This is a genomic window from Agrobacterium sp. SOY23, assembly GCF_027212525.1.
In the GTDB taxonomy this organism is placed as follows: domain Bacteria; phylum Pseudomonadota; class Alphaproteobacteria; order Rhizobiales; family Rhizobiaceae; genus Agrobacterium; species Agrobacterium tumefaciens_I.
Map to the genome: position 1 here is coordinate 285245 of NZ_JAPWDT010000006.1, position 57671 is coordinate 342915.

The 57671-nt window shown below is 60.5% G+C and carries 51 protein-coding genes (2 of these 51 running past the window's edge); 13 read left to right on the plus strand and 38 right to left on the minus strand.

The features are described from left to right. The 5 genes from O3S81_RS18730 to O3S81_RS18750 form a co-directional block, all read left to right on the plus strand. A protein-coding gene (locus O3S81_RS18730; RefSeq protein ID WP_269345619.1) for an ABC transporter permease crosses the window boundary here: on the plus strand, positions 1-612 show its 3' portion. The gene continues 384 nt to the left of window position 1, outside the view; the window shows 612 of its 996 coding nt (coding positions 385-996); its start codon lies beyond the left edge, outside the window; the stop codon is at positions 610-612. A 1-nt stretch (position 613) separates the two neighbouring features. After that, positions 614-1465: a sugar phosphate isomerase/epimerase family protein gene (locus tag O3S81_RS18735; protein ID WP_269345621.1), complete on the plus strand. Its 852-nt coding sequence runs from the start codon at positions 614-616 to the stop codon at positions 1463-1465. 37 nt (positions 1466-1502) lie between these two features. Next, on the plus strand, positions 1503-2168 hold the full coding sequence (locus O3S81_RS18740; protein ID WP_269345623.1) for a nucleoside triphosphate hydrolase: 666 nt from the start codon (positions 1503-1505) through the stop codon (positions 2166-2168). A 66-nt stretch (positions 2169-2234) separates the two neighbouring features. Next, on the plus strand, positions 2235-3104 hold the full coding sequence (locus O3S81_RS18745; protein WP_269345625.1) for a D-psicose 3-epimerase: 870 nt from the start codon (positions 2235-2237) through the stop codon (positions 3102-3104). A 149-nt stretch (positions 3105-3253) separates the two neighbouring features. Beyond that, positions 3254-4249 (plus strand): hypothetical protein, encoded by a 996-nt coding sequence (locus O3S81_RS18750; protein ID WP_269345627.1) that lies wholly within the window; start codon positions 3254-3256, stop codon positions 4247-4249. 46 nt (positions 4250-4295) lie between these two features. Here O3S81_RS18750 and O3S81_RS18755 read toward each other — a convergent pair whose 3' ends face one another. The 17 genes from O3S81_RS18755 to O3S81_RS18835 form a co-directional block, all read right to left on the minus strand. Further along, the gene (locus tag O3S81_RS18755) at positions 4296-4709 is read right to left on the minus strand and encodes a curlin (protein ID WP_269345628.1); all 414 of its coding nucleotides are present in this window, start codon (positions 4707-4709) and stop codon (positions 4296-4298) included. A 167-nt stretch (positions 4710-4876) separates the two neighbouring features. Next, positions 4877-5275, minus strand: a complete 399-nt coding sequence (csgH, locus tag O3S81_RS18760; protein WP_269345629.1) for a curli-like amyloid fiber formation chaperone CsgH — start codon at positions 5273-5275, stop codon at positions 4877-4879. A gap of 59 nt (positions 5276-5334) precedes the next feature. Then, positions 5335-5772, minus strand: coding sequence for a curlin (locus O3S81_RS18765; protein WP_269345631.1), 438 nt, complete (start codon positions 5770-5772; stop codon positions 5335-5337). 141 nt (positions 5773-5913) lie between these two features. Then, complete coding sequence (locus O3S81_RS18770) at positions 5914-6723, minus strand: cyclase family protein (RefSeq protein ID WP_269345633.1); 810 nt, start codon at positions 6721-6723, stop codon at positions 5914-5916. A gap of 94 nt (positions 6724-6817) precedes the next feature. Further along, positions 6818-7930, minus strand: a complete 1113-nt coding sequence (locus O3S81_RS18775) for an FAD binding domain-containing protein (RefSeq protein ID WP_269345636.1) — start codon at positions 7928-7930, stop codon at positions 6818-6820. 109 nt (positions 7931-8039) lie between these two features. After that, positions 8040-9287, minus strand: coding sequence for an oxalate decarboxylase family bicupin (locus O3S81_RS18780; RefSeq protein ID WP_269345638.1), 1248 nt, complete (start codon positions 9285-9287; stop codon positions 8040-8042). Between the two features lies 1 nt (position 9288). Next, positions 9289-9756, minus strand: coding sequence for a hypothetical protein (locus tag O3S81_RS18785; RefSeq protein WP_269345640.1), 468 nt, complete (start codon positions 9754-9756; stop codon positions 9289-9291). Between the two features lie 321 nt (positions 9757-10077). Next, entirely contained in the window at positions 10078-11322 is a 1245-nt protein-coding gene (locus O3S81_RS18790; protein ID WP_269345783.1) for an epoxide hydrolase family protein, read from the minus strand. A 271-nt stretch (positions 11323-11593) separates the two neighbouring features. Continuing rightward, complete coding sequence (locus tag O3S81_RS18795; RefSeq protein ID WP_269345641.1) at positions 11594-13012, minus strand: aldehyde dehydrogenase family protein; 1419 nt, start codon at positions 13010-13012, stop codon at positions 11594-11596. Positions 13013-13335: 323 nt separating this feature from the next. Next, positions 13336-13752: an organic hydroperoxide resistance protein gene (locus O3S81_RS18800; RefSeq protein ID WP_269345642.1), complete on the minus strand. Its 417-nt coding sequence runs from the start codon at positions 13750-13752 to the stop codon at positions 13336-13338. Between the two features lie 149 nt (positions 13753-13901). Beyond that, a complete protein-coding gene (locus O3S81_RS18805; RefSeq protein ID WP_269345643.1) occupies positions 13902-15218 on the minus strand; it encodes a sensor histidine kinase in 1317 nt (438 codons plus the stop codon). Next, the gene (locus O3S81_RS18810; protein WP_269345645.1) at positions 15215-15955 is read right to left on the minus strand and encodes a response regulator; all 741 of its coding nucleotides are present in this window, start codon (positions 15953-15955) and stop codon (positions 15215-15217) included. The genes O3S81_RS18805 and O3S81_RS18810 overlap by 4 nt, the downstream gene beginning before the upstream one ends. Before the next feature lie 95 nt (positions 15956-16050). Then, positions 16051-17097, minus strand: coding sequence for an alpha/beta fold hydrolase (locus O3S81_RS18815; RefSeq protein WP_269345647.1), 1047 nt, complete (start codon positions 17095-17097; stop codon positions 16051-16053). 277 nt (positions 17098-17374) lie between these two features. Next, positions 17375-17884 carry a cytochrome P460 family protein gene (locus O3S81_RS18820; RefSeq protein ID WP_269345648.1) on the minus strand — a complete coding sequence of 170 codons (510 nt, stop codon included), beginning with the start codon at positions 17882-17884 and terminating at the stop codon, positions 17375-17377. A 131-nt stretch (positions 17885-18015) separates the two neighbouring features. Continuing rightward, positions 18016-18456, minus strand: coding sequence for a hypothetical protein (locus O3S81_RS18825; protein WP_269345649.1), 441 nt, complete (start codon positions 18454-18456; stop codon positions 18016-18018). Between the two features lie 170 nt (positions 18457-18626). Continuing rightward, positions 18627-20762 carry a sensor histidine kinase gene (locus O3S81_RS18830; RefSeq protein ID WP_269345651.1) on the minus strand — a complete coding sequence of 712 codons (2136 nt, stop codon included), beginning with the start codon at positions 20760-20762 and terminating at the stop codon, positions 18627-18629. Further along, positions 20759-21508, minus strand: a complete 750-nt coding sequence (locus O3S81_RS18835; RefSeq protein WP_442864949.1) for a response regulator transcription factor — start codon at positions 21506-21508, stop codon at positions 20759-20761. Before O3S81_RS18835 ends, O3S81_RS18830 begins: the two co-directional genes overlap by 4 nt. A gap of 215 nt (positions 21509-21723) precedes the next feature. Between O3S81_RS18835 and O3S81_RS18840 the strand changes: the two genes are divergently transcribed. The 5 genes from O3S81_RS18840 (at position 21724) to O3S81_RS18860 (ending at position 28081) form a co-directional block, all read left to right on the plus strand. Further along, the gene (locus O3S81_RS18840; protein WP_269345653.1) at positions 21724-22752 is read left to right on the plus strand and encodes an ABC transporter substrate-binding protein; all 1029 of its coding nucleotides are present in this window, start codon (positions 21724-21726) and stop codon (positions 22750-22752) included. 98 nt (positions 22753-22850) lie between these two features. After that, a complete protein-coding gene (locus O3S81_RS18845; RefSeq protein WP_269345654.1) occupies positions 22851-23876 on the plus strand; it encodes an ABC transporter substrate-binding protein in 1026 nt (341 codons plus the stop codon). Between the two features lie 78 nt (positions 23877-23954). Further along, on the plus strand, positions 23955-26186 hold the full coding sequence (locus O3S81_RS18850) for an ABC transporter permease (protein ID WP_269345656.1): 2232 nt from the start codon (positions 23955-23957) through the stop codon (positions 26184-26186). Then, complete coding sequence (locus O3S81_RS18855) at positions 26183-27244, plus strand: ABC transporter ATP-binding protein (protein WP_269345658.1); 1062 nt, start codon at positions 26183-26185, stop codon at positions 27242-27244. The genes O3S81_RS18850 and O3S81_RS18855 overlap by 4 nt, the downstream gene beginning before the upstream one ends. A gap of 27 nt (positions 27245-27271) precedes the next feature. Then, positions 27272-28081: an inositol monophosphatase family protein gene (locus O3S81_RS18860; protein ID WP_269345660.1), complete on the plus strand. Its 810-nt coding sequence runs from the start codon at positions 27272-27274 to the stop codon at positions 28079-28081. Positions 28082-28206: 125 nt separating this feature from the next. Here O3S81_RS18860 and O3S81_RS18865 read toward each other — a convergent pair whose 3' ends face one another. Together O3S81_RS18865 and O3S81_RS18870 are read right to left on the minus strand one after the other, a co-directional pair. Beyond that, the gene (locus O3S81_RS18865) at positions 28207-29448 is read right to left on the minus strand and encodes a Zn-dependent hydrolase (RefSeq protein WP_269345661.1); all 1242 of its coding nucleotides are present in this window, start codon (positions 29446-29448) and stop codon (positions 28207-28209) included. A gap of 13 nt (positions 29449-29461) precedes the next feature. Further along, on the minus strand, positions 29462-30304 hold the full coding sequence (locus tag O3S81_RS18870) for a BtpA/SgcQ family protein (protein WP_269345662.1): 843 nt from the start codon (positions 30302-30304) through the stop codon (positions 29462-29464). Between the two features lie 24 nt (positions 30305-30328). On the opposite strand from O3S81_RS18870, the gene O3S81_RS18875 reads away from it, so the two are divergent. Then, positions 30329-31225: a ribokinase gene (locus tag O3S81_RS18875; protein WP_269345663.1), complete on the plus strand. Its 897-nt coding sequence runs from the start codon at positions 30329-30331 to the stop codon at positions 31223-31225. Positions 31226-31235: 10 nt separating this feature from the next. On the opposite strand, the gene O3S81_RS18880 is transcribed toward O3S81_RS18875, so the two are convergent. From O3S81_RS18880 to O3S81_RS18910, 7 genes are all read right to left on the minus strand, one after another. Then, positions 31236-32006 (minus strand): glutamine amidotransferase, encoded by a 771-nt coding sequence (locus O3S81_RS18880; RefSeq protein WP_174036466.1) that lies wholly within the window; start codon positions 32004-32006, stop codon positions 31236-31238. A gap of 24 nt (positions 32007-32030) precedes the next feature. Then, positions 32031-33098 (minus strand): phosphotriesterase family protein, encoded by a 1068-nt coding sequence (locus O3S81_RS18885; RefSeq protein ID WP_269345667.1) that lies wholly within the window; start codon positions 33096-33098, stop codon positions 32031-32033. Positions 33099-33102: 4 nt separating this feature from the next. Next, a complete protein-coding gene (locus tag O3S81_RS18890) occupies positions 33103-34107 on the minus strand; it encodes an ABC transporter permease (RefSeq protein ID WP_137454894.1) in 1005 nt (334 codons plus the stop codon). Next, on the minus strand, positions 34104-34907 hold the full coding sequence (locus O3S81_RS18895) for an ATP-binding cassette domain-containing protein (protein WP_269345670.1): 804 nt from the start codon (positions 34905-34907) through the stop codon (positions 34104-34106). The genes O3S81_RS18890 and O3S81_RS18895 overlap by 4 nt, the downstream gene beginning before the upstream one ends. Further along, on the minus strand, positions 34904-35857 hold the full coding sequence (locus O3S81_RS18900; protein ID WP_269345672.1) for an ABC transporter substrate-binding protein: 954 nt from the start codon (positions 35855-35857) through the stop codon (positions 34904-34906). Before O3S81_RS18900 ends, O3S81_RS18895 begins: the two co-directional genes overlap by 4 nt. A gap of 32 nt (positions 35858-35889) precedes the next feature. Then, the gene (locus O3S81_RS18905) at positions 35890-36918 is read right to left on the minus strand and encodes a LacI family DNA-binding transcriptional regulator (RefSeq protein ID WP_269345674.1); all 1029 of its coding nucleotides are present in this window, start codon (positions 36916-36918) and stop codon (positions 35890-35892) included. Between the two features lie 241 nt (positions 36919-37159). Then, positions 37160-38929, minus strand: a complete 1770-nt coding sequence (locus tag O3S81_RS18910; protein WP_269345676.1) for a diguanylate cyclase — start codon at positions 38927-38929, stop codon at positions 37160-37162. A 253-nt stretch (positions 38930-39182) separates the two neighbouring features. On the opposite strand from O3S81_RS18910, the gene O3S81_RS18915 reads away from it, so the two are divergent. After that, on the plus strand, positions 39183-41132 hold the full coding sequence (locus O3S81_RS18915; RefSeq protein ID WP_269345678.1) for an ABC transporter ATP-binding protein/permease: 1950 nt from the start codon (positions 39183-39185) through the stop codon (positions 41130-41132). A 20-nt stretch (positions 41133-41152) separates the two neighbouring features. On the opposite strand, the gene O3S81_RS18920 is transcribed toward O3S81_RS18915, so the two are convergent. The 9 genes from O3S81_RS18920 to O3S81_RS18960 form a co-directional block, all read right to left on the minus strand. Beyond that, positions 41153-42097: an isoaspartyl peptidase/L-asparaginase family protein gene (locus tag O3S81_RS18920; RefSeq protein WP_269345680.1), complete on the minus strand. Its 945-nt coding sequence runs from the start codon at positions 42095-42097 to the stop codon at positions 41153-41155. A 44-nt stretch (positions 42098-42141) separates the two neighbouring features. Continuing rightward, the gene (locus O3S81_RS18925) at positions 42142-43680 is read right to left on the minus strand and encodes a hydantoinase/oxoprolinase family protein (RefSeq protein WP_269345682.1); all 1539 of its coding nucleotides are present in this window, start codon (positions 43678-43680) and stop codon (positions 42142-42144) included. Then, positions 43677-44753 (minus strand): DUF917 domain-containing protein, encoded by a 1077-nt coding sequence (locus O3S81_RS18930; protein WP_269345686.1) that lies wholly within the window; start codon positions 44751-44753, stop codon positions 43677-43679. Before O3S81_RS18930 ends, O3S81_RS18925 begins: the two co-directional genes overlap by 4 nt. 117 nt (positions 44754-44870) lie before the next feature. Next, the gene (locus O3S81_RS18935) at positions 44871-46466 is read right to left on the minus strand and encodes an ABC transporter substrate-binding protein (protein WP_269345688.1); all 1596 of its coding nucleotides are present in this window, start codon (positions 46464-46466) and stop codon (positions 44871-44873) included. Between the two features lie 42 nt (positions 46467-46508). Then, the gene (locus O3S81_RS18940; RefSeq protein ID WP_269345690.1) at positions 46509-47642 is read right to left on the minus strand and encodes a DUF917 domain-containing protein; all 1134 of its coding nucleotides are present in this window, start codon (positions 47640-47642) and stop codon (positions 46509-46511) included. Then, on the minus strand, positions 47635-49191 hold the full coding sequence (locus O3S81_RS18945; protein WP_269345692.1) for a hydantoinase/oxoprolinase family protein: 1557 nt from the start codon (positions 49189-49191) through the stop codon (positions 47635-47637). The genes O3S81_RS18940 and O3S81_RS18945 overlap by 8 nt, the downstream gene beginning before the upstream one ends. Before the next feature lie 17 nt (positions 49192-49208). Next, on the minus strand, positions 49209-50855 hold the full coding sequence (locus tag O3S81_RS18950) for an ATP-binding cassette domain-containing protein (protein ID WP_269345694.1): 1647 nt from the start codon (positions 50853-50855) through the stop codon (positions 49209-49211). A 4-nt stretch (positions 50856-50859) separates the two neighbouring features. Beyond that, entirely contained in the window at positions 50860-51741 is an 882-nt protein-coding gene (locus O3S81_RS18955) for an ABC transporter permease (RefSeq protein WP_059753285.1), read from the minus strand. Continuing rightward, positions 51741-52769, minus strand: a complete 1029-nt coding sequence (locus tag O3S81_RS18960; RefSeq protein WP_269345696.1) for an ABC transporter permease — start codon at positions 52767-52769, stop codon at positions 51741-51743. Before O3S81_RS18960 ends, O3S81_RS18955 begins: the two co-directional genes overlap by 1 nt. A gap of 135 nt (positions 52770-52904) precedes the next feature. On the opposite strand from O3S81_RS18960, the gene O3S81_RS18965 reads away from it, so the two are divergent. Then, complete coding sequence (locus O3S81_RS18965; protein ID WP_269345698.1) at positions 52905-55256, plus strand: helix-turn-helix transcriptional regulator; 2352 nt, start codon at positions 52905-52907, stop codon at positions 55254-55256. A 4-nt stretch (positions 55257-55260) separates the two neighbouring features. Here the strand turns inward: O3S81_RS18965 and O3S81_RS18970 are convergent, their stop codons facing one another. The 3 genes in view from O3S81_RS18970 to O3S81_RS18980 are tightly spaced (at most 30 nt apart) and all read right to left on the minus strand, a layout consistent with a single transcriptional unit that may run on beyond the window. Then, positions 55261-56175, minus strand: a complete 915-nt coding sequence (locus O3S81_RS18970) for a DUF296 domain-containing protein (RefSeq protein WP_269345700.1) — start codon at positions 56173-56175, stop codon at positions 55261-55263. Then, the gene (locus O3S81_RS18975; protein ID WP_269345702.1) at positions 56172-56951 is read right to left on the minus strand and encodes an SDR family NAD(P)-dependent oxidoreductase; all 780 of its coding nucleotides are present in this window, start codon (positions 56949-56951) and stop codon (positions 56172-56174) included. Before O3S81_RS18975 ends, O3S81_RS18970 begins: the two co-directional genes overlap by 4 nt. Before the next feature lie 30 nt (positions 56952-56981). Further along, positions 56982-57671 carry the 3' portion of an acyl-CoA synthetase gene (locus O3S81_RS18980; protein WP_269345703.1) on the minus strand. The gene runs 951 nt beyond the window's last position, so the window shows 690 of its 1641 coding nt (coding positions 952-1641); its start codon lies off the right edge, out of view; it ends in the stop codon at positions 56982-56984.

Genomic DNA, 57671 nt, shown 5'->3' on the forward strand with positions numbered 1-57671 from the left:
CACCCCATTCTGGTGACGCTGTCGATGATGATCTTCCTGCGCGGACTGGGCGAGTTTCTGACGCGCGGCGGCGATGTCTCCGGTTTTCCGGCCTATATGGCGCCGCTCGGTCACGGCACGCTTCTTGGCCTGCCGATCCCGCTTCTGATTTTTACCGTCTGCGTCGGTCTCTGGCATGTGCTGTTGACGCGCACCAAGCTCGGCTTCGGCCTGTTGATGATCGGCTCGAATATCGAGGCCGCGCGTTATTCCGGTCTCAACACCCGCAAGATTCAGGTGCTCGTTTATACGCTATCAGGTCTGATGTGTGCGGTTGCCGGCATCATCATGCTTGCGCGTTTCAACTCCGTCCGTGTCGGCCATGGGGAATCCTATCTGCTGATCACGGTGCTGGCGGCCTTTCTCGGCGGCATCAATCCGTTCGGCGGTTTCGGCCGGGTGCTACCCGTCTTCGTCGCGCTCATCGTGCTGCAACTCCTGTCGTCTGGCCTCAATCTTCTCGGCGCCAACCAGCATCTGGCCACCGCGCTGTGGGGCGTTCTGATGATCGTCGTCATGGCGGCGCGCGGCCTGTTTTCCAGTTACTTTGCATCTCTCAGAAAGAAGGTATGACGTGAAAGGCCTCGGTGTTCACGCAATGATGTGGTCTCTGAAATGGGACCATGAAAATGCCGCCCGCGCCATTGCCGGTGCAGCCAGCTATGGTCAGGACTTCATCGAAATCCCGCTTGTCGATATCGCGTCCGTCGATGCGGAACACACGCGCAGCCTGCTTGAGCAGCATGATCTCAGTGCTGTCTGTTCGCTCGTGCTGCCGGAGCCGGCCTGGGCTTCTGTCCGTCCGCAAGCCGCCGTCGAGCATCTCAAGGCCGCCCTCGACAAGGCTGCCGCCATGGGGGCGAAGGCGCTGACGGGTGTCACCTATGGCGGCACAAACGAGCGTACCGGTTTTCCGCCGACGCAGGGTGAATATGACAATCTGACAAGGGCGCTATCCGAGGCTGCCGGCCACGCAAGAGCGCTCGGCCTGCAATTCGGCATCGAGACCGTAAATCGTTATGAAAACCATCTGCTCAACTCCGCCGAACAGGCGGTGGCGCTGGTGGAGCGCATCGGCGCCGATAACGTGTTTATCCATCTCGATACCTTCCATATGAATATGGAAGAAAAGGGCATCGCCAATGGCATCATCGCTGCCCGCAACCATCTGAAATATATGCATATGTCGGAAAGCGACCGCGGTACGCCGGGTTTCGGCAACGTCGCCTGGGACGAGGTGTTTTCGGCGCTCGCGGCCATAAGGTTCAACGGCGTCCTTGCCCTTGAGGGCTTTGCCGCGATGCCGGTGGAGATGGCGGGTGCGATTTCGACGTGGCGGCCCGTTGCGGCCAGCACTGAGGAGTCCCTGGAGAAGGGGCTGGCCTTTCTACGCGACAAGGCAAATCAGTACCGGATTTTCGAATAGCCGGTGGCGAGAACCACTTTTCGAGGCGAGGAGCATCTTGAGTAAAATTGACGATAATGCCGGTGAAATTGCCGGCCTCGCGCTGAAGCGTTTTGCCGGCTCGAATGGCCGGCGCGTGATGATTGCGATTGCCGGCGCCCCCGGATCGGGAAAATCAACTCTTGCCGAATGTGTGGTCGACGCACTGAACGCGGGCAACGGCGTGTCCGCTGCGCTGTTTCCGATGGATGGCTTTCATTATGACGATGTTGTGCTTGAGGCGATGAACCGGCGTGCCTTCAAGGGTGCCATCGATACCTTCGACGCGCACGGGCTGCGCCATATGCTTGAACGTCTCAAGGCTAATGAGGACGATGTCGTTGCCGTGCCGGTCTTCGATCGCGCCATCGAGATTGCCCGCGCCGGCGGCCGGCTGATCCCGCAATCCGTCGATATCATCGTCTGTGAGGGCAATTATCTCCTTGCCAGCCAGTCGCCATGGCATCGTCTCAAATCAATCTTCGATCTCACAGTCTTCGTGGATGTCGAGGAGGACGATCTGCGTGCGCGGCTGCGAGACCGCTGGCTGAGATTCGGTCTCGGCGAAGACGAGATCAACCGGAAGGTGGAGGAGAACGATCTTCCCAATGGCCGCTTCATCACGTCCACAAGCGCGGAACCTGATTTTCGCGTCAGAAATCCGGGAAAAGGCGCCGCGTCCTGAGCCCGCCTGAATGACTGCGCCTCCCTATTCAAAGTCAAGCGAAACAGAAAAACGAAAGAGACACCCATGAAACACGGCATCTATTATTCTTACTGGGAACATGAGTGGAGCGCCAAGTTCGGTCCCTATATCGAGAAGGTCGCCAAGCTCGGTTTCGACATCATCGAAGTCGCCGCACACCACATCAACGAATATAGCGACGCCGAACTTGCGACCATCAGGCAGAGCGCGAAGGATAACGGCATCATCCTCACCGCCGGCATCGGCCCGTCGAAAACGAAGAACCTGTCGTCGGAAGATGCTTCGGTGCGTGCGGCCGGCAAGGCGTTTTTTGAACGGACCCTTTCCAATGTCGCCAAGCTCGACATCCGCACCATCGGCGGTGCATTGCATTCCTATTGGCCAATCGATTATTCGCAGCCCGTCGACAAGGCAGGCGATTATGCGCGCGGCGTCGAAGGTATCAACGGCATTGCCGATTTCGCCAATGATCTCGGTATCAACCTGTGCATCGAAGTCCTCAACCGCTTTGAAAACCATGTCCTCAACACGGCGGCCGAAGGCGTCGCTTTCGTGAAGGATGTCGGCAAGAACAATGTGAAAGTCATGCTGGATACGTTCCACATGAACATCGAGGAAGACAGCTTTGGCGAGGCCATCCGAACGGCTGGCCCGTTGCTGGGTCATTTCCACACCGGAGAGAGCAATCGCCGCGTTCCGGGCACGGGCAGGATGCCGTGGCATGAAATCGGTCTTGCGCTTCGCGAGATCAATTACACCGGCGCGGTCGTCATGGAGCCCTTCGTGAAGACGGGCGGCACCATCGGCTCGGATATCAAGGTCTGGCGTGATCTCAGCAATGGCGCTGATATCGCGAAAATGGATGAGGATGCCCGCAATTCACTGGCATTCTCCCGCTTTGTCCTTGGCGGCTGATTTGCGACAATATCCTGACCGGGCGGCAGCGATTTGCGGTCGCCCGGTTCGGCACTGCCACCATCCGCGAGTTGAACAGGCCATCGCTTGCGGCTAAAACTCCAGTGTCTCTTCAGGATCAAAACGATCCGTCCAAGGCCACTGGTTTCATGATCCCTGTCGCACTGCCATCCGTCGAAGCGCTGCTTTTCCTCGCCTTCCTTCTCGTCACGACTTTCGTCTGGATCGTCTGGACACTGGGGCTCGTCCTTCGATATGCGGCGGGACGCTGGAAGCGACCGATGCTGCTGCCCTATGGGCTGGTAAGCGCTGTCGCAATTTTCACCCTGTGGCAGATTGGTGATTTTTATATCCAGATGAATGCCTATGAAAATGAGAGGGTGGCGCGATACCGCCCGGAACTCTCGGAGCCGACACGCCTTGGCCAGATCGATATGCCCAAAGGCACGAAACTTGAACTGTCGGTCGCCGATACACCGGAATCCTTCAATCGCGCCCTGTTTCCGCATCCCGTATCGGTCGCGAATATCGATGCCGTGGAGATCGCCCGTTATATCTCGATCAAAACCAACGAGAATTACGAGACGATCGGCTTTACGCCTGACAATATGCGGATAACCGGCAAGGGCGTGACCACCCAGAGCGGCTGGCGCTGTGACGCGACACAGCCTGTGCAATTCGACCTGAAGCCCGATGGCGGCATATCCGCGTTCAGCACATGCATTCTTGCCGAAGGCAATGTCGTTGATGGCATCACCCTGCCGAAAGGTACGTTCCTGCGGTCCTCAACCGGCAATGTCTACACCGATGGCTTTGTCGATTCCGACAGATGGGTTCTCGACGCGCCGGAAGGTCAGATCGTCCGGATCGATAATTTCGATCTTTCTGAGGCAACACTTGCCCTTGATGGCGAGCGAAAACTCCACGAGGTTCGAAGAGGCGTCCTGTCAAAAGATGCAACGCTCGGAACGCATCACCATGCCGCCGGCAGCACTGTTCGTTATAATCCCCGGCATCTTCGGAATGACTATCCCGGTGCATGGCTGATAGTGCCGCCTCTGCCCGCCTCCGATGCTCCACCGGTTCCGGCGCATGATATCGTGCAGGGCAGAGACGGAAAGTTTCTGGCCGTTCTCGCGAACTGAGTCCCGCGGGGCGCGAGATGCCTGGGCATGGCTTCCGGTAGTTACCTTACCAGCCATAACTGAAGGTCAGGCCGCTGCCGTTGTCGCCATCCTGCACCACATTGGTGTCCGTGTTGCGGCCATACTGGAAAATGCCATAGGCATTGTTGTTGCCGTTCTGCTGAAGTGTCGCGGAATGGCCGTTGCCGCGTTGCCGGATGAAGCCGAGATTGCCGCCGCCATTCTGGGCGATGCCCGCCGCATTGCCGCGGCCGAACTGCTTTATGTCGGCATCCTTGAAGTTGCGGTAAAGCGAATAGGCGCGCAGCCCGGTCGAAAGCAGATCGCCATCGGCACTATTGCTCGGTGCGAGATCAAAGGAGATGCGGCCACCGGCATGGGCAGGTGCTGCAAATCCGATCGGCGCCAGACCGCCAACAAGCAGGGTGACGGTGAGAAGTTTCAATATGTTGCGGGCCATTCTTATCTCCATCTGTCAGCACCTTGCCGATGATCCATAATTGCATCCCGCAACTGAACCCGACCGGAATTACCCATTCACATCGCGTTCAGTCACTCGGCGCGCGCAAAAGAAAAGGGCGCCGGAACCGGCGCCCTCTCAGATGAAAATTTATGGCGTGCGGCGACTTAATCGCCGCCGATCTGCTTCGTGCAACTGAAACTCCTGCCGTCGATCACGAGATCGAGCACCGCCTTGTAGCGGGCTGCCTTCGCATCGAGCGTCACCGAGCTCAGCAGTTGCGAACGTCCGGCAGCGGCGTTGAAGTCGCCTCCCTGGCTGATGACGGAACTGCCGCTGCCGCCTGATTTTTCGACGTGAAAGGAGTAGGTCCCGCCGGCACCGGTGTCACCCTTGGCGAGGGCCTCCAGCTTCACCATGCCCGCCTGCGGTGTCGCCTTGATCTCGCAGAGCTGCCCGTCGGCCGGTTCCTTTGCAGTCGAGATGGCCGCAACGGCGCCGACAGGAAGTAGGGCCAGCGCGAGGATTACCGCCAGGCGGCGCGACTGTCTGAGGGTATGGGGCATGGTTCGTCTCCCAATGATCCGATGTTTTGATCGACCCGTTTCACGTCGTTGCAGGCTGCTTACGGGCACGCCTGCACGAAGGCCGCGACATTGTCGTTGCCGCCCTGGCTCACATTGGCGCTGCAGCCACGGCCAACCTGAACACCGGCGGCGATATTGCCGTTGCCGTCCTGGGTCAGGATGGTGGTGTGGTTGGAACCGAACTGGCCGATGCCGGCCACGTTGCGATTGCCGTTCTGATAGGTGGAACCGTAATTGTCTTGCCCTTCCTGACCGACAGCCGAAAGGTTACGATGACCATATTGATGGCCGACGATCCGGTTGTAGCCGCCATTCTGGTAGGTGCGGATCCGGTTGCCATAACCTTCCTGCGCGCCGCCGGCAGAATTGGACCAGCCATATTGTTCGATGCGCACATCATTGGCCATGGCGGGTGCCGCAGCAGAGATGCCAACGAGAGCAACGAGTGCACTTGCAATGAAAGACTTCCGGATCATGACTGTGTCTCCTCAGGCGGATGGGACCGCGGTTGAACGTCTTTGTTTTAGACGGTCCCATTGGAACGGAAGCTGAAGAGACTATTCAGTCGGAGTTCATGCGCCGGAAGCCGCAGGTTGCTCCTGCAGGGTGTGCCGGTGTCAGACCAGGGCCAGGATACGCGCCGGCCCACCCGTTCCGCCGCGATGTTTGGGTGCGCCGACGATTATGGTCGCGCCCTTGACCGGCAGGGCCTCGAGATTGTTCAGGCCTTCGATCCCGTAACGCCCGGCCGGGAGCCAGGAATTGTGAACGGCGAAATCTGCCGAATTGCCCGGGTCCAGTGAAAGCGTGTCAACGCCGATGGCGACGGCGTCGCGCTCGAGCAGAAGGTCGGTCGCGGACTTGCCAAAACCGGGGAAGGCGAATTTTCCGGCATCGTCGTTGCGGAATGACGGGCTTTTCACTTTCGTCGCCCAGCCGGAGCGCAGAGCCACGACCGCACCTGCCGGTAAATCGCCATTTGCGGAGATCCAGCGCTCGATGTCTTCGGCCTCGATGGTGGAATTGGCATCTTCTTTCGCGCGGTCGGTGATATCGATGATGACCAGCGGTGCGACGAGTTTCTGCGGTTCCAGCTGATCGACGCTCGCGCCGTTGGCACTGAAGTGGAACGGTGCGTCGATATGCGTCCCGGTATGTTCGTAGATTGTGAGCTTGTGGAGCTGATAACCGCTCTTGGTGATCTCTTCCGCCCACTCGAACTCTATTCCCGGTTTGCCGTCGAATGTGGGAAATGTGGAATCATAGGCGTGGGTAAGATCGACGACCTGCCGGGGTGACTGTGCCAGCACCGGGGCCGCGAGGCTGCCCGCCGCCATTGCCGTTACGCCGGCCACCGCACCTTTGAACAGCAGGCGTCGTGACAGCATGTTCCGTTTCACGTTCTCGATTACGCAGCTATTGCACATGCCTCAGTCCCTCCATTGAGAAATCCCTGATTGCAAGGGTAGCGCAAAGGTGGAGTGACGCAAGGCAGGAGCCCCACTGATTTTTGACCCGTATTTACATCGCGGTTTCGGCAAGCCGCCGCCCATAGGCGGCAATTCCCTTGCCCACCGGCAGGCGGGTTCTCTGATATCGCGAAAGGGCAGTGGGCAGATCGTCCGTTTGCCGCAGCACATCGCGCAACGCCATCGCGTCGCCCGCGGCCTTGGAAACGCCCATCGCCGTGTGAGGGCGAACGACAAAGGCGGCATCGCCGACCAGCGCGATACGCTGCGACACCATCTCTCCGGCCTCATAGTCAAAAATGCCTTGGATGGATGGGGTTTCCTCCGCTTCCACGGCGAGCGCCAGTTGCGGCGGCAGAAGCGAAAACGCGTCTTCGCGCAATTGCCTGCGGCGATGCTCCGAGAGTTCTCCACGCGGCAGGGAATGTTCGAAATGCCGGCCGTCGCGGCCGGTGAAGGTCAAGTCAAGCTCATCAGTCGTCGTCGGGCGATACCAGACCCAGTTGTAACGGCGCTGCCCCGGCTGTGTCTCACCACGCGGTCCCGGCACGAGATAACCCAGAACATGAATTCCGGGCGCGATGTAGAAAGCAAAGCGGTCGAGCAGCAGGGCCGCATCGGCAGGCAATGCTGTTTCGGGGATAAGCCCGCGCCAGGCGACATAACCCGCATAGGCGTTTTCCGAATGGCGGTTGACGGCGCTCCGGATTGCAGAACCCAGACCGTCCGCGCCGATCACCAGATCGGCGCGTTCCTCTGTGCCGTCGGCGAAGGACAGCGTCACCCCTTCCGGGTCTTCCCGAACGGCATCGACCTGATGTCCGAGACGATAGGTATCGGCGTGGAGACGGGAGGATACGCGTTCAAACAGATAGTCCCATGAAACCTGCATCTGCGGCGTTTTTTGGCGCTGGGCGACCCGGCCATCGGCATCGAGGTAGATGCGTTCCTTTGCAACCACCCCGACATGGGCGACGTCTTCGCAGCCGATCTGACCGAGAACCTCGAACAGGTCTTGCTGCGGCACCAGCCCCGCACCGCGCCCGGCGAGGCCGGACGACGAGCGTTCATAAACTCTCACATCGTGTCCGTCCTCCTGCAGCAATATCGCCGTAAAGAGACCGGCAAGCGAGCCGCCGGCGATGCGGATTGTCAATGGTTTCATGGCTCGTTCCTGTCTTTCGAAAGTGTTTTGCGGCGTAATGTCTGGTCTTCGCCAGAAAGACCGGCGGATCGGACATGCCGAAACGCCGGTCTATAAGCGGACAGGGTATTCAACCCGGCATGATCGCTGGCTGGTTTGCGGGAAATTTCGCCACATCCTCGATGCTGACGTTCAGGTGCTGGGCCACCAGCGCCGGCGGGGTATGGGTCAGCCAGGACGACAGGCTGACCTCCTGATATTCGGCGGCCTTGAAGACCGCGACGAATTGCAGGTCGGTCTTCCCGGTATTTTCGATGATGTGACCCTGGCTTCTTTTCACATAGCCAATATCGCCGGCACGGAAATCGGCGGTCTGGCTGCGCGGGCCCGCGTCGAACACGGTCATCCGGCCTTCGCCCTTGATCCAGTATTGCCATTCATCCGCATTGGGGTGCCAGTGCATTTCACGCACGCCGCCGGGCTTGATCGTTTCGATGGCGGCGGCAATGGTTTTGGACACGGTAAAGGCGCTGCTGTCCGCAAGGCGAATGACGCCGGCGGTATTTTCCTTCAGAGGCTTGGATGCCGCGAGCTTGTAGGTGAAGGGGAAAGGCGGCAGACCGGCACCGGCAACGGCTTCCTGATCCCTGGAGAGTGGTCCCGGCTCCTTGCCCTGGAAGATCCAGAGGTTCTGCAGCGGAATGTTGCGGAACACATCCTGCGCGACGCCGAAATTCTTGGCCAGCAGTTCGGGGGAGGTATGCGCCAGCCAGTCCGTCAGAAGCAAGGTGCCATATTCGGATTGATCGCCTTCGTCGAACACGATGACGAATTCGCATCCATCAGGACCAAGGCCCTGCAGCGAATGGGGGTAACCGGCCGGAAAATACCAGAGGTCACCGGCCTCGACATCCTGCACATAGGCGCGACCCTGTGGATCGAGCACGGTGATGCGGCAGCGGCCATTGGTCATGATCGCCCATTCGGCGGCACGGTGCCAGTGCATCTCGCGAATGCCGCCCGGTCCGAGCCGCATGTTGACGCCGGAGACGGCATCCGAAATCGCGAAGTCCGACTTGGTCACCTGACGGGCCCAGCCGCCGTTCTGGATACGCTTGGCGGCATTGTTGAACGAGCCCCAGAAGAGCTGCATGTCGCCGACATCGGTCGCGGGCGGGCTCTGGAAGGAGGGAAACTGGTCGTTGATCGCCGGGTTCTTCGGGCCGGGATCGCTGAGCCCCGCGGCATTGGCATTGATGGCTCCCTCGGCGGGCTGGTCGGGATTGCCGAAAGATGCTGCTCCGGCTGCGCTGGCGGCAAGGGCGGTGCCGCCGACGGCGCCGATTGCGAGAACTGCACGTCTGGTCAACGTTTCCATTTCAGAACTCCTTGTTCATGGCGAGTTGGGACGAGGTGTCGATAGAGCGGGTTTGTGATGCGAGCTGGAGCACCGCGATGCGGTCGATCAGTTCGGCATTGAAGAGGCGTTGCTGCAACTGGCAGAAGGCCTTGGGATCGAGTGCGTCATGCCGGTCCGTTTTCCGGGCGGCGCGGGTGGCGACGCAGGAGGTCTTGTCCTCGGCCGGAACAGGCTGCGCGCCATCGTCCGCATCGCTGCCATCCGCAACGGGCGCGGAAAGTCCCGCCAGCCTGTCGATCGTCTGCGGTGCGAGGATGTGCAACGCGCCTGCCGACGTGATCTCTTCGGAGGCCGCGAGCGCCGGTTCGGCATCTCTGATGAGGAGGAGATTGCCGCCGAGCACTGCAATCGCACCCAATGCCAAAACCGCTGCGACTTTGAGACGACGAGGTTTGCGCTCGTCCGCATTCTTGCTGATGGAGGTCATGCCGTGCTCCACAAAAAGGGTGATGGTGTCGTCAGGATCGTCCCTGAAGGGAGGCGCTTGACTGGAGCAAAGGCTACGGCGGGGCGGAGGCGCCGGCATCTATACAGAGGTCTAGTTCGTATGGCAGAAGGTGTTGGTGGCTGGGCGCAGATGGAAGGCGGATGGCTGCCACGCCGGTTCGGCCCGCGCGGCAGCCGATGCCGGAGAGCCCCCGGCATCTTCACATGGACGACGATGCAGCCGATGTCCGGCTGCTGCTGTTACATGACCTGAGATAAGGAAGCGCGGCACCGGGCCGCGCTTGCAGAATGATAGTGGCTCTCAGCGCAGATTTCTGAAAGCTTCGCGAAGCTCCCTGGAGAAAATTTCCGGCTGCTCCCATGCCGCGAAATGTCCGCCATGATCCACCCGATGATAATAGGAGAGGGATGGATAGGCCTGCTTGCTCCAGCTTTCGGGCGCTTGATAGATCTCTTTTGGAAACACCGTTATGCCGACCGGGATTTTGATTTCCCGTGTCTTCTGGGCGTCCGCGCTGAAGTTGTTGTTGTTGTTTTCCCAGTAGAATCGCGCGCCGGACGCACCGCTATTGGTCAGCCAGTAGAGGGTGATGTCGTTCAGCATTTCATCGCGCGAAAGCACGCTTTCGGGCTGTCCGTTGCTATCGCTCCATTGCGCGAACTTCTCGTAGATGAACGAGGCAAGCCCGGCCGGGGAGTCGGATAAGGAATATCCGATCGTCTGAGGTCTTGTGACCATCATCGCGCCATAGGCGGCGTTCCTGCCGAAAAATCCCTGCAGCGCGTTATAGGCATCTCGTTCCGATGGCGACAGGTTCGCCGGTGCTGGATCACCGCCATTGATACCCTTCATGAGCGCTCCGGGAACGGTGGCCGGCATGTTGAGATGGATGCCGGCGAGACCTGCTGGAGCCTGCCGCGCCAGGGCATCGGAAATGACCGAACCATGGTCCCCGCCCTGGGAAACATAACGCGTATAGCCGAGGCGCTTTACAAGGGTGTCCCACGCCCGGGCGACGCGATCCGGACCCCAGCCCAGATCGGTCGGATGGCCTGAAAAGCCATAGCCGGGGATGGAGGGAATGATCACGTCGAACGCGTCCTCGGCTTTGCCGCCATAAGCGGTCGGGTCCGTCAGCGGGCCGATGACTTTCGTGAACTCGAAGATGGAACCCGGCCAGCCGTGGGTCAGGATGACGGGCAGGGCGTTGGGATGGCGGGAGCGGACATGAATGAAGTGGATGTCGACGCCGTCGATTTTGGTGACGAACTGGGGCAATGCGTTGAGTTCCTTCTCGGCATTCCGCCAGTCATAATCACTGCCCCAATATCGAACGAGGTCCTGAACCCGCGCCAGCTGGATGCCCTGCGAAATATCGCCAACGGTTTCCTTGTCCGGCCAGCGCGCATTCCTGATCCGGTTCTTCAGGTCGTCAAGCTGGGCCTGATCCACATGGACCTGAAACGGCCGAATACTATCGTCGGCAGACGTTTCGGATTGGGCGGGCTTGGTCTGTTCAACTGCCAGAGCAGGGTGGAAGGCCATCAAAACAGTCATTGCAGACCCAAGGACAAGAGCGGTTCTTCGTCCGTATTTTCCGGGGTTAACGGCATCAGTCATGTTTCTCTCCATATCGGTGTGGTTCGCGATCATCTCGCGCTAGGAACAGGTAGATGTTGATCGTATCCCGACTGTTTCTTTCCACCTGCCGTTGCGTCACAAAACGTTGGCTTCCGCGCGGCTGACACATAGGGATACAAATCAGTCTGCCGCAGTGACGGGCGCCCGCCGGGGCAGGCGCCCTGAAATATTCAGGTTACGGGGTGAGAATGGCTCGCGGTTCGAGCATGCCGTCGAGACCGAACGCACCGATCTCCCTGCCAATGCCGGATTGCTTGAAACCGCCGAAGGGCGCGCGTGGATCATGCGGGGCGCCGTTGATCACGACGCGGCCAGCCATCAGCCTTGCGGCGATCTGTTCGGCCTGTCTCAGGTCGGATCCCAGCACATAGGCCTGAAGTCCGTAGTTGCTGTCGTTGGCAATCTCGACGGCTTCGTCCTCATCCCGATAGGCGATGAGGCACAGGACCGGACCAAAGATTTCTTCACGGGCGATGCGCATGTCGTTTCTGACATCGGTAAAGATTGTCGGACGGGCGAACCATCCTTTTTCAAATCCCGCCGGTCGCCCGGTTCCGCCCGTCAGCAGGGTTGCCCCTTCTTCGATGCCAAGCCGGATATAGGCTTGAATTCTCTCCCACTGGGCGGGATTGGCGAGCGGTCCGATCCGGACGTCCGGATCGCGAGGGTCGCCAACCCTGAACCTCCCGGTTTCGATCTTCAGCCGTTCGGCAATCTCGGTGAGGCGGGACCGAGGGGCGAGGATGCGGGTGCCCGCGACGCAGGCCTGACCGCTATTGGCAAAGCCCGACATCAAGGCGACGGGTATTGCCCTGTCGAGGTCTGCATCCGGCAGGATGATGGTGGGTGCCTTGCCTCCCAGTTCCAGAACCACTCTCTTCATGCTGTCGATTGCGGCGCGTTGAATGATCTTTGCCGCCTGGGTGGAGCCGGTGAAACTGATGGTCGCCACGTCGGGGTCTTCCGTCAGCGCCGCACCGACCACCGGACCCGTGCCGTTGACGACGTTGAAAACGCCGGCCGGCAGGCCAGCCTGATGCAGCCTTCTGACCAGAATATCGGTCTGAAACGCACTCTGTTCGGCCGGTTTGATGACAAGGGGAGAACCGGAACCGATCGCATGCGCAAGCTTGGTGGCGATGAAGCCGAAATTGCTGTTCCAGGGCGTGATGGCGGCGAGAACGCCGCGCGGCAGCATCTTGACCGCGCTTTTACCCACGATCCGCTCGAAGTCGTAATTCGCGACGGTCTCCGCCATCACTTCGAAAACCGACGCTGCGTTCTGAAGGGAAAAAGTGGTGAAATAAGCGGGGGCGCCGTATTCTTCGGTCATGGCTTGAGCGAGCTCATCGGGCCGCTCCGCGATCGCGTCGCGCAGGCTCCGCAGCATTTCGATACGTTGCGCCTTGGTGGAGGCCGCCATGGCGGGAAAAGCGCGTTTTGCGGCTGCCACCGCTGCCCTTGCATCATCAGCGTTGCCAAGCCGTACATCGCCGATTTTTTCTTCGGTGGTGGGATTGAAAAGGTTCAGCCGCTCGTTGCCGGCTGGCACCACAAATTCACCGTTGACGTAGATATGTTCAATGGATCGCATTGATCTGACCTCATTCGAGATTGAGTGGCGAACTCGGTTGTCCTGGCTGTTCCGGCCATCGAATGACGCGCCTGACGCGGGCAGCATGAAACGTCGGGACGTTTCGCTGAATTCGTCACGGGGGTGGGAAGGAAGAGAGGAAAAAGCGAAAACGGCACCGGCAGATGCCGAGCCGTTCTCTTGTCATTCACATCGTTGAGATCGCGCCCAGAAGTCCTGCAAGCGGCGAGGGTTCTTGGGAGGTGAGATCGTAAATGCACGGCGCTGCGAATATCGCGGCAGACACGATCACGATGACGAGTGCACGCATGGAGACAGCCGTCCTAAGCGAGTGTGAGCGAGACATCGATGTTCCCCCGGGTTGCCTTCGAATAAGGGCAGATCTGGTGCGCATCCTCGATGATCGCCTGCGCGACGGGGCGGTCGATGCCGGGCAGGCTGACCGACAGGCGCGCCTGCAGAAAGAACGCGCTGTCCGTGGTGGCGAGATCGACTTCCGCATCGACGGCGGTGTCGGCGGGAAGCCGCAGCTGGCGTTTCGCCGCCGCTTTTGTCATGGCGCCGATAAAACATGCCGACCAGCCCGCGGCAAAAAGCTGTTCGGGATTCGTGCCCGGCTTTCCGCTGCCGGGGGGCGAAAGCTTGATGTCCAGCGCGCCGTCATCGCTGCGGGCCGATCCGTCGCGCCCGCCGGTCGTGTGGGTCTTGCCGGTATAAAGAACGGTATCGATGCTGGTCATGGGAGGCTCCTTTCATTTGCCGCTGCGGCGGCGTTTTCTGATAGGAGCGTTGTGACGGACCAGCGTATCCGGCATGTTTCCGGAAACGGCGAAACTGTATCGAAACGTAGCCTCACTTCTGCCGATGGTCGTCTTCGGACGTCGCCCTATCAGCGGAAAGTCACCTCGGCCGCAAGCCCGCCGCCCTGCCTGTTATAGAGCCGCACCGAGCCACCAATGGTTCCGGCAAGCTGCTGCGCGATCGCAAGGCCAAGACCTGCCCCGCCCGTGTCGCGGTTCCTTGATGTTTCGATCCGGAAGAAGGGCTGCATGGCGTTTTGCAGCATCTTGTCAGGAATACCCGGCCCGCGATCCAGCACCGTGACGACCACGGTGCCTTCGTCCTGCCGGTCCACTGCAATCTCGGCACTGCCGGCGAATTTGAGGGCGTTATCTATGAAGTTCGTCAATATTCGTCGCAATGCATGGGGCTTGGTCGAGACCGTGCCGCGGACGATGCCGGAAACCGAGACGGCTTTTCCGGTGTCCTGATAGTCGTAAGCGATGCTGTCGATGAAAGAGGCCAGATCGATGCGCGACGCTTTTTCGCCACTGCCATGCGTGCTGCGTGCATAAGCAATGCCATCCTGCACCAGACGTTCGATTTCACGCAGGTCCTTGACCAGTTTTTCCTTTTCGGGCGTATCGTCGGCCATATCGGCCCGCAATCGCATGCGGGTGATGGGCGTCTGCAGGTCATGCGAGATCGCCGCGAGAATCTGGACACGCTCCTCGAGATATTGCGCGATGCGATCGCGCATGGCGTTGAATGCGCGGGCGGCGTGGGCAACTTCGCTCGGGCCGTTCTCGCTCATCGGAAGGCCCTTCTCCCCCGGATCGAGCGCCTCCGCTGCCGCGGCAAGCGCGCTCAGGGGACGGGTTGCCTGTCGGACCGCAAACCAGGTGCAAAGAAGCAGAAGCACCATTTGCGCGGCGAAGACGTAGGGCAGCCAATCCGCCAGCGGCATCACGCCGCGCGGAGTCACGTCGATTGTCAGTGGTGCGCCGTCCGACAGGGTCAGATGCGCCTGGAGCCTCTTGCCGTCACCGGGAATGGACTCGACCTTGACGGGAAACCTGTGTCCCGCCGCTTCCTCGATCCTCTGCGCAATTTCCGCGCCGCGTCCGGACATGTCGGAAACACCGGGAAGGCCGGGGCCGAGGACAAGCTGATAGTTACTGCGGCTCAGGCGATTGACCCATTTGGCGCGCTCATCCGCAGGCAGGCGGTCGATGATGGCAATCGATACCGCAAGGTCGCTCTCCAGCGTGCCGAGCATGACCGCCTTCGCCGACATGTATCTTTCGGCAAAAAGGATGCTGAAGGAGAGGCTGTAGGCAATGGCCAGACCGGCGAGCAGGATGAGAAAGAGCCTCGACCGCAACGAGCGTGGCCACCAGCCGACAGGCAGGCTTCGGCCGTTCATATCCTCGGCTCCGAAATCTCCACGGGAACCGAAAAGACATAACCTTCCGCCCGCACCGTCTTGATGTAGACGGGTTCCCGCGCGTCATCCCCCAGCCGCTGCCGCACACGGCTGACGAGAAGATCGATCGACCGGTCGAAGAGTTCGGCATCGCGTCCCTGGGTGAGGTTCAACAGCTGGTCCCGGTTAAGGACGCGCTGGGGATGATCGATGAAGACCCTGAGAAGCCGGTATTCAGCGCCGCTCAGCGCCACTGCCGTTCCCTCCCTGTCGAGCAGGTGGCGGCTGACCGTGTCGAGACGCCAGTCGCCGAAGGTCAGGAGCTGTCCCGCTTCGCTGATCTGCAGGTTGGGAGGCAGCATCCGGGTGCGACGCAGGATCGCCTTGATCCGCGCAAGAAGCTCCCGGGCCGCGAAGGGTTTAGACAGATAGTCGTCAGCACCCATTTCGAGCCCGATGATGCGATCCATCTCGTCATCGCGGGCAGTCAGCATGAGCACCGGCGTCGCCTTGTGTTTGCCGGCGCGCAACTCACGGCAGAGGACGAGCCCGTCATCGCCGGGCATCATCACGTCGAGCACGATCAGATCGACGGCATTGCCGTCGAGAAAACTCCGCATCTGCCGTCCGTCGGCCGCTACACTTGCGCGCAGGCCGTTTTTCTTCAGGTAGCTGGAGACCAGCTCCCGGATTTCCCTGTCGTCATCCACGACGAGAATGTGGTCGATATGTTCCATTGGATGCCTTCGTCGTCCGGACGGTTCGGGTGGCCCGCAACCCGCGTCACTGCTGTCACATGCAGTAAGACAACGGTTCGCGGGCTTCGGCAAGCCTAAAGCTTTGCAACGTCCAGAACGGCCTTTGCAAATGCCTCGGGCGCTTCCTGCGCAAGGTTGTGGCCGATGCCGCCGGTAATGTTGCGATGCTGGTATTTGCCGGAAAACTTCGCCGCATAAGCGGAAGGATCCGGATGCGGCGCGCCATTGGCGTCACCTTCCAGCGTTATGGTGGGGACGGCGATGACGGGGAGTTTCGCAAGCCGGCGCTCATAGTCGTCATATTTGGCTTCCCCATCGGCCAGCGCCAGCCGCCAGCGGTAATTATGGATGGTGATCGCCACATGGTCGGGATTGTCGAATGCCGGGGCCGAACGATCGAATGTCTCGTCGCTGAATTTCCAGGTCGGAGACGCCGTCTGCCAGATCAGGCGGACGAAGTCGCGGGTGTTGGCGGCATAGCCTGCACGGCCACGTTCCGTCGCGAAATAGAACTGGTACCACCAGGACAGCTCCGCCTTGGGCGGAAGCGGCTTCTTGTTGATCTCCTGACTGCCGATCAGATAGCCGCTGACCGACACGAGGCCCGTGCAGCGTTCGGGCCAGAGTGCGGCCATGATATCGGCCGTGCGCGCGCCCCAGTCATAACCGGCCACGATGGCCTGTTTCACGCCGAGCGCATCGAGAAAGGCGATCATGTCGACCGCAAGCGCCGCCTGCTGTCCGTTGCGTGGCGTGTCGTCCGAGAGAAAACGTGTCGTGCCATAACCGCGCAGATAGGGGATGAGCACCCGATATCCCGCCGAAGCAAGAATGGGCGCGACATCCACATAGCTGTAGATGTCATAGGGCCATCCGTGCAGCAGCAGAACGGCCGGGCCGTCCGCCGGACCGGCTTCGGCATAACCGACGCTCAGCACGCCCGCTTTGACCTCTTTCAAGGCGCCAAAGGAGGTCGCTCCTTCGCGTCCGGTTGATGGACCCTGCGAAGGCGCTTCGCCCTTGGCGTGAGCGAGGCTCGCCGCCCCGAATTCGACGGCGGCAACGGTCATCGCGGCAATGCCGAAGAAGCGGCGGCGCTGTAAATCGATCCTGGAATTCATTGCTGTCTCTCCTGTCCTTGTTGGATGACGGGCAGGAAACGCGGTTCGTGTATCCTCGATGTGTCCCGGGGGAGGCGAATGTGAATGGTTTTGTAGCAGGGGCCATTCTGGATACATAAGGATACATTCGGCCTGTTCCCCTGAACGCAATCAGCCGCCCCATCGTCAGGAGCGGCTGCAACAGGACCCGTGAACGGGCGATGGTGGTCGGGGCTCCGGGCGGTAAAGGCGGCCCGGCGACGACGCCAGCCTCCCGGCCGAACGATCCTGTCATGCGTCAGGGCGCGTATCGCGTGAAGACGAAATCATGGTCCTTGACGTTGCCCTCATGGCAGGAGAGACAGGTCTCATGCTGCGCGACATCGACCGGTTTGCCGTTGACGAACCGCCCGAAACCCCAGCCGTGGCTGTCGGGATATTTTTTGGAGTCCTTCACCATCACCTGCACGGTGGTTGCCGCTCCCGGCACCGTGGCCGGCGGAAACTCCGTTGATTGCTGCCTCTTATAGGCAAGCTTCACCAGGATCGAGCCGTCGGGAAAGGGTAAGGTTCCGCTCTTATAGGCGTCGACCGCGATATCGTTTGCCAGAACGGCGCGCAGCTCGTCCAGGGGTGGGGCTTCCTGGGCGGGCGCGATAAACTGCCAGTCACGATATCCTTCCGGAAGCGTGACACCATAGATGGGAGAGGCGTTTTCCGGCGGTGTGTCCGCAAGGCTGGAATAAACGGCCCCAAAACCTGCTCCTGCGACCGAGAGAGCGACGGCGAAGAAAATCTGGCTCTTCATGAAAAATCCTGCCTGATCCGAAAAAGATCAGGCGATGATCTGCGCCGCAGGTATCCGGCATGTTTCACGAAACCCGCATTTATGTATCGGATTGTAGCCGGACGCCGTGCCGCCCCCGGCCGGGCGTCGTTTTAGATGCCGGCCAGCCCGTTCACGTCGTCGTCCTTTCGTGCCTCCATCGCGGCCCTGATCGCCTTCTGGATTTCGTCCTCTATGGCCTTCCTTTCGTCGGGCGGCATGGCGGCGAGGTCTCCCTCCGACAATCCCCGTGCCTCCAGATATTGCGCCCGGATTTTTTCACCGAGGCTCATATGCGCCCATTTGCTCAACTCCTCCTCCTCCGGGCTCGGTCCGCCGCCCTGCAGCGGAGCCTCCTCGATAGACCCCTGCTGCTGCCCCTGGAGCGACCAGAGCGCATTGGCAAGATTGGAGGAAATGGAGGGCGCAGCCCCACCCGAGATCGGCGAAGCCGACCGTTCGGAAGCCTGGCCAAGCGCCGGTTGAGAAACATCCTGCGGCCGCGCGCGCGTGTAGAGCAGGGCAGTAGAGCCAATACGATCGATAGTGGACATGGGTGTATCTCCCTTTCGCCCGCAACCTGACGCAACTTGCTTGCGCCTGGCTTGCCGCCATCATCGCCTGCGGTCAATGAACCGCGAAGCGGCATCCGGACATGGCAGATCCGAACCTCCGCTGGAGGGGACAATGCGCGGCGCTATGGCGATCCTCACCGCGCTTTTCGTTATCCTTTCGATGGTGGGGTCCCGTCGCCCTGCTGTCCGGAAATCGGGAATGTCAGCGACACACGGGCGCCACAACCGGGCTGAGACGTGATTTTGGCATCACCGCCGCTCTGGCGCAGGAAACCGTAGACCATGGCGAGGCCAAGGCCCGTGCCGCCCTGTTGGGCACGCGTAGTAAAATAGGGTTCGAAAGCGCGGTCCACGGCGTCCTGATCCATGCCTTGCCCGTTATCCTCCACCGAAATCTCGACTGCATTGTCCGATGTCTGCGCCGCAATGATGATGACCCCTCCGCCTGGCATGGCTGCGGCTGAGTTGAGGCAAAGATTGAGAATGGATTGTTCGAACAGGGCGGCGTCCAGTGCCAGCCTTGGCAGATCATCCTGGAGTCGAAGGCTGATCTGGTTGCGCGTACCGACCGCAATCTCGAGAACATCCACCATTCCCTTCAAAAGCGAGGCGACATCCACATAGACGGGATGGATCGGCTGCTGGCTGCCGATGGAGAGCATGCTGCTGGCAAGCTGGCGGCCACGATCAGCGGCTTTGCGGATGCGATTGATGTTGCGCTGCTGGCGCTCGCTGAAACCTGTTTCACGCTCCAGAAGCCCGAGGCTTCCGGTAATGATGCCGATCATGTTGCCGACTTCGTGGCTGAGCTGATGGGTCATGCGCATGATGCCGTCAAGCCGCTGCGCCTTTGCAGCTTCTGCCTCCTGGCGGTCGAGAGCCGTCACGTCGCGGGCCAGAAGCACGATGCCGCCGTCCGGTTGTCGGGAGACGGCAATCTCCGTGACCTGCTGGTCCTGCGTGCGGTGGCGCACGGTTATCCGGCTGGCAAGTCCGCCGGGATCGTCGGATGAGGGCAAGAGGGCTGGATCGATCTCCGGTATCGTTTCGACGAAGGAACGCAACGGCAGCTTCCTGGAATAACCGCCACGCTTTCCGACAAGCTCGATGATGCGCCTGTTCATGGTGATGGGCTGGCCGGTGGCATTAAACAGCGCGATGCCCTCGTTCATTGTCCGGAAGGTGGAGCGGATTGTCCGGGCCGCGGCTTCGGCCGTGCGGCGAAGACGGGACACGCGGTCGACGCTGTCCTTGAAGGCACGAAATGCGTCCGACAGGCGGATGAGTTCGGTTTCCGAGCCACGATAGGTGGGCAGGCTCACATTCTGCTCGCCATTCGCGAGGGAATTCATGCCGCCCGAAAGTGCCGTTATGCCGTGTGAGACCCGCATGACGGAGCGGATGGAGAGGGTCGAGAGAATGATGACGACCACAAAAGCGATCGCGACCATGACGATCAGCCGGGTCAGTGCTGCCGAAGCGGAGGCGAGGCCCTGCGTCAGTCTGTGTGCGACGGCTTCGCTCTGCGTTTCTGTGGCGTGGGAAAGGTTGCGGGAGACGGCGTGAAGTTTCGATACGGAGGACTGGATCGCAAACATCTCCAGAAGATATTGCGTCTGGGCGTCGAACACCCGTTTGTAAGGTGCAAGCCCCTCGGCCTCTGCGTCATCCATCGCGGCCGGCTCATTCATGAAATAGCCGGTTTCCGAGGTGAAACGACGCTGCAATTCACCCAGCTGGAACAGGCTGGCGGAATTGGCGGCAGCCTGTACGATGGCGTTCAGGCGCTGGCGAAGGGCTCCTTCGGTGACGGCCTGACCCGTTGCGATTTCGCCGAGTGCCGCTGCCGCCTCCGCCTTGTGCTGCTGGGCTGCATCCGCATCCGCCGCGAGCGACAGGGTTTGCTGGCGAATGGCCTGGAGCAGCTCGACGATATCGTCGTTTGGAATGGCGTTCTGCGTTTCGGCTTTCTTGTATTGGGCGATGGTCTCAAGAAGGCTGTCCACCTGCGAAACGACCGCGCGACTTTCGCTCGATACGCGGTAAGGCGATGTCGCGTTCATCAGCAGCGGCGCGCTGGAAACGAGATCGGCTACCTGCCGCGACACGAGCGAAGCGCGTGCAAGGCTGGAGAAGGCCTGCAGGCTGTAAGTCGCCATTTCGGTTTTCGCCTTCTGCAGGCCGTAGATTGCGACCGCCGACAGAATGAAGACCGATGAGCATATGAAGACGATGGCAAAGGGCAGGCGAAACGCGATTGACTGGAGGAAGAGCCTGTTGATCACAATTGCGGCTCGGCATTGTCTGTATGGAGGACGTAACCCTTGCCTCTGCGTGTCTGGATATGTTGCGGCAGATCCGGGTTGCGCTCGATCTTCCGGCGCAGGCGAAGCACCAGAACATCGACGTTGCGATCGATGAAACGGTCGCTTTCCGCGCCGAGGCGATCGAGGATATGGGATCGGCTGACCGGCCTGTTCGGCGTTTCCGCCAGGATCTCCAGAAGCGCGAATTCGGCCGTCGTCAACGTCCTGCTGCGGTCTGCAAGGCAGACGGCGCGCCGCCCAGAAAGATCGACCGCCCAGTCGCCAAGTCTCAGCGAATTCATTTCGGTTTCGCGTTCCGGCTCCTTTTCGACCTTGAGAGACGGAGCGATGCGCCGCAGAACCGCCTTGATCCGCGCCGTCAGTTCAATCGGCTCGAAAGGTTTGACGACATAGTCGTCTGCGGCGGTTTCCAGACCCAGCACGCGCTCGGTTGCGCTGCCAGCCGCCGTTACCATAACGATGCCGACATTCAGTCCCAGCTCGGTGCGGATGCGCTGGGCGAAGGTTCTGCCGGAAATTCCGGGCAGATTGTGATCGAGAAGCACGAGATGGATGTGTTCGTGTCCCAGTGTCGCCGCGGCATCTTCCGCCGAGTGTACCACAAGCGGAGACCAGCCTTCGGCCTCCACAAGATCGGCAATCAGTTCCGCCATATCAGGATCGTCTTCGACGATCAGTATCCCGATCCTCTGTTTCTGCACCATGAAGTCCTCCCATCACCGATCATATGCAAGAGGACCGAAATATTCAAAAGCTCGATGATGACTGGTTCTGTTACATTTGTAATATTCGTAACCAATTCCGCCCCGCAGGCGTGTCATGTTGAAAAATCGGTAACCATTCAACGGATTGCGCAAATCGCGGGTTCTGGCATGCTTGTCCTCAAGAATGGAACTGGGAGGTTCCAGGGGAGGACAAGGTGAAAGCATCGCTTGCGGCATTCAGCGCCGGTTTAGCCCTGTGGGCCCTCGGCGCGACGGGGGTGCAGGCCGATGGAAGGCTGAACATCCTCTGCGCGGCGGATGATGCCTGGTGCGCGACGATGCAGCGCGCTTACGAAACGAAAACCGGCGTGCAGACCATCATGGTCCGCAAGAGCACCGGTGAAATTCTCGAACAGGTCCGCAAGGAAAAGGACGCGCCGACGGTCGATGTCTGGTGGGCCGGTACGGGCGACACGCATTTGCAGGCCGCATCCGAAGGGCTTCTGGAAGCCTATGCCTCGAAGAATGAAACCGAGGTTCTTCCTTGGGCGCAGAATTTCTTCACCATGTCGGGTGGGCAATCGGCCGGCATTTATGCGGGCGCGCTCGGTTTTGCCTATAATAGCGATCTCTTGCAGCGGCAGGGGCTCCCGGTTCCAAGCTGCTGGAAAGACCTGATCAGCGAGACTTATCGCGGCAAGATATTGGCCGGCAATCCGAACTCGTCGGGCACCGCCTTCACCATGCTCGCGACCCTCGTCCAGCTTTTCGGGGAGGAGGAGGCGTTCAGCTACATGAAGGCACTCGATCAGAACGTGGCCGAATATACCAAGGCGGGCTCCGCGCCGGTCAAGGCGGCGGCGCGCGGAGACGCAGTGATCGGCATATCCTTCATGCATGATGCCGTCACGCAGAAGGAGGCGGGGGCACCCCTCGTCATCGTCGCTCCCTGTGAGGGAACCGGTTATGAGATCGGCGCGGTCAGCATCGTCAGGGGCACGAAAAACCGGGAGGAAGCCCGGCGGTTCGTGGACTTTGCGCTGAGCCCCGAAGGGCAGGCCACGGGGGCTGCTGCGGGGCAGAACCAGGTGCCGTCCAATGCGAAAGCAGCGTTGCCGGCGGGCGCGCCGGACCTCTCCCTGATCAAGATGGTCGATTACGACTTTGCGACATTCGGCACACCGGAAGAACGGGGGCGGCTTTTGCGCCGGTTTGATACGGAAGTACATCCCCCCAGCCAATAACCAGACGACTTGAAGCGGACAAAAACGACAGCCACCGGCATGTCGAACGGCGAAGCCATGTCCGCAGACTTATTCAGACGCAAAAAATGGAGGAAATCATGCGACTGACGATCATATCCAGCCTGCTTCTGGCAGGCACAACTCTCTTGAGCGTTCCGGCCCATGCTGCCGGCGACCTCAATCTCATCTGCGCTGCGGATGTGGTGATCTGCGAGCAGATGAAGGGTGACTTCGAAAAGAGCCATGACATCAAGGTCAACATGGTGCGCATGTCCTCGGGTGAGGCTTACGCCAAGATCCGCGCGGAGGCCCGCAACCCGAAGACCGACATATGGTGGGCGGGTACCGGCGACCCGCATCTTCAGGCGGCCTCGGAAAACCTGACGCTGGAATATAAATCGAAGATGCTCGACCAGTTGCAGGACTGGGCGAAGAACCAGGCTGAAAGTGCCGGTTACAAGACGGTTGGCGTTTATGCCGGTGCGCTCGGCTGGGGATACAATACGGATATCTTCAAGAAGAAGGGCTACAAGGAACCGAAGTGCTGGGCGGACCTGCTTGCACCCGAGCTGAAGGGCGAAATCCAGATCGCCAACCCGAATTCCTCCGGCACGGCCTATACCGCGCTTGCCTCGCTGGTGCAGATCATGGGTGAAGATCAGGCCTTTGATTATCTGAAGAAGCTCAACGGCAATATTTCGCAATACACCAAGTCGGGCTCGGCCCCGGTCAAGGCGGCGGCCCGTGGCGAAACGGCTGTCGGCATCGTCTTCATGCATGACGCCGTAGCGCAGACGGCGGAAGGCTTTCCTGTGAAGTCGATCGCGCCGTGTGAGGGCACCGGCTACGAAATCGGCTCCATGTCCATCGTCAAGGGCGCGCGCAATCTCGAAAACGCAAAGACATGGTACGACTGGGCGCTGCAGCCGGACGTTCAATCGCGCATGAAGGATGCGAAGTCGTTCCAGCTTCCATCGAACAAGACGGCCGAAATCCCCAAGGAAGCGCCGCGCTTCGAGGATATCAAGCTGATCAATTACGACTTCAAGACCTATGGCGATCCTGAAAAGCGCAAGGCCCTGCTGGAGCGCTGGGACAAGGACGTCGGCGCCGCCGCCAACTGATATCCCATGCCGGCTGCCTTCGTTGCTCAATGACGAAGGCAGCCCCTTTCCGACACACTCAATTTTGTGAGGTTGACCATGACCCATGGCAATCGCAGGCTGGACATTGTTCTGGCCTTGGGCCTTGCTGCCTTGGTGCTGGTGCCGTGGTACCGCATCGAAGGCGGCTTTTTCGGCCTCGGCTGGCTATCGGATTTTCCGACATCGTCGCAGGTCGCGCCCGGCATTCTCCAGATGATAACCGAGGGCCGCACCTGGCTGTTGGGCGTCCTGTTTTTCTTTCTGGCAGGAGCATTCGCACGGACGCTCTCCGATCCTCTCCTGCGCGGCAGGCTTCTTGTGGCCGCTGGCGCTTTCGGGCTTGGCTTCCTCGTGCTTCAGGGACTGGCGATCGGCTTTACCGGTTGGACCTGGCAGGTGACTGAAAGCCTTTTCGGAGCCATGGCCGACGGGCAGCCCTCCATGGGTGCTGGCGCGGTGACGATGGCTTTCGTCTTTGTGCTCTTCATTTCTTTCGGCCTCGCCGAACGGGGTTTCATGAAGGGCGACGTCTTTGTCGTCTCCTCGATTTCACTTCTCGTCTTCCTGGTCTGCGTTTTCGTGTTCTATCCCATCGGCAGCATGATGGTCGGCGCGGTGCAGGACTTTGACGGCTCGTTCAATCCCGACGGATTTATCCGCAACATGCGTGATCCCGGCATCTGGGGCCTTGATTGCGTGATCGGTGCCGGCCGCTGCGGCGTCGCATGGCGCACACTCTTCCTCGCGATCATGACGGCGGCGGGATCGACCATCCTCGGTCTGGCCTTCGCGCTGGTCGCCACCCGCACGCGTTTTCCGTTCAAGAAAGGCCTGCGGCTGCTGACGATCTTGCCGATCATCACGCCACCTTTCGTCATCGGCCTTGCCCTGACGCTGCTTTTCGGCCGCGCAGGCGTCGTCACCGAATTCATGTCGAGCATCTTCGGCATTGAGCCGGGCCGCTGGCTCTATGGCCTGACGGGCATATGGATCGCACAGGTCCTGTCCTTCACGCCGATTTCGTTCCTTGTCCTCATCGGTGTCGTCGAGGGTGTCAGTCCCTCGATGGAGGAGGCATCGCAGACGTTGCGCGCCGACCGCTGGCGCACCTTCTGGCGCGTGTCGCTTCCGCTGATGAAGCCGGGCCTTGCCAATGCGTTTCTGATCGGCTTCATCGAAAGCATGGCGGATTTCGGCAATCCCCTGGTGCTGGGCGGCAGCCACGGCGTTCTCTCGACGGAAATATTCTTCGCCGTCGTCGGCTCGCAGAATGACCCGTCACGCGCGGCCGTCCTCGCCATCGTGCTGCTCTGCTTCACGCTGTCGGCCTTCATTGCGCAGCGCTTCTGGCTCGCCGGCAAGAATTTTGCCACCGTAACCGGCAAGGGTGACAGCGGCGCGCATGCCGCCCTTCCGAAATCCATGTCGATTGCGGTACACGCGCTCGTCGTTCCCTGGATGCTCTTCACCATCGTCGTTTATGGCATGATCCTCGTCGGCGGTTTCGTGAAGACCTGGGGCCTGGATAACACGCTGACGATCGAACATTACGTCCGCGCTTTCTCCGTCAGCCTCAGCAATGGTTCGATCGCCTGGACGGGCGTCGCCTGGAACTCCTTCTGGACGACGATGGAGATCGCCCTGATTTCCGCTCCGCTGACCGCGGCTGTTGGTCTCCTGACGGCCTATATCATCGTCCGGCAGAAGTTTGCCGGCCGGAACCTGTTCGAATTTGCCCTGATGATGAGCTTTGCCATCCCCGGCACGGTCATCGGCGTCAGCTACATCATGGCCTTCAACCTGCCACCGCTCGAAATGACGGGATCGGCGCTGATCCTCATTGCCTGCTTCGTCTTCCGCAACATGCCGGTCGGCGTTCGCGGCGGCATTGCGGCGATGAGCCAGTTGGACAAAAGCCTCGACGAAGCCTCGCTCACGCTTCGGGCAAACAGCTTCCGCACCATCCGCCTGGTGGTGCTGCCGCTTCTGCGACCGGCCATCAGGGCAGCGCTGGTCTATTCCTTCGTCAGGGCCATCACCTCCATCAGCGCGGTTATCTTCCTCGTCAGCGCCCAATACAACATGGCGACGTCCTATATCGTCGGCCTCGTTGAAAACGGCGAATACGGTGTCGCAATCGCTTATTCCTCGATGCTGATCGTCGTGATGATCACCGTTATCGCAGGCTTCCAGCTCATCGTCGGCGAAAGACGTCTGCGGCGCGAAAACCGCGTCGCGGGCCTCGATGAAGCCAAATCCGTTTCTCACCCTCAGGAGAAAGTCGCATGATTACCGTCAAACCGGGCTCAGTCGTCTTCGAAAATGTCCGCAAGGCCTTTGGCGCATTCACCGCCATTCCAGATCTTTCATTGACCATCGAGCCCGGCACGCTCGTCACCCTTCTTGGCCCCTCCGGCTGCGGCAAGACGACGACACTGCGCATGCTTGCCGGCCTTGAACATCCCAATTCCGGCCGCATTCTCATCGGCGGCAAGGATGTCACCATGCTTCCCGCCAATGAACGGGATGTCTCGATGGTCTTCCAGTCCTATGCCCTGTTTCCGCATATGAGCGCGCTGGATAACGTCGCTTACGGCCTCCAGTCCTCGGGCCTGAAAAAGGCCGAAGCGCGGGAAAAGGCCGAAGAAGGGCTGAAACTCGTCGGTCTTGCAGGCATGGGTCACCGGCTGCCGGCGGAACTCTCCGGCGGCCAGCAGCAGCGCGTCGCAGTCGCCCGCGCCCTCGTGCTGGAGCCGCAGGTGCTGCTTCTCGATGAACCCTTGTCGAACCTTGATGCGCGCCTGCGCCGGCGCGTGCGCACCGATATCCGCGAGCTACAGCAAAGGATCGGCTTCACCGCCGTTTATGTCACGCATGACCAGGATGAAGCACTTGCGGTGTCGGATCGTATCATCGTCATGAAGGAGGGAGAGATCGCCCAGTCCGGCGCGCCCCGCGAGCTTTACGAGGCACCCGCATCCTCCTTCATCGCGGACTTCATGGGTGAGGCGAACGTGGTGCCTTGCGAAGTCATGTCCCAGACGGGTGAAGAGTCCCTCGTGCGGGTTGGCAACATGGAACATCGGGTCCGAAGCCGCGGCCCGCGCTCCGGCACCGCCAAGCTTGCGGTGCGTCCCGGCGCCATCACCATCGGCGCGGCGGGCGGCAGCGGCATGCCCGGCCGCGTGCTGCACACGGCCTATCTCGGTGGCCACATCGAATATGAAGTCGAGACCGAAGTCGGCACGCTCTTCATCGTTGACCATGAAATGAACCACACACAACGCGAAACGAGCGATGTCACACTCAATTTCAAAAACCGTGGCATAGCCCTCATCGACGCTTGAAGACTCATAGACTTAAGGAAAATGGAAATGACAGGACAGAATGACGGCCTCGATCAACGCTTTGCGCTGGCAAAAACGCTGGCGGAAGAGGCCGGTTTAATGGCGCTCGATTATTTCAACAAGCGCGACAGCCTCGTGATCGAGACAAAGCGCGATCTGCAGGACGTGGTCTCCATCGCAGACCGCAACGTCGAAACCCTGCTGCGCGAGCGCGTCGCCGCAGCCTTCGCGGATGATGGCTTCCTCGGTGAGGAGCATGGTTATCAGGACGGCACCTCCGGCTACACCTGGGTCGTCGACCCGATCGATGGTACCGCCCCCTTCGTTAATGGCATGCCAAGCTGGTGCGTTTCCATCGCCGTCATTCGCGATGGTGTCCCGGTCGTCGGCGTCATCAAGGTCCCGTGTTCGCAGGAAATCTACGCTGCCGCACAGGGCCATGGCGCGACATTGAACGGTACACGCCTGCAACTCGATCCATCAAGGAACCTGCAGAACGCGCTGACGGGCATCGGCAGCAACAACTATGTCACGCCGCAGCGCGTCGGTCACATCATCAACGACGTGCTGGCCCGCGGCGGCAACTTCATCCGCAACGGTTCGGGCGCCTTGATGTTGGCCTATGTCGCGGCAGGACGCCTTGTCGGATATTACGAACCCCATATGCGCGCCTGGGATTGCATGGCCGGCTTCTGCCTCGTCAACGAGGCCGGTGGCCGTTCCCTGCCGTTTTCGCTGGAAGGTGAAAAGCTGTTCGAAGGACAGCCGGTCCTCGCCAGCAATATCTCGTGTTACGAAGAGCTTGCGGACATTCATCAGGCTGCTCTGGCCATGTGAAGCAGGGCGGTTCGCCCCCGGTCCCACTGCCAACGAACATCAGCGGTCACCGATTGGCCGCTGATTGCCCGCTTCACCGCGCGCCAAGGCTGCTGGCGCTGCCGACGAAAATCTCCGGCCGGGACTTATGCTAGGACTTGAAGCACCGAAGCTAAAAGCATGTTGCATCCGGCTATGCTGTGTTCGGGTTCGACGTACTCGGCCTCATTGTGACTGAGGCCATCGCGGCAGGGGACAAAAATCATGGCCGATGGCGCGACACGATTCATGAAGAGGGCGTCGTGGAACGCACCGGACAACATGCGTTGAGTCACGAAACCCCGCTCCTGCGCGGCGCTATCCAACATCTTGAGAATATCCTCCGGGAAATTCGCCGGCGGCATGTCGAAGATCTGCGTGATCGTCGCTTCACAATTCTGGTCCTTCGCGGCCGCCTGAGTGACCGCGCGAGTTTTGTTCTCCATCGCGTCAAGCGTTTCGGATGAAGGGTGCCGGATATCGATGGTGAAAATGGCGGTCTGCGGAATGGCGTTGACCGCACCGGGCTGAAGTGCGATCCGCCCCACAGTGAAACGGGCGGCGGGATCCGCGGGCATCATGGCGGGAAACAGTGATCCAAGCGCATTGACCGCCGCGTGAAACGGATCGCGCCGGTAGATCAGTGCCGTCGTGCCCGCATGCGCGGTCTGGCCGGTGATGGATACCTCCAGCCAGCGTGTACCCTGTATGCCCGTCACTATTCCAATAGGCACTCCCTGTTTCTCAAGGGAGGGACCCTGCTCGATGTGAACCTCGATATAAGCAAATACAGGAAAACCGAGATCGCGCATGGTGGCTTCCGGCAGGCTTTCCAGTGTTGCGGAAAGCTCGCCAGCAAAATCGGCTCCGTTATCTGTGGCAAGGAGCTTCAGCCAATCCTGCGGTATCGTTCGGGAGGCGAAAGCCATCGATCCCATGCAGCCCGGAGCGAAACGGCAACCTTCCTCGTTGGTGAAGGCGACGACTTCAACCGGACGCTCCGTTTCAATTCCGAAATCCTCGAGTGTTTCGAGAACCTCGAATGCCGAAAGCGTCCCCAGCGCTCCGTCAAACCGGCCGCCAGCGGGCTGGCTGTCAAGGTGGCTGCCGATCAGAAGCGGCGGAAGCGTTTCGTCGCGGCCGCTCCTGCGGATGAAGAGATTGGCGACAGGATCCTGAAATACGGAAAATCCCCGATCCATGGCCAGTTTCGCCAGCAGCCGTCTTGCCTCGCGATCCAGTCCGGTCAGCGCCTGCCGGTTGACGCCGCCCTTTTCGGTTGCTCCGATCGCTGCAAACCGGTCGAGATTTGCCAGCAGTCTTTCACCGTTGATCGAAAACTTTGCCATCGCTGTCTCCCTCTCAGCTTTCAAGGCCGGGGCGGGCTGCGGCAACAAAAGAGCGCACTCGCGCCAGTTCGACCGGGTTCCACCAGACGCCGCCTTCCTTGAGTGATGAGGCCACGATCACGCCGTTGGTGCGCTTGAGGATTTCAACGATATTGCCTTCATTGACGCCCGAGCCGACCAGCAGCGGCAAATGTGTCGCCGCACCGATTTCCTCGATCTCCTCAAGGGACGCACTGTTGCCGGTGCGCTGGCCCGTCGCGATGACGCCATCGGCGTCGAAGAAGGCGAGGTCGCGTGTCAGTTCATCAATGCTGCGATCCGCGGTGATGGCATGGGCCCCGTGCTTGACGTGGCTGTCGGCAAAAACCTTGATATGCTCTGCCCTCAGCAGCGAACGGTAGCGCATCGCCTCGGCTGCACGCCCCTCCATGAAACCCTCATTGGCGACATAGGCATTGGCCCATTGATTGACGCGGATGAACTTTGCCCCGCCCGCCATGGCGATGGCGAAGGCCGGGATGGGCGCATTGGCCAGCACGTTGATGCCGACGGGCACGCCGGCGGCGCGAACGATGCGGTCTGTCACCACGCTCATGAAGGCTGATGTTTCCGGCCCGATATCGTCAGGTTTGGAGAAAGGGACGTCTCCGTGGTTTTCGACGATCAGGCCGTGTATGCCGCCTTCGACAAGGCGTTCCGCATCACGCATGCAGGCATCATAGATCGTATCCATGCTCGCGTTGCGATAACGCGGCGCTCCGGGAAAGGCCGGGCAATGGATCATGCCGATCAGTGCCTTGCTTCGACCGAAAATTTCCTGAATGGCATTGGCCGCGTTGTCGGATATGGTCTGCATTTCAGTCCCTTTCGAAAGTTCTCCATGCGTGCCTTTGTTATCGGCAATATCGCACTTGATGAAACCTATTCCATTGCCGCACTGCCTGCGGCAGGCGCTTCAATCTTCGGCGAGCAGGCCTCGCGCAGCCTCGGCGGCAAAGGCTGCAACCAGGCCATTGTTCTTTCACGATGCGGCGTCGAAACCACTCTGGTCGCCGCCGTCGGCAGGGACGATCGCGCCATTGCGATCGGAAAAGCGCTCACCCGCGAGCGGCTGACACCAAAGCTCATTCCCGTCGCCAGCGCCACCAGCGATATCTCCATCATTCTGACGACCCCGGACGGCGAAAACTCGATCATCACCACCCGGTCAGCCGCCGCAGCGCTTGATAAAGACGCGGCCATGGAGGCACTTGGTGATGCCGTATCCGGAGACCTCGTCGTCCTGCAGGGCAATCTCTCGGAAGAAACAACCCTCGCCATTCTCAGTGCTGCGAGATCGAAGGGGCTGACGACTGCCTTCAATCCGTCGCCCCTGCAATCCTGGTTCGCAAGCGTCCTGGCCTTCATCGACATCGCCGTCCTCAATCGCATCGAGGCTGAGGCGCTGACCGGCGAAAGCGGCGCCGGGGCAGGCGCTTTCCTGCTGCGCGCGGGTGTCGGCCGCGTCATCGTCACACTCGGCGGACAGGGCTGTGTGCTCGTGTCCGCCGATGGTGCCATCGAGGTGCCGGCCGCGCCCGCCACGATCGTCGACACCACGGGTGCCGGCGATTGCTTCACCGGTGTTGCGCTTGCCTCCGCCATGCTTCGTGGCGTCACTGTGGATGCGCGCGCCCTTGAAGATGCCTCAAGGGCCGCAGCCGTCACGGTCGGCCGCCGCGGCACGCAGGATGCCTTTCCCTGCCGTGACGAGCTGGTGACCATTCTGCGGGCTTGAGCCCTCCCGATCACGGTTTTTCCGTCAACCAGCCGAGAATGTTCTTCCACAGGCGCCCATAACCGTCCCACTCGCAGAAAGCGGGAGAGAGCCAGTGCGGACCAATGTCGGAGGTCCATGCGGCCGTGCGGCCCTTGCCGAAACGTCCGGTGACGAGCAGGGGATGGGAGCCCTGATCTTCCGGCAGCCGGGCAACCACCTCGACATCGGCGCGATCACGCACTTCGACCTCGTTCACCCCAAGCAGAAGCGGCCACTCGCCGGAAAGGCCTGCGACGGTCGGATGGTCGGGTTTCAGAATATCGGCCGTCGAGCCTTCCGGAATTTCCACGCGGTCATCCCACGGAAGGCAGGTGACGGGCAGCGTATCTTCCACCGGCGTGCGGCGCCAGCGGGCCTTGCCGTCGATACCCTGGAAGGAAAAATAGCCGCCGACCATCAGCAGGCCGCCACCCTTTTCCACCCATGCCTTGATGAGCTTCAACCGGTTCGGCACGGTTTTCGACTGCAGCCAGACGGCCGGCGGCAGCAGGAGCGAATTTGCGCCGATATCCGAGAGGATGATGGCGTCATAGGCGTCGAGCCCCGCCATCTCGAAGGGGAACTTCTCCACCGCATCATGGGCGGTCATGTAGGTCAGCTCGTATTCGCTGCCTTCCAGCGCCTTCACCAGCGGTTCTGCACCCAGATGAAAGGTGACGCTGCCAAACTGGTCGAAGCCCTTGTAGTGGGTGGCGGAGCTGACCCAGCTTTCACCGACGAGGAGCACTTTTTTTGTCATGATCTTTCCATTTCCATAGGTTCGTCAGGTCTTCGCCTGGAAGACCGAGCGCGGATTATCCCGCATAAGGGTTTGAAGAGTGGCGTCGTCGAGCCCATGCCGTTTCAGGCGCGGCAGGAAATGCCTGAGAATATAGGCGTAGCCATTGCCGCCATATCGCGTCAGCATCATTTTCAGGAAGACGTCGTGGGAAAGCAGAATGCGGTCGAGATAACCGCCTTCCACCAGCGTGACGATCGAACGGGCAGCATCCTCGTCGCTGGGGCACTGGACCTGCTGGTCGGCATAGAAAAAATCCATGCCGATCATGTCATATTCAATGAAGGCGCCGCGGCCTGCGAGTTCGCTCTGGTAGGCAATATCCGCGTGGGACGGGTTCATGTGGCAAAGAACGGTGTGGTTCAGATCCGCACCTTCCTCCGCGACAATGTCGAGAACCTTATGCCCCAGCCGAAGCCATCCCGGCAGATGAACCATCAGGGGCAGGCCGGTGCGAAGCTGGGCTTGTGCTGCGCCGCGCAGGGACTTTTCCTCGGCGGCCGTGAAATCCGCCGAGACCCCGATTTCTCCTATCAGCCCGATGCGGACATCGGTGCCATCGACACCGTGGAGCGCCTCCTGCACGATCTCGTCGGCGATGGCATCGACCGTGAGCCCGGCCACCTTTTCGGGGTGGGAGGACGCAAGGTAATAACCCGCTCCCATGACGATGTTGAGCCCGGTTGCCTCTGAAATCCGTCGCATCGCCAGCGGATTTCTGCCGATGCCCTGACAGGTTGGTTCCACGATCGTCTGTCCACCGGTGGCAGCGAAATCCTTCAGTTCAGCAATCGCCAGCGGCTCGTCATCCAGCGTGATATTGTGCTTGTTGACGAAGGGATCTTGACGCAGTTCGCCGAGGATTTCCATGCAGACGAAACCTTCGGCGAGATATTGCCGCTCCGGCGTCTTGGGGGCGTGCCACCAGCAGCGGCAATCGTTGAGGATATGCTCGTGCATCAGCGTGACGCCGAGTTGATCCGCAGCGATCGGGCCTCGCACGGTCATGATCTTTCCCGATCGGATATGTCCTTCAGACAGTTCCGGGTTCATCGCATCAGCCCTTTCTCTTCACGCCAAGGCGGAAGTTTGCGGTGAAGATGCGCGTGTTGAGCCAGATTGCGGCGAGGATGATGGCGCCTGTCACGATCTGGGTGAAAAACGGAGAGATGTGCATGAGGATGAGGCCGTTACCGATAACGGCAATGGTCATGGTGCCCAGCACCGTACCGAGGATGGTGCCGCGGCCACCCATCAGCGATGTGCCGCCCAGAACCACTGCCGCAACCACCTGAAGCTCGAAACCGACAGCCGCATTCGAAGATCCGGACCCAAGCCGCGCCGCAATCATCAGGCCGGCTATGGCTGACGCCACACCTGCAGCCAGATAGACCGAGGCGAGAATCCACTTGGCGGGCATTCCCACGCGGCGCGCCGCTTCAGGATTGGAGCCGACGGCCACCACACGACGACCATATCGGGTGCTCGAAAGGACGATATAGGCGATCACGGTAACGACGACGCCGATCAGGGCAGGGACAGGCATACCGAGGAAATCACCTCTGCCGAGGTAAAAGAACCCGGGCGCTTCCGGTATCGGTACGGAATATCCCTGCGTGATATAGAGGGCGACGCCACGCAGGATGGAGAGACCGGCAAGCGTGACGATGAAGGCCGGAATACCCTGATAGGCAATGAACCAGCCCTGCACGAGGCCAAGCCCGCCGCCGAGCACCAGCATGGCGACGACAACCAGCGGCCAGGGATAACCGGCCGCGAGCAGGATGGCGCCAACGGCATTGATCAGGGCCACCATCGAGCCGACGGACAGATCGATGCCGCCGGTGATGATGACGAATGTCATGGCGACGGAGACGATCAGTATGGGTGCGGCCTGACGGACGACGTTCAGAAGATTGCCGGCCGTCAGGAACGTATCCGTGGTCACGGAGAAAAACACCATGCAGAGGGCAAAAAAGGCCGCGATGGAAAGCACCTGTGCATTCTCGGCAAAGAAATCCGAAAGCGGTGAGCCTTTGGCGCGTTCAGTATAGACGGTCAATGACGTTGCCCTCCCACGATCAGCCGGACGAGATCCTCAAGGCTGGTGTCGTTGATCTGGCGCTCCGCCACCTTGGTGCCTTCATACATGACGGCGATGCGGTCGCAGACGCGGAAGAGATCCTGAAGGCGGTGGGTGATGAGAATGACGGACACACCCTTTGCCTTGACGCGATTGATGAGCGAAAGCACGGCTTCCACTTCCGCAACGGCAAGCGCCGACGTCGGCTCGTCCATGATCAGGACCTTCGGATTGAAGGAGGCCGCCCGCGCGATGGCGATCGCCTGCCTTTGGCCACCAGACAGTTTCTCCACCTTGGCGGTAAGACGTGGAATGCGGATTTCCAGCGCATCCAGCATCTTGCGCGCTTCTGAAAGCATGGCCGGACGGTCGAGAAACGGCCCCTTGGTAATTTCTCGTCCGAGGAAGAGATTGCCGACGACGTCGATATGGTCACAGAGGCTCAGATCCTGAAAAACCATTTCGATGTTGCGGTTGCGGGCATCGGCGGGGCCTGAAAAGCGAATGGCTTCGCCTTCCATTGTGATCGTGCCTTCGTCCGGGATGTAAGTGCCGGAAATCACCTTGGTGAGGGTTGATTTACCGGCTGCATTGTCCCCGACGAGACCGAGGCATTCGCCGGGAAAAATATCGAGGTCGACGCCGCGCAGCGCCTGATGCGAGCCGAATGTCTTGCGGATATTGCGCAGGGAGATACGCGCTTCACGATCGGGCTGCCGGGAGAGAATATCTCCCCCGGCGCCGTCGACAGCGCCTGTGTGCTGTCCGGCCGCAATCATTTGAAAACCGCGCGGTAGGGTTCGACATTGGCCTTGGTGACGATGGTGACCGGCACGGCGATGGTCTTTTCGACGGTGCCGCCATCGGCGACCGTCTTGAGCGCCTTGACCGCGGCTGCACCCATGGCGGCGGGATCCTGCTGGATGACGCCTGCGACATAACCCGCATCGATGCCGGTGATCGCCTGTTTGGTCAGGTCCCAGCCAAAGACCTTGATGTCTTTCTGCTTGCTCTGGCTTTCAACGGCGGCGACTGCGCCCAGAAGGGCCGGCTCACCCGTTGCGTAAATTGCGGTCATGTCCGGATTGCCGGTGATCAGGTTTTCTGCTGCCGAAAGTGCGGTATCCTGAACATTCTGGCCATCGACGACGCCGGCGGCGGTAATGCCGGTCTTGTCCTTGATGGTGTCTTCAAAACCCTTCTGGCGGATGTTCTGGATGAAGGAGTTCAGCGCGCCGACGACACCGATCTTGGCCTTGCCGCCCATGTCGGACTTCACGTAATCGAGGAAGAATTTCCCCATGTCGGCGCCCGCTTTGCCGTTGTCCACGCCGATCTGCGCCTTTTGCGGACCTTCCGGCAGGATGGCGTCAATCGCGACGACGGGAATATTGGCGGCAGCCGCCTGCTTTACGGCCGGCATGATACCGTTGACATCGATGGCGACCACGGCGATGCCGTCCACCTTCTGCTGGATATAGGTCTCGATCGCGCTGTTCTGGGCGGCGGGATCGTTATTGGCGTTGAAGATAACCAGCTTGACGCCGGCTTCCTTGGCCGCCTTTTCGGCCCCTTCATTCATCTGGTTGAAAAACAGCGCCTGCTGGTTGATCTGCACCAGGGCGATGGTCTTTTCGGCGGCTTGGACCAGACCGGCAGACAAGGTCGCGCCGGCAAGGACGGTCGCAGCGAGAGCTGCTGAAAAATATCGACGTTTCAAACTTGGCATTATCGTTCTTCCTCTGTTGGTTTCGTTGCTTTTTATTTGATCGCGGGCGGCGCAACGGATTCACGCACGACGATTTCGACGGGCAGCAGTTCCTCCGACAGCGGCGGAGTGTCCTGATCCCAATTGGTTTCAAGCAGAAGCGACAAAGCGCGCTGGCCGATTGCGCTGACGGGCTGGCGAATGGCGGTGAGCGGCGGGGCAAACAGATGCAGCGGCCCGACATCATCGAAACCGATCATCGAAACGTCCTGCGGGATGCGCACGCCTTCAGACCGCAGCACTTCGACGAAGCCGATGGCGATTTCGTCCGAACTCGCAAACACCGCCGTCGCAGGCCGGCCCTCGTCAAGGAACCGGCGCGCTGCCGCCCGGCCGAATTCCACCGTATAGGCGCCGCAATATCGGGAAATGGAAAGTTCCGCCGCAGATACCCGTTCGGCAAGGGCGGATGTCAGGCCGCGAAAACGACGCTCCGTGCTGATCATCTCTTCCGGCCCGCCAACATAGAGAACCCGGCTGTGCCCGTGTTGCGCCAGATGCTCACCGGCCAGACGCCCACCCTGTTCATTGTCGCAGAAAAGTTTCGGCACGGTCGCGCCGGGAACGTCCTCATCCACGACCACCACCTTGCCGGTCGTGTTGATCAGTTCCGCCAGTTCATCGGTATTGGGATGGTTGGTGATGAAGACGAGGCCATCGACGTGATTGCGGGCGAGCAATCTCAGATACGACAATTCGCGGCCCTTGCGGTTCAGCGTCGCAAACAGCGACAGGGCAAGGCCGCGCCGGTCGGCTTCTTCTTCCACGGCCGCGACCAGCATTCCGAAAAATGGATTGCCAATGTCGGGAACCACCAGACCGATCGTATCCGAGCGGCCCCGGCTCAGGCGCCTGGCGTGGGGATTGGGAACGTAATTGAGCTCGCGGATGGCGGTCTCGATCCGCGTCTTCGTTTCCGAGGGCAGTTCCAGCGTGCCGTTCAACAGCCGCGATACGGTCGCGACGGAAACACCTGCCGCCTGGGCAACGTCTTTGAGACTGGTCGCATGGTTACGCGCCATCACACTCCCGCTTTCTGTTCCGCTCAATCCGGGCCTTTTCGGCCTCTATATGGTTTGTAAAGCGATTTACTAAACCGGTTTACAAGGAAATATAAAAACGCTGAGCTGTCAACGCAGTTTTTAAAAATTTGCTTTTACAGTTCGAAGAACCGGCACATGCGAAGAGGCGGTAGTCTGCTACTTTCGCAGAAACTACAGCCGGCAGGGAGCTTCGAAATAGATCGGACTATGCCTCTTCGATTCACATGGAATCGGACGATACCCATCTGTTCCGGCCGGTCTGTTTGGCGCTCAGCAGGGCGGCGTCCGCCCGTTCCAATACGCTGCTCACAGTCCCTGCGCCCGGTGCGGACGCGATACCGATAGATATTGTCACGGGATCGAGCAGCCGGCCCCTGTAGGTGAAAGGTGCCCGCTCAATGGCGTGTCGGAGTTTCTCAGCGAGCCTGGTGGCATCCTCGATGCCTGCATCCGGCATCAGCACGGTGAATTCCTCGCCGCCGAAACGGAACAGTGCACCCTGATCGTCGATGGCTTCCGAAAGGACCTGGGCGACATATTGCATCACTGCGTCTCCGGCATCATGGCCGAAACGGTCGTTGAAGCGCTTGAAATGGTCGATGTCCAGCATCAGGCAGGCCAGCGAACCGGGCGGCTTCTCAATATGCCGGTTCAACGCCTCGTCGAGTGAGCGACGGTTCAGAAGGCCGGTCAAGGCGTCCTGCCTTGCCATGCCAACAAGCCGCTGCCGGAGCTGGAGGTTCGCGACGGCAAGGCCGATATTCTCGGCGAGAAGTTCCAGATACAGCCGCTCCGTCTCCAGCGTGTCGTTCCTCTGGGCAATTTCGAGATATAGCAGGCCAACGGTTTCGCCAAGCGCAGTCAGCGGTATGCACAGGCCGGTTCCGAAGCTCCCCTTGAGGTGATGGCAGACGACATCGTCGCCGTCCTGGTTGCTGGCGTGGGGACGTCCGCGACGCAGCGCCCAGCATTCGTCAATCGAAAATTCCGGGGCGGAAAACGACGGATCGGACCATTGTCCGGTCGATTGGAGAAGCGAACTGTTTTCCTTGAGCACAAGCAGGCGGCCGGCAATGGCGGGGAAGATCTGCGGCATGAATTTCGACACGACGTCGGACAATTCATCCTGGTTCTGACATGCCTGAATTCGATGCATCATCTGCAGGATCAGGTCCTTGATGCGCTGGTTCCGGCGGTGCTCCGCATCAAGCCGCTCCCGTTCCAGCCCGTTGCTGCGGAAGATCCTGATCGCCTGGTTCATTTCCCCAATTTCGTCGCGACGTCCTTCGTCGGGCACCTCGATACTGTAGTCCTGCCGGGCAAGGCGCATGACGATATTGCTCATTCTGATGAGCGGGGCGGCAACGCGTCTGGTAAGGACGAAGTAGAGCACGGCCACAAACATCAGGGCGGTCAGGGCAAGCATCACCTTTGCGATCGATCCGTAGAAATCGCTTTGGCTTTTGGCCTGGTCGACCGTTGCCTGCGTGCGGGCCGTAACAGTGTCTCTCAGCGTCGCGACGTTATTCAGCAGGCCCGTATGGAGTTGATAATGCTCATCGCCGAACAGGACCTGTTGCGCATCGCTCTGGCGCCCGGAGCGATAGAAACCGATGGCCTCGCGCTCCATCGTATCCAGTGCGTCGGCGCTCTTTCTTATATTCTGGAATAATCCTGCCTCCTGTGGCGAAACACTGCGCGCGGCGAGTTTATCCAGGGCGTTTTCGAGGTGCTTTTCCTGGTCTTCGTCGACGTAGAATTTTGCCAGATGCTGCTCGTCGCCACGCATGACGTAAAGCCGCGCCTCCTCGGTGCGCTCATCCGCGATGATCTCCAGTTCCTCGGCCAGATCGCTCACGTCGAGATGGTCCTGGATTGCCGTCCTCTCCTGAGAAGCGCTTCGGGCTGACAGAATGAAAGTGGTCGCCGATACCGTCGTGAGTATCAGGGTCACGGCATAAGCCAGGTTCGTGATGGTACTAAGTCGCATGATGGCGCCGTCTGCTTGCCGCGCGGTCTTGAAAACCTCAGCGGCGGGTCCGATTCCAGAGTCTGGTTGTTCCAGGACATATCGTCAAACGCGAAATCAGCAAGCGGTTAACCATCGATTTTATCTGTCGCGCGGTACACCGGAACGTCGCGGATCCGGAGGCTTTTGAAAATCTCGACGCCACACCGGAACTATATTTCACGCGGCATCACGAAGTCGTGAAACCTTTCAACGCATCGTTCGTTTAGCGCCCATGAACGACAAAGACGCAGGACCGAAACCGGTCGTTGGTGCCGACGAGACTGGCACCCAAACCGCATCCGCAAAGGATGCTCCTGACACCGATGATCCGCCTCCGCCGGAAGAGATGGAACCTGCGTCAGACTTGACCCCGGAGCAGGCGGAGGAGGTTCGCAGGAAATATCTGCTGAAGCGCTTCTGGATCAGCGCCCGGGGTTTCTGGAGCCGGCGCGGCGATGCGCTCGCATGGCCGTTCACGCTCGGCCTATTGGTGATGATCGGTATAAATGTCGGCTTTCAGTACGGCATCAACATCTGGAATCGCGGGATTTTCGACGCCATCGAAAAACGGGACGCGTCGACGGTTTATTTTCTCGCCTCCATATTCCCCCCGCTGGTCCTGGGTAGCGTCTTCATCGTCACCTCACAGGTTTATGTGAGAATGCGTGTTCAACGGCGCTGGCGTTCCTGGCTCACGAAGGCGCTCGTCGGCAGGTGGATCGCAAATGGCCGATACTATCAGCTGAACCTGATCGATGGTGACCACCAAAATCCCGAAGCGCGACTCTCGGAGGATATGCGCATAGCAACGGAGGCGCCGGTGGACTTTGTTTCCGGTGTCATCGCCGCCTTCGTGTCTGCCTCCACCTTCATCATTGTCCTGTGGACGATTGGCGGCGCTCTGACGCTGTCGATCGGCGGTATATGGATCACGATCCCCGGTTTCCTTGTCGTCGCGGCCGTCATCTATGCCACCATCACCTCCACGTCCATTGCCTTCATCGCCCGCAATTTCGTCAAGGTTTCCGAAGTAAAAAACCAGGTCGAGGCGGAATTCCGCTATACGCTCACGCGCGTCAGGGAAAATGGTGAGAGCATCGCCCTGCTTGGCGGCGAGGAAGAAGAAAGAAGCGATCTCGACAAGAGGTTCGGCAATGTTCGGCGGCAGTGGCGTCTCGTGGCGCAGCAATATATGCGCACAACGGTCGTCTCGAATGGCTCGATGCTGATTGCGCCCGTCGTACCACTTCTTCTGTGTGCACCCAAGTTTCTCGATGGAAGCATGTCGCTCGGCGAAGTTATGCAGGCCGCTTCCGCTTTCACGATTGTTCAGTCCGCGTTTGGCTGGCTGGTCGACAATTATCCGCGTCTCGCCGACTGGAATGCGTGCGCCCGGCGTGTTGCCTCGCTGATGATGTCGCTCGATGGCCTCGAACGGGCCGAAAAGAGCGATACGCTCGGCCGGATCATGCGCGGGGAAACGGAAGGCGAGACGATACTCAGTCTCAAGGATGTTTCCGTTTCTCTGGGCGACGGAACGGCCGTCGTCAAGGAGACGGACGTCGAAATCGGCGCGGGTGAAAGAGTATTGGTCGCGGGGGAATCCGGGTCAGGCAAGAGCACACTGGTCCGAGCCATTTCAGGCCTCTGGCCTTGGGGTGGAGGCAGCGTGAATTTTCGCGCCGAGAGCCGGCTGTTCATGTTGCCGCAAAGGCCATATATCCCCGCTGGTACCCTTCGTCGCGCTGTCTGCTATCCGCAGCCAGCCGAAAGCTGGACCTCTGAAGAGATTGGCGCTGCGCTCGACAAGGTCGGTCTCGCTCAGCTCAAGGACAAGATCGAAGAAGAGGCGCCCTGGGACCAGACGTTGTCGGGCGGCGAAAAACAACGGCTGACTTTCGCGCGCCTGTTGCTGAACGCACCTGATATCATCGTCATGGACGAGGCGACGGCCGCTCTTGACGAGAAAAGTCAGGAAAAGATGATGCAGACGGTGATCGAAGAACTACCCGATGCCACGATCATCAGCGTGGCGCATCGTGCCGAACTCGAAGCCTTTCACAGCCGGAAAATTACATTGGAACGTCGGGACGGCGGCGCCAAGCTTGTCAGCGACATTGAACTCATTCCACGGAAGGCAAGAGCGGGTTCCATGCTTCGCAGAATGGTCAAGCGCAAGTGAGTCGATCCGAGGTTTTTGACCTAGAGCCTAATCTCATATGCTGTGTCGTGGGTGGCTACAAACGCCTCTCCAGACACCGTCACCCAGCCGCGGAACATGCCTGGTGTATTGTATGGAGCGGCAATGCCGCCCTCTGCATCGATCGCCACAAGACCGGCTCCGATATCATGGGGAGCCAGATCCTTGTGCACGAGATTGCCGGCAGCGGTCTGCAGGTCCTGCCCGAGATAAGCGACGCGGGACGCGATCTCGTGGCCAACGACATAACGGATGAAAAATTCGCCCTTGCCGGTGCCGGAAACCGCACAGGCCCCGTCACGCGCATAGGTGCCGGCGCCGATCACCGGGCTGTCACCCACCCGGCCATCCGGCTTGTTGGTGTAACCGCCGGTGGAGGTGGCAGCGGCAAGGTGCCCCGCCGCATCGAGTGCAACCGCACCCACGGTTCCGTGCTTTTCGTTTTCCGTCGCTTCCGTACCAGTGGCGGCGTGACGCTTCATGGCCGCCAGCGCCTCGAGGCGTTTTTGCGTGGTGAAATAGGATTGGGGTTCTGTGACCAGACCCTTTTCCTTGGCAAAGCGATCCGCAGCCTCTCCCGTGAGATAGACGGCCCGTTCATCCGTCATCAGCGCGCGCGCCGCCTTCACCGGGTTGCGAATGGCGCGGGATGCGCTGATCGCGCCTGCCGCCAGCGTGGCCCCGTCCATTATCGAGGCATCGAGCTCGTGAATGCCGTTTTCGTTCAGTGCTGCCCCGTGGCCTGCATTGAAATGCGGGCTGTCCTCCATAACGACGACCGCCGCCTCGACGGCTTCGAGCGCGGTGCCGCCCGCCTTCAGCACGCCATAACCGGCGCGCAATGCCGCTGCCAGATCATCGCGGGCCGCAGCCCATTCCGCTGCCGTCATGCTGTCTTCGGGCATCACGCCGCAACCACCGTGAATGGCCAGTGCGATCTTCGTCATATGCTCACTCCCTCGTCGCCCCACTCTGGCAGGGCCTCTTACAATCAATGAAAGGCGATATCGCCGATGACCCGCACGCGAACCCGCCGCGCGCCGCCAGGAAGATAGGCAATCGGGATATCCTCCACCTCAAGCGTCTTGAGGCTTGCCCGCCCGGCGCCAGACGCAACCGCCGCGTTCTGCGCTTCGGTCTCGGCTTTCGCAAGGGCCTCGTCGCGGCTCAGGCCGGAAAAGACCTGGTCGACCTCGCCGGAAACCTGCGCCATGGCCGCGCCCAGCGCATTGGCAACGCCGGCATTTTCCACACGCAGCACTTCCGACGCACCCGGAACCGTCTCGGGGATCAGGAATGCCCCGCCGCCGACCGCAACCAGCGGCACGTCTTCGGCCGATGTCTTCATCTGGTCGAAACTGTCGGCCACCATGTCACGGATGCGTTGAAGCGTGGCCTGCACGAAAGCCGGATCAAGGTCTTTCACACGGTCACGGTCGCCCATCTCGATGAGGCCTGCGGCAACGGCGATATCCGATGTCGTCAGGGTCTCACCGCCGAAAACGCGGGCTTCCGTCAGGATGCGATAACCGACCGAGCGCGGACCGATCTTGCCTGTTTCAGGGTCGACGATGGTGCCGCCGCCGAGTGCAATCGGCAGAAGATCGGGCATACGGAAGAGCGTGCGCACCCCGCCAATATGGACGATATTGTTCGCCTCCCGCGGAAAACCGCCAACAAGACAGCCGATATCGGAGGTGGTGCCGCCGACATCCACCACCATGGCATCGGAAAGACCGGTGAGGAAGGCCGCACCGCGCATCGAATTGGTCGGGCCGGAGGCGAAACTGTGCACGGGGTTGGCGGCGGCCACATCCGCAAGCGCCACGGTGCCGTCATTCTGGGTCAGATAAAACGGCGCCTTTACGCCCGCTTCGCGCAGCGCATCCGAAAATGCCTGAACCGTGGTCTTGCCGAGCGTTTGCAACGCCGCGTTCAGCAGGGCGACGTTCTCGCGTTCCAGAAGTCCGATGCGGCCAAGCGTATGGGAGAGCGTGATGCGTGCATCAGGGATCACCGAACGCACGATTTCCGCCGCCTTGACCTCGCACTCCGTCGTCAGCGGCGAGAAGGTTGCCGAAATGGCGATGGAGGTGATGCCTGCATCGCGGATCTTCATCGCCGCTTCACGGATTTCATCGGGAACCATCGGCACCAGCGGGCTGCCGTCATATTCATGGCCGCCGTGGACCATGAAGATCAGCGGATCGACGGCATCACGCAAATCCTTAGGCCAGTCACACATGGGCGGCAGCGAAGAACCCGTTGGCAAGGCAATGCGGATCGCCGCAACCCGCTCAAGCCGGGCGCGTTCCACCACCGCATTGGTGAAATGGGTGGTGCCGATCATCACGGCATCGATCGGCCGGTCCGCCGCGCCGACATGGCCCGCCACATGGGCAAGTGCCGCCTTCACGCCGGACAGGACATCCTGCGTGGTCGGGACCTTGATGGAAGCGACGATGGTGTCTCCATCGATCAGAACGGCATCCGTATTGGTGCCGCCAACGTCAATACCGATGCGTTTCATGGGAATACCGATCTGAAGTCAATGTCATAACCGAAGGCGCGCGGGCCGACGGCGGCGATGCCGGCAGGTGTCGTCAAAAGTTCCGGCGCGGGCAGGGCGACAACCGTGACACGCTGGCCGTAACGCACCGATTCTGTGCCGATGGCGCCGCCGGAAACCGTGTCGAGAAGGCAGAGCAGGTCAGGCGTCATGCCGACCGGCTGGCCATCGCGGAAGGCGACCGCCCATTCGTTCTGGAAGGCCAGCTCCATGCGCGAACCGCGGTCGGCATCAATGCCTTCGATGGTGGTGCTGCCGCGCAGGAAACCACCCGTGGTCTCGCGGGCGACATCCACCACCTTGCCGCGGAACAGCTGCTTGCCGCCCTCGTGGTCGAGAACCGCCTGAACCGGATCGTCATGGCGCGCACGCGCCTCCATCACAGCGCGCCCAAGGTCAGTCGCCTTGGTGACGGTGTAGTGAATGCCCCATTCCTTCACTTCCTTGCCGGTGCGCGGCGCCTTGCAGGTGGCGGCGGTGGAGCCGACTTCGGTGCAGACCTTGCGCGAGATGCGCTCCATCCATTTCCACGACGCGGCCCGCGTTACGATCACCTCGTTGTCGCGCACATCGACCAGCGACAGCGGGAACATCGGCAGGTTGCCGATGGCGAAGGATGTCATCTGCGCTTCCGGATAGGCGCGTCCCATGGCATCGGCATTCACGACCGGCCGGTCGAGCACGGCGGCGGCGAGGAAGGACGACAGCGCGTTCGAACCGCCGATTTCAACGCTCATGATCGCCCGGAACGGTTTGCCGAGATAATCCTCCATCACCTCGACAGCGCGGGCGAGATGCACGGGATCCCCCAGCCGCTCCTGACCGACAAGCGGTGCGCCCATCTTGGAGACGACAGCAACCATATCGTCATCGGCAAGCGCCATCGGGTCCATCACCTTCACCCGTCGTCCCTCGGCATAGAGGCGGCGCAGATTGAGCGTCGAGATATAGGGATTGCCGCCACCGCCCGTTCCCAGAATCCAGGCGCCGGTGGCCAGAGGTTCGATATCGTCTTCGGAAAATTCCTGGATCATGCGTCATCCTCGGGCATGCCACAGCCTTTCCGGCCGCAAGCGATGCTCCTTCCCTTTGAAGTTCCAAGTCTGGCCAACCCCGCCTTTGTGGCGGGGCCGGTTTTCATCAGGCGGAGATCACTCCGCCTTGCAGTCCCAATGGAAATTGGAGAAGTTCAGGTCCCAGCTCTGCATGGGAATGAACTCGTAACCCTGAAGGCACTTGTTCGCCGCATAACGGCGGTTCGGTGCAACCGCCCAGACGTCCGGCTGAAGGTCGGCGATCTTCGTCTGCAGTTCCTTGTAGGTGGCGTTCTGCTCGTTGACATCGGTGGTGGCGCGAACCTTGTCGATCAGGCCGTCGATTTCCGCATTCTGCAACCATTCCATCGACATCCAGGTGCCGGAAGCCTTGGAATGATACTGGTTGTAGAACATCGCGTCCGGCGACGGATAGGTCGGCGAAATGTTCACCTGCGTCGATGCCGGCGTCGTTTCCGGCTTGGAAGACAGCTCGACGATGCGGTTCCACGGCTCCGGCTTGATATCGAGCGTGATGCCGATCTGCTCGAGGCTGGACTGCAACAGCAACGCCACTTCGGCCTCGAAGGCGAGCGACGCGACATAGCTGTTGACCAGCGTGATCTTCTGGCCGGCATATTTCGACTTGGCCAGTTCTTCCTTGGCTTTTTCAAGGTCGTAGACGCCCGGCTGGATATCGCCGTTATGCGCATCCTTGAACGCGTCGGAAAGCGGTCCCTTCATATCGAAGCCCGGATAGATCACTTCCTGGATCGTCTTGTAGTCGGTCGCATAGGCGATGGCGCGGCGCACATGAACGTCATCGGTTGGATAGACCTTGGTGTTGAGCTTGATGACGAAACCGCCGGCGGTGCGGGTCTGGATCAGCTTGTAACCCTTCATCCGGCCGATGGATTCATAGGTGTCGTTGCCAAGACCGTGCGAGGAAAGGCCGAGTTCGCCCTTTTCCGCCAGCGCCTTGACGGTGGCGTCGTCGCTGGTCTGCACGAAGCGCACTTCATCGATCGGCTTGCCCTTCGTCCAGCCGAGGAAATAATCGGCATTGCGGGCGATCACCATATCGGCGGAACGATTGTAGCTGACGAGCTTGTAGGGGCCGGAACCGGCGGAATGTTCACCCACATAGGCTTCGCCCCATTTGTCTTCCGGCTTGGCATTGGCTTCGATCAGCGTCTTGTTCATCGCCATCATCAAGGGCGTTGCCGCCATGAAGGGCGAGAACTGGCGCTCGATCTTCATCACCAGCGTCGCATCGTCTGGCGCGGTGACGTTTTCGGGCTTCAGCACGCCAACGATGAGGTTCGACGGGCCCTTGTTGATGCCGAGCAGGCGCTGGATCGACCAGGCAAGATCGGCAGCCTTCACCGCCGTGCCGTCCTGAAACTTCGCATCGTCGCGCAGGTGGAAGGTGTAGGTCAGGCCGTCTTGCGAAATCTCCCAGGATTTCGCCAGATGCGGCACGATCTCGCCCTTGGCGTTCACCGTGGTCAGGCCGTCATACATGTTCACGATGGCCATGTAGCCGGTGTAATCAGTCACCTTCGCCGGGTCGAGCGAGCTGAATATCTGCATGGTGTTGACCGCAACCGACACCTTGTCTTCCGCAAGGGCTGCGGAAGAGATAAGCGGCAGCACGAGCGCCGTGCCGAGCGCCAGCGCGGCGAGACGGGAAGAAAGTACAGGCATTTTCATTATCGTTCTCCTCTTTATTGCGGGTCATTGGCCCGCTTATGGTTAGGCAGCCTTGCTGACCGGGACGGGCAGCGGTGAGAAAGGAATGTCCGGGTAACCGAAGGCCGCCGGCCCGACGACCTCAAGCGCGCGGGCGCTGCGCAACAGGTCATGGCAGGGGATGGCGATGACGGCCACGCGCTGGCCATAACGCAGCACTTCGGTGGTGATCGGATAACCCGTGTCGACATCGAGCAGGACGATCAGGTCGGGAACCGTCACTTCCACCTTGCCGTCACGGGAAAACAGCAGGAACTCGTTCTGGATGGCGACGCCAGCCGTCTGGCCGGCGCAATCGTCGAAACCGGACAGCGTAAGATCGCCAACCGCGAAACCGCCGCGCAGGTGGCGCTTCAGATCGGTGATCTTGCCGTTGAAGATGCGCCGTCCGCCTTCCAGCGCGCAGACCGCGGCAATCGGGTCTTCCTGCTGTTTGCGGGCGCGGATCACCGCCTCACCGATGGCGATCGCCTTGGTGTAGGTTTTCGGAATGCCATACTGGTGCACGTAATGCGCCTGCATCGGCGCGGTCGCCAGCATTGCGCCGCCGCCCTGCGAAACGACGCAGGCGCGCGCCATGCGTTCGTGCCAGACTTCTGAAACGGCATGGCTGAAAATGACGGCATTGCCGTGCAGATCGCACATCACCGATGGCGTGGAACTATGGCCATAGATGGAGAAGGTGGTCATCTGCATTTCCGGGAAAGCCCGGCCCATGCCGTCGCAATCGAGGATCGGCAGGCCGCCCAGCGCCGCAGTCACCAGCGGGTTCATGGAGTTGGAACCGCCGATTTCCTCACAGACGATGGCGTCTACCGGCGTGCGGATCAACTCCTCCATCGCCCGCAGGCAACGCAGGCCCTCGCGGCCTTCGCGAATTCGCTCGACGCCGACAACAGGCGCGCCGATGCCGCCGATCGACATGCAGAGAGCGTCGGGCTCGATGGCATCGGTTGCGAGGATCTTCATCTCGTAACCGGCCTTCATGGCCTCCAGCGCCAGAAGCTTGCCGAGATACGGATTGCCGCCGCCGCCCGTGCCGAGAATGCCGGCACCGATTTCCAGCGCATCGAGATCTTCACGGGTCAGCGTCCGCAATGCCGCTTTGTCATATTTCAGCTTGCGTGTCTCAGCCATGATTGGCTCCCATTTCTCCAACAACTTTCACATGAATGCGGGTGGCATTGCCGGGCAGATATGCAAGCGGCATGTCCTCGCGCTCGATGACTTCCAGCGTTTCGGCAATCGCGCCGGCGGCAATCGCCTTCTCGCGAGCCTCCGCTTCCGCCTCGGCCAGTGCGCTCTCTCGCGTGCGTCCCTCGATCAGCGAGAAGACCCGGTCGGTCTCGCCGCTGATCTGCGCGATCGCTGCGCCAACGGCATTGGCCACCGCGAAATTCTCAGGCCGGATGACCTCCAGGTCACCGATACGATCCGGCATCAGGATGGAACCACCGCCAACGGCGATCACCGGCACCGGTGACGACGAGATGCGACTGCGCTCCACGCACGCCTCAAGCATGTCGTTGATCTTGCCGACCGCCGCATCCACGAGCTTCTTGTCGAGGCTGGAAACCAGTGCCTTTTCGCCAACATCCGCTTTGCCGGAGGCAACCGCGATATCGGTCGCTGTCAGGGTCGAGCCACCGAAGCAGAGCGCCTCGCGGCGGACGCGGTAACCGACGGATTTCGGGCCGACGGTCAGGCCGTGATCGCCATTGACCACCAGCGAACCACCACCGAGACCGATGGAGAAGACATCAGGCATGCGAAAATTGGTGCGCACGCCGCCAATATCCACCGTGGTCGAGGCCTGACGCGGAAAACCGTGCGACAGCGAACCGACATCGGAGGTGGTGCCGCCGACATCCACCACCACGGCATCCTTGAGGCCGGTGAGGAAAGCCGCACCGCGCATGGAATTCGTCGGGCCGGACGCGAAGGTAAGCACGGGGAAACCGCGCACCACATCCGCCGCCATCAGCGTGCCGTCGTTCTGCGTGATGTAGAACGGGCAGGTGATGCCCGCCGCCTTCAGCGCCTCGCCGAAAGCCGCAACGGTGCGGTCGGCAAGCGACAGCAGGCTGGCATTCATGATTGCAGCACTTTCACGCGCAAGCAGGCCGTGACGGCCAATATCCTTGGACATCACCACCGGCAGGCCGGGGCAGCGTTCCTGCAGGATTTCCTTCGTCCGCAGCTCCATCGCATCATTGATGCCGCTGAAAACGCAGGTGACGGCAGCGGCCTTCAGGCCCTTGGCACGGATATCGGCGGCGATACGGACGATCTGATCCTCATCGAGCGGCGAAATCTCGCGGCCGTCGAACTCGTAACCGCCACGTACCTGGTAACCGTGGTTGCCGACGATTTCCTTCAGATCGTCGGGCCAGTCGACCATGGGCGGCAGGCCGGCGCCGGAAGGCAGGCCGAGACGGATGGCGGCCACCTCATCCATATGCCGGCGCTCGATCACCGCATTGGTGAAATGCGTGGTGCCGATCATTACGGCGCCGATGCGCGCCCGGTCGATGCCCGACGCCTCGATGACCTTTTCAAGGGCTTCGATGACACCGGATGTCACATCCTCTGTAGTGGAGGCCTTCACCCCCGCCAGAACGGTTTTATCCTGCAACACAACGGCATCGGTATTCGTGCCGCCGACGTCAATTCCAACGCGATACACGTCAGGCTCCTCTTTCATCAATCGGTCGTTTTTACGAGGAAGCGCATGCGCTCTTCCTCGGTCACGGTGGGTTTGAGACGTTCTTCCTCGTCGGTGACGACGGGGATGGCCGCGATCAGGGCGCGGGTATAGGGATGCGACGGCTCGGCGAAGACCGCCGACGTCACGCCCTCCTCGACAATTTCGCCGCGCAGCATGATGGCAATGCGCGAACAGAAATTGCGCATCAGCGACAGGTCATGCGAGATCATCAGATAGGTCAGGCCAAGCTCATCGCGCAGCTGCAGCAGAAGGTCGATCACCGTCTTCTGCACGGAGACATCGAGCGCCGCCGTCGGCTCGTCGAGGATGAGGATTTTCGGCTCGGCCGCGAGCGCGCGGGCAATCGCCACACGCTGCTTCTGGCCGCCGGAAAGCTCGTGCGGATATTTGCCGAGGTAGGATTGCGGCAACCGTACCAGCCCCATCAGTTCCTGCATGCGGCTTTCACGCGTCTGCCCGTCCATGCCGATGGATTTCAGCGGCAGGGCAAGCGTCTGTTTCACCGTGCGCTTCGGATTGAGCGAGGTGCCCGGGTTTTGATAGACGATCTGCGTCAGCCGCTTGCCGCGCGCAGGCGCCGGGGCGTCGATCAACAGATTGCCGGAGGTGGGGCGCGACAGGCCCATGATCATGCGCGCGACCGAGGTCTTGCCGGAGCCGGATTCACCCGCCAGACCGAAAACTTCACCTTCCTTCAGCGTCAGGTTCACATCCCGCACGGCGTGATAACCGTTGCGCCTGCCGTAAATCTTGTTCAGTCCTTCAATCGTCACGATGGGCGGGCGCGTGCTTTGCGCCAGATCGGTAACGCGCGGGCCATAAAGCGGCGGCACGGCATCCAGCAGCGAACGCGTATAATCCTCGGCAGGTGCATGCAGGATTTGTGTGCATGGACCGGTCTCGACGATATCACCGTGATGCATGACCACGACCCGGTCTGCCACCTTGCGCACGACGCCGAGATTGTGGGTGATCATCAGCAGTGCCATGTTTTCTTCGGCAACCAGCTGGTTGATGAGGTTGAGGATTTCGTCCTGCGTCGTGACGTCGAGCGCGGTGCCCGGTTCGTCGGCGATCAGCAGCTTCGGCTGGTGTAGCAGGGCGAGCCCGATCAGTACGCGCTGGCGCATGCCGCCCGAAAGTTCGGACGGATAGGCATTCATCACCCGCTCGGTATCGGCAAGCTGCACCCGGCGCAGAACCGCTGCGATGCGGTTGCGGCGCTCCGCCTTCGACGAACTGATGCCGTCGCGTTTGTCGGCAAAACGCATGACATCATCGAGATGCGTGCCGATCCTGAAGACCGGATTGAAGGAGGAGAGCGGGTCCTGCATGATCAGCGAAAAGGCCGTACCCTTCAGGGCTTCACGTTCCCTGCGCGGCATGGACAGCACATCCCGGCCATCGACGACGATCGCGCCGGCGGTTATCGCGGCATTTTTCGGCAGGGTGCCGATGATCGCCTTGGCGGTGACCGATTTGCCCGAGCCGGTTTCGCCGATCAGCGCCACGCGCTCGCCGGCGGCAACGGTAAAGGCGACATCGCGCAACACCTGCCGGGTACGGCCGTAATTGGTGAAGGTGACGTTGAGGTTTTCGACCTTGAGAAGCGGTTCAGTCATGGCCTTAGCTTTCCACGTCGAACATGTCGCGCAGGCCGTCGCCCAGCAGGTTGAAACCCAGCGTCACGTAAAGCACGGCCGCACCGGGGCAGAGCACTTCCCACCAGAAATCCGGCATGAACTGGCGCCCGTCGGCAACCATCGATCCAAGGTCGGGTGTCGGCGGCTTGACGCCAAAACCGAGGAAGCTCAGCGTTGCGCCGAACAGGATGACGAAGGCGGCATCGAGCGTCGTCTTGACCGATATGACCGAGACGCAATTGGGCAGGATTTCGCGAAAGAGGATGTGCAGCGGCCCTGCACCGGCAAGACGCGCCGCCTCGATGTAATCTTCGGATGCAATGGACTTCGATACCGAATAGATCAGCCGCGCATGCCAGGTCCACCATAGCAACGTGATCGCGATCATGGCGTTCATCAGCGTCGGTTCCAGGAGGTTTGAGACCGCCAGCGCCATGACGAGCGGCGGCATGGCCAGCATCACATTCGTCAGGCCGCTGATGAGCTTCTCGGTCCAGCCGCCGAAATAACCGGCGACGAGGCCAAGGACCGTGCCAACAGGTACCGAAATGCCAAGCACGCCGATGACGAGCAGCAGAGAAACACGCAGCCCGAAGATGGTACGGGAAAAGATATCGCGTCCGGCCTTGTCAGTGCCGAACCAGTGCTCCAGATCCGGCGGCATGTGGCGGGCGCGGAAATCGACGACCGCGCCGATATGTTTCGGATAGGGCGTGAGCCATGGCGCAAAGACCGCCAGCACCAGCACCGAGAGCAGGATCAGCGAACCGATGACCGCCGCCGGATTGCGGCTGAAGCGATACCACATCATATAACCGGCGCTTAGACCGCGATCGGTGGGTTCGAGCATTTTCATATCAGCCATCAGCGAGCCTCCTTGCGGCGCAGGCGCGGGTCGATGATCGAGATCAGGACATCCACGATCAGGTTCGCAACGATGAAGAACAGGCCGGCCACCAGCACCACGGCGGTCACGGCGTTGAGGTCTTTTTGCAGGATGGCGTTCAGCCCGTAGGAAGCGAAACCGCCCCAGGCGAAAACCATCTCGATCACGAAGGCATTGCCGATCAGAGACGCAAATTCGAGACCCATGATCGTCAGCGGCGCGATGGAAGAGAGTTTCAGCAGATAACGGAAGATGATGACCCGCTCCGGCACACCGAAACTTTGCAGGGTCAGCACATGGTCCTTGCGCTGGTTTTCAATCATCGAGGAGCGGGTAATGCGGGTGATCTGGCCAATGCCGGCCATGGAAAGTGCGAAGGCCGGCAGCGCGAGATGTTTCAGCGCATCGAGCACGACGTCGAAACGTCCGGCCAGCATGCCGTCGACAAGGATGAAACCGGTCGGGCCGCCTTGCCAGCCGAGCGAGTGATCGAGCCTGCCGATGATCGGCCAGCCGGAGAGGAACCGGGCGGCCAGCAATTGCAGCGTGATGGCGAAAAGAAAGCTCGGGATCGTGACCCCGGTGAGCGACAGGATACGGCCGATATGGTCCAGCGGCCGGTCGCGGTAATGTGCGGTGATGACACCGAGGGGTATGGCGACGGCAAACATGAAGATGACCGAGACCAGCACCAGCTCCACGGTGGCGGGAACGGTCTGCGCCAGATCAGTGGTGACGGGACGCTGGGAAACCAGCGAGAAGCCCAGATCGCCATGCAGCGCATTGCCGATATAATCGAGATACTGGACGGCGAGCGGCTTATCGAGACCCATCTGTCCGCGCAGCGCATCCACCTGCTCCTGCGTTGCAGCCGGCCCCAGCGCCATACGGGCGGGATCTCCCGGCACCACGCGGGCCAGCACGAAAATCATGACGGACAGGGCAATCATGACCAGCACGAAGGTGCCGAGCCTGTTCAAAATCGCGATCAGCGGATGTTGCTGCATCGGTGGAACGTTCCTTGTGCATCGGTTGGCTGAGCACAAGTTTTCATCGTCAACGCATTTCAACAATCTCAAAAAGGTATAGTTTTTTGAAAGATTGGTATAGGTTTTGATGCTTAAATCTTTTATCCCTCGTGAATGATGCTTTTGCCCCGTACCCACCTTTGCCGTCGTATCGCCCGCGAAACCGTGGGTGTCATTTTCCTGCGGGCGCCGGCAGGAGCGGGAAAAAGCGTGCTGCTGGAGATGCTCGCGCAGGAACTGGGCACCACCATATGCCGCACCCACCAGCCGCGAAGCGACGAGGTGGCGGATGGCTGCCTTCTGTGGGATGTGCCGGTTTTTGCACGGGCAGCGCGTATGCCTGCCGGCATCCTGGAATCAGTGCGTTTTGTGGTTATCGCCTGCCGCCCCGATCAACGGATCAGCGGGCTGGCGCGACAAATCCTGCATCGCGGCTCGCTCACCATCGGACCGGATGAACTGGCGCTGGGGAACGATGAAGCCGAAAGCCTGCCATTCGAACAACGACGCATCGCCCTTGAGGATTTTGCGGGATGGCCGGCCTTCCTGGCGTTGGCCCGGCACCCGGATGAAACGCTGTGCGCTGAGTATCTGCGGGAAAACTACCTGCCGCATCTTTCTCCCGCCCAGACGGTCGAGCTTTGCTTCTGGCTCGAAAATCCGTCTGTGGAACCCAGGGCGGAGTGGACAGAATTGCTCCCACCGTTCCTCACCCGACGTCCCGAACATCATCCCACTCTCATACGACTTTTGACCCTGGCGGCGCGCGACCGTCTCGCCACCTTGCAGGCCGGCAGCGCCGTCGTGGAGGTCGCCTCCGCTTTTGAGAAGGCAGGGAAGTCGCTTGCGGCGATGGCGATGCTGCTCGACCGGGGCTATGAGACACACGCCGCACAAATGCTTGAACGCGCGCATGGCCGTGAACTGATCTACCGAAGCAGCGTCGACAGGTTTCGTGAGATCATCATGCGATTTTCACAGGATATGATCGCAACGAATGAAACCGTGCTTTTTGCCGTGACCCGCGCCCTGTTGAAACAGGGCGAGTTGCAGCGCGTGCGGCATCTGGTCGGCAAAAGCCTCGGGTCGGACTATCTCGATCCGCTGAAAGTGCTTGCCCGGGACTCGCGGTTTTCCTTCGCTGCCCGAACCTTCCGGCTGAACCTGATGATCGCCGAGGACCTGACGCCGAACGACGCGATGATAACGCGCCTCGGCGAATTCATGGCCGATTATCCGTTGGACGATCACGGCAAGTGGGCGGCCTACTACAATGCGTTGCTTGAATTCGAAATCCGCCGCCGCAATTTTCGCGAGGCGGAGGCTGCTGCCGCCCGCGCCCTCATCTGTCTGCGCAAGATGGGTGGGCAGCCTTTGCTTGAATTCTTCATCCACCTGCACCAGATCGTGCTGCGGCTGATGAGCGGCGACGTGCTTCTGGCTCGCCGCGCGGCGCAGGAGGCGCGCGCAAGGCTGGAACAGGTGCCGCATGATGCCGCGCAAGAGTTCCGGATGTTGCGGCTGGCGGAGGCCTGTCTCGCCTATGAGGCGGGAAAGCCGCGCGACCTGCTGCATTTCGTTGAGCACGAATTCGATCACTTCGCCGCCGCCGAAATCTGGCCAAGCCTGATGCAGTTTGCGCTGTTTTATGCCTCGCAGGTGCTCATAGACCATTTCCCGATGACCGTCCGTGCGGGTTTTCTGGACGGCCTTTGGATCCATCTGTCGGAAGGGCTTCAGTTTCATGCGATGATGGAGATCAGGACGGCGATCGCCTATCAGAATGCCAATCGCTGGGCGGATGCTGCGGCCACTCTTTCGGCAATCCGCATGCCGATGGGCCGCAACTGGGTGGAAAGCGCGCATGAGGACCTGTCAAGGCTGACGCGCCGTGATGAAATCGCCTACGTCATGGCGTGGCTGCGCGACGCCGTGCATCTTTTCACGCCGCGCGCCTATCTCTCTCGCCAGATAGACGCGATGATCGCCAACCCCAAGGTTACCAATCGGGAAAAAGTAGCACTCAGGATCTGGCAGAGTTATGCGGCGCATCAACGCCGCGACAATGCCGCTGCCCGGGCGCATATTCTCACAGCCCTTGAATCGGCGACCCGCCTTGGCTGCAGGGGTGTGTTGTCGGAGGAGCGAGTCTTCCTGTCACCGCTCTTGAACAATCGTCGTATCCGCAGTTTCATCGAGACCTCTTCCGATGTCCGCACTGCGCTGTCGATATTTGCCGACTCGGTAAACTCGCCGCAGGCACGCGCCCTGCATGGCGGACTTTCCCAGCGGGAAGCGCAGATGCTTCAGTTGCTTGCCAGCGGTATGTCGAACAAGAAGATCGCGCAGACGCTGAACATCTCGGAAGTGACGGTGAAGTTTCACCTGGGCAACCTTTTCCGTAAGCTCGATTGCAAGCGGCGCTCCGAAGCCATTCGAGCAGCAAAGGCGCTGGATTGGCTTTAATGTGTCAGTGCTGATCTGCCCTGGTCAAATGTCCTGGAGCTTGTCTTTCGGTCATAAGTAACTCGAAAGTGACACAGACGGGGTTTTTGCCGCGCACCAGCCGCCCGCCGCTGATATGCTTGGTAAGATCGACCATCGAAATATCCAGCGTCGCCTGGTCATGGCCAACAGAGGAGCGGCCGATACGGCCATCGCGGATGAGGATTTCGCTGGCATACGCTGTGAGGCTCGTCCCGTCGTCATAATCCGCACCGATCAGGCTTCCGATACCATCGACTTCGGTCTCCCGGAGGCCAAATTGCGCGGCAGCCGTTTCAATTGCCGTGCAGATATCTGTATTGGGCCGCACCGTGCATAACAGCGCCCGTAACCCTGACGCTACGCGGCTGCGTGGCCGGGCGATTGGCGTGAAGAGGGGAAAATTGGTTTCCTCATCCTTCTGGACGTCGAGGATCGCACCATCCAGCGCCAGCGCCTCAAGCGGCGTTTCCCCGGCAAATTCGGACTCGAAGGGTAAAAGATGCCCCATCGAGACGATGCCGTCGGCGCTTCTCCATGAACCATGGCAGTGCAGAAACGGCTTTCCATCGCGCCGGCCCATATGCAGGCCAGCATCGAGAATAATGCCGCCGGGCATGGAAAAGGTTTCGCTATACCAGGCGGCATGTGTGTCATCTGGCGCCGCCGCGGGCATGACGTAATGCAGTCGCTTCATCGGCACGTTTTTCAGTCTGACGTAACCGCCCTCGAAACCCAGCTGCGCAAAGGCCTCACCAATCGCCTCATTGACGCTGAGACCGGGACTTGCTGCCAGAGCGACCGGATGCACGTGACAGCCGATTGCGCGAAAGCGTTCGGGCGTTATCGGACCGGGATGGACGATCCGACGGGTAAGCGCTGATGTGCCCGTGTCGATCATACCGCAAGCCCGGCAGTAATGAAGCCGCCGTCCACGGCAAGCACCTGGCCGTTGACGTAGCTCGCGTCCTCCGACACGAGGAACGCCACGGCGGAGGCGATCTCGTCCGTCCGGCCATAGCGATGCATGGGAACGCGGCTATGCCACTGGCTACGCACATTCTCCGTATGAACGGCCTGGGTGAGGGGGGTATCCACAGGCCCGGGAGCAATCGCATTGACGCGGATGCCGGATTGCCCCAGTTCGTTTGCCATCACCATCGTGAGGAGATTGACCCCGCCTTTCGACGCACCATAGGCGCTGCGGCCGCGATTGCCGCACATGCCGGAGACTGAGCTGATATTAACGATGGAGCCGGCAATATCGCGCTCCAGCCAGTAACGTGCAGCGGCACGCGCTACCGCGAAGCTGCCGACGAGATTGACATCGACGATGCGCCGAAATTCCTCGACGCTGGTTTCGATGGAGAGCTTGTCGATGCCGATGCCGGCGCTGTTGACGACGGCCACCAGATCCCCGGCGTGACCCGTGCCGCCCGAGGTCAAGGCGGCGAAAGCCTGCTCAATCGATGCCTCGTCCGCCACGTTGCAGACGATGCCGCGCGCCCCATCGATGCCGAGCTTTTCGCAGGCTGCATCCAGTGCCTCGCGTTTGAGGTCCAGCAGCCAGGGTTGCCAGCCGCGGGCCATCAGAAGCTGTGCGGTGGAAAAACCGATGCCGGATGCGCCGCCGGTGATTGCGACAGCGCCTTTTGTCCCTGTCATCTGCTGTGTCATGCCGTCTCCTCCGGGTTGATTGCCATGTCGTCAGCCTGTCCGTTTTTCCTCGAAAGCCGGCATCTGGCCCCGTTTTTCCAGCTCTTCGCGGATCATTTTCTTGGTGATCTTGCCATAGGCGGATTTCGGCATGGCGTCCCAGAACACCACGGTTTTCGGCAGCTTGTAGCGGGCCATCTTGCCTTCGAGATAGGCTTTGAGGTCGATGCCTGCGATGTCCGCGCCCGCGCGCGCCACACAAACTGCCACGCCCACCTCGCCCCACACCGCGTCGGGCACGCCCAGAACCGCAGTCTCGCTGATATCGGGGTGCATGAGGATTTTCTCTTCGATCTCCCGAGGATAGATGTTCGACCCGCCCGAAATATACATGTCGGAGGCGCGGCCGGTGATGTAGACGAAGCCGTTTTCATCTCGGTGGCCAAGGTCGCCGGTGCGAAACCAGCCATTGCGGAAGGCTTTGGCATTGGCCTCCGGGTTATCGTAGTAACCGGCGAAAACGGCAGGGCCGATCACGCAGATTTCACCGGTTTCGCCTGCACCAACCTCTTCTCCCGCCTCGTTCTGGATCTGGACTTCCATGCCGGTGCGGTCGAAACCGCAGGTGCCGACCCGCGCTTCTGGACCGTCTTCGTCGCTATGGAATGCGGGAGGCAAAACCGTGATGTTGCCGGTGACTTCCCCAAGACCGAAATATTGCACCAGTACCGGACCGAGCTT

Excerpts from the sequence above, each read along its gene's own strand:
- O3S81_RS18750 (WP_269345627.1), top strand. The coding sequence starts at position 3,254 with ATGATCCCTGTCGCACTGCCATCCGTCGAAGCGCTGCTTTTCCTCGCC.
- O3S81_RS18755 (WP_269345628.1), bottom strand. The coding sequence starts at position 4,709 with ATGGCCCGCAACATATTGAAACTTCTCACCGTCACCCTGCTTGTTGGC.
- O3S81_RS18845 (WP_269345654.1), top strand. The coding sequence starts at position 22,851 with ATGCGACTGACGATCATATCCAGCCTGCTTCTGGCAGGCACAACTCTC.
- O3S81_RS18960 (WP_269345696.1), bottom strand. The coding sequence starts at position 52,769 with ATGCAGCAACATCCGCTGATCGCGATTTTGAACAGGCTCGGCACCTTC.
- O3S81_RS18780 (WP_269345638.1), bottom strand. The coding sequence starts at position 9,287 with ATGGAAACGTTGACCAGACGTGCAGTTCTCGCAATCGGCGCCGTCGGC.
- O3S81_RS18850 (WP_269345656.1), top strand. The coding sequence starts at position 23,955 with ATGACCCATGGCAATCGCAGGCTGGACATTGTTCTGGCCTTGGGCCTT.
- O3S81_RS18950 (WP_269345694.1), bottom strand. The coding sequence starts at position 50,855 with ATGACTGAACCGCTTCTCAAGGTCGAAAACCTCAACGTCACCTTCACC.
- O3S81_RS18910 (WP_269345676.1), bottom strand. The coding sequence starts at position 38,929 with ATGCGACTTAGTACCATCACGAACCTGGCTTATGCCGTGACCCTGATA.
- O3S81_RS18810 (WP_269345645.1), bottom strand. The coding sequence starts at position 15,955 with ATGGAACATATCGACCACATTCTCGTCGTGGATGACGACAGGGAAATC.
- O3S81_RS18920 (WP_269345680.1), bottom strand. The coding sequence starts at position 42,097 with ATGACGAAGATCGCACTGGCCATTCACGGTGGTTGCGGCGTGATGCCC.
- O3S81_RS18935 (WP_269345688.1), bottom strand. The coding sequence starts at position 46,466 with ATGAAAATGCCTGTACTTTCTTCCCGTCTCGCCGCGCTGGCGCTCGGC.
- O3S81_RS18930 (WP_269345686.1), bottom strand. The coding sequence starts at position 44,753 with ATGATCCAGGAATTTTCCGAAGACGATATCGAACCTCTGGCCACCGGC.
- O3S81_RS18770 (WP_269345633.1), bottom strand. The coding sequence starts at position 6,723 with ATGTGCAATAGCTGCGTAATCGAGAACGTGAAACGGAACATGCTGTCA.
- O3S81_RS18880 (WP_174036466.1), bottom strand. The coding sequence starts at position 32,006 with ATGACAAAAAAAGTGCTCCTCGTCGGTGAAAGCTGGGTCAGCTCCGCC.
- O3S81_RS18895 (WP_269345670.1), bottom strand. The coding sequence starts at position 34,907 with ATGATTGCGGCCGGACAGCACACAGGCGCTGTCGACGGCGCCGGGGGA.
- O3S81_RS18800 (WP_269345642.1), bottom strand. The coding sequence starts at position 13,752 with ATGACCAGCATCGATACCGTTCTTTATACCGGCAAGACCCACACGACC.
- O3S81_RS18820 (WP_269345648.1), bottom strand. The coding sequence starts at position 17,884 with ATGAAGAGCCAGATTTTCTTCGCCGTCGCTCTCTCGGTCGCAGGAGCA.
- O3S81_RS18940 (WP_269345690.1), bottom strand. The coding sequence starts at position 47,642 with ATGGCTGAGACACGCAAGCTGAAATATGACAAAGCGGCATTGCGGACG.
- O3S81_RS18955 (WP_059753285.1), bottom strand. The coding sequence starts at position 51,741 with ATGGCTGATATGAAAATGCTCGAACCCACCGATCGCGGTCTAAGCGCC.
- O3S81_RS18970 (WP_269345700.1), bottom strand. The coding sequence starts at position 56,175 with ATGATCGACACGGGCACATCAGCGCTTACCCGTCGGATCGTCCATCCC.
- O3S81_RS18865 (WP_269345661.1), bottom strand. The coding sequence starts at position 29,448 with ATGGCAAAGTTTTCGATCAACGGTGAAAGACTGCTGGCAAATCTCGAC.
- O3S81_RS18805 (WP_269345643.1), bottom strand. The coding sequence starts at position 15,218 with ATGAACGGCCGAAGCCTGCCTGTCGGCTGGTGGCCACGCTCGTTGCGG.
- O3S81_RS18790 (WP_269345783.1), bottom strand. The coding sequence starts at position 11,322 with ATGGCCTTCCACCCTGCTCTGGCAGTTGAACAGACCAAGCCCGCCCAA.
- O3S81_RS18835 (WP_442864949.1), bottom strand. The coding sequence starts at position 21,508 with ATGGTGCAGAAACAGAGGATCGGGATACTGATCGTCGAAGACGATCCT.
- O3S81_RS18925 (WP_269345682.1), bottom strand. The coding sequence starts at position 43,680 with ATGAAACGCATCGGTATTGACGTTGGCGGCACCAATACGGATGCCGTT.
- O3S81_RS18795 (WP_269345641.1), bottom strand. The coding sequence starts at position 13,012 with ATGCGATCCATTGAACATATCTACGTCAACGGTGAATTTGTGGTGCCA.
- O3S81_RS18905 (WP_269345674.1), bottom strand. The coding sequence starts at position 36,918 with ATGGCGCGTAACCATGCGACCAGTCTCAAAGACGTTGCCCAGGCGGCA.
- csgH (WP_269345629.1), bottom strand. The coding sequence starts at position 5,275 with ATGCCCCATACCCTCAGACAGTCGCGCCGCCTGGCGGTAATCCTCGCG.
- O3S81_RS18815 (WP_269345647.1), bottom strand. The coding sequence starts at position 17,097 with ATGAATTCCAGGATCGATTTACAGCGCCGCCGCTTCTTCGGCATTGCC.
- O3S81_RS18975 (WP_269345702.1), bottom strand. The coding sequence starts at position 56,951 with ATGACACAGCAGATGACAGGGACAAAAGGCGCTGTCGCAATCACCGGC.
- O3S81_RS18785 (WP_269345640.1), bottom strand. The coding sequence starts at position 9,756 with ATGACCTCCATCAGCAAGAATGCGGACGAGCGCAAACCTCGTCGTCTC.
- O3S81_RS18900 (WP_269345672.1), bottom strand. The coding sequence starts at position 35,857 with ATGCCAAGTTTGAAACGTCGATATTTTTCAGCAGCTCTCGCTGCGACC.
- O3S81_RS18765 (WP_269345631.1), bottom strand. The coding sequence starts at position 5,772 with ATGATCCGGAAGTCTTTCATTGCAAGTGCACTCGTTGCTCTCGTTGGC.
- O3S81_RS18775 (WP_269345636.1), bottom strand. The coding sequence starts at position 7,930 with ATGAAACCATTGACAATCCGCATCGCCGGCGGCTCGCTTGCCGGTCTC.
- O3S81_RS18855 (WP_269345658.1), top strand. The coding sequence starts at position 26,183 with ATGATTACCGTCAAACCGGGCTCAGTCGTCTTCGAAAATGTCCGCAAG.
- O3S81_RS18825 (WP_269345649.1), bottom strand. The coding sequence starts at position 18,456 with ATGTCCACTATCGATCGTATTGGCTCTACTGCCCTGCTCTACACGCGC.
- O3S81_RS18885 (WP_269345667.1), bottom strand. The coding sequence starts at position 33,098 with ATGAACCCGGAACTGTCTGAAGGACATATCCGATCGGGAAAGATCATG.
- O3S81_RS18915 (WP_269345678.1), top strand. The coding sequence starts at position 39,183 with ATGAACGACAAAGACGCAGGACCGAAACCGGTCGTTGGTGCCGACGAG.
- O3S81_RS18870 (WP_269345662.1), bottom strand. The coding sequence starts at position 30,304 with ATGCAGACCATATCCGACAACGCGGCCAATGCCATTCAGGAAATTTTC.
- O3S81_RS18745 (WP_269345625.1), top strand. The coding sequence starts at position 2,235 with ATGAAACACGGCATCTATTATTCTTACTGGGAACATGAGTGGAGCGCC.
- O3S81_RS18965 (WP_269345698.1), top strand. The coding sequence starts at position 52,905 with ATGATGCTTTTGCCCCGTACCCACCTTTGCCGTCGTATCGCCCGCGAA.
- O3S81_RS18860 (WP_269345660.1), top strand. The coding sequence starts at position 27,272 with ATGACAGGACAGAATGACGGCCTCGATCAACGCTTTGCGCTGGCAAAA.
- O3S81_RS18875 (WP_269345663.1), top strand. The coding sequence starts at position 30,329 with ATGCGTGCCTTTGTTATCGGCAATATCGCACTTGATGAAACCTATTCC.